Origin of the sequence: Clostridium sp. AF19-22AC (assembly GCF_003479085.1) — a bacterium.
Lineage (GTDB): Bacteria > Bacillota > Clostridia > Lachnospirales > Lachnospiraceae > Faecalicatena_A > Faecalicatena_A orotica.
This window is the reverse complement of sequence record NZ_QUGN01000015.1, coordinates 57,672-115,342: the sequence shown is the minus strand read 5'-3', so window position 1 is coordinate 115,342 and position 57,671 is coordinate 57,672. Positions and strand designations below refer to the sequence as shown.

Annotated in this window: 56 protein-coding genes (2 of these 56 cut by a window edge); 3 read left to right on the top strand and 53 right to left on the bottom strand. The window is 41.3% G+C overall.

Going from position 1 to position 57,671, the window contains the following annotated elements; all coding sequences use genetic code 11:
- Positions 1–156, bottom strand: partial view of an MATE family efflux transporter gene (locus DWX43_RS17215; protein WP_118621196.1) — the beginning only. It extends 1,281 nt beyond the left edge of the window; the window shows 156 of its 1,437 coding nt (coding positions 1–156); the start codon lies at positions 154–156; its stop codon lies beyond the left edge, outside the window.
- A gap of 120 nt (positions 157–276) precedes the next feature.
- On the opposite strand from DWX43_RS17215, the gene DWX43_RS17210 reads away from it, so the two are divergent.
- On the top strand, positions 277–1,488 hold the full coding sequence (locus DWX43_RS17210; protein WP_109731685.1) for an AraC family transcriptional regulator: 1,212 nt from the start codon (positions 277–279) through the stop codon (positions 1,486–1,488).
- Positions 1,489–1,505: 17 nt separating this feature from the next.
- Here DWX43_RS17210 and DWX43_RS17205 read toward each other — a convergent pair whose 3' ends face one another.
- The 10 genes from DWX43_RS17205 to DWX43_RS17155 form a co-directional block, all read right to left on the bottom strand.
- Positions 1,506–2,975, bottom strand: coding sequence for an MFS transporter (locus DWX43_RS17205; RefSeq protein WP_118621195.1), 1,470 nt, complete (start codon positions 2,973–2,975; stop codon positions 1,506–1,508).
- Positions 2,976–3,192: 217 nt separating this feature from the next.
- Positions 3,193–4,386 carry an ABC transporter permease subunit gene (locus DWX43_RS17200; RefSeq protein ID WP_118621194.1) on the bottom strand — a complete coding sequence of 398 codons (1,194 nt, stop codon included), beginning with the start codon at positions 4,384–4,386 and terminating at the stop codon, positions 3,193–3,195.
- On the bottom strand, positions 4,373–4,861 hold the full coding sequence (locus DWX43_RS17195) for an AAA family ATPase (RefSeq protein WP_243099371.1): 489 nt from the start codon (positions 4,859–4,861) through the stop codon (positions 4,373–4,375). The genes DWX43_RS17200 and DWX43_RS17195 overlap by 14 nt, the downstream gene beginning before the upstream one ends.
- A gap of 327 nt (positions 4,862–5,188) precedes the next feature.
- Entirely contained in the window at positions 5,189–6,859 is a 1,671-nt protein-coding gene (locus tag DWX43_RS17190) for a hypothetical protein (protein WP_243099369.1), read from the bottom strand.
- Positions 6,860–7,008: 149 nt separating this feature from the next.
- Complete coding sequence (locus DWX43_RS17185) at positions 7,009–7,392, bottom strand: DUF6262 family protein (RefSeq protein WP_118621216.1); 384 nt, start codon at positions 7,390–7,392, stop codon at positions 7,009–7,011.
- The gene (locus tag DWX43_RS17180; RefSeq protein ID WP_118621193.1) at positions 7,358–8,875 is read right to left on the bottom strand and encodes a tyrosine-type recombinase/integrase; all 1,518 of its coding nucleotides are present in this window, start codon (positions 8,873–8,875) and stop codon (positions 7,358–7,360) included. The genes DWX43_RS17185 and DWX43_RS17180 overlap by 35 nt, the downstream gene beginning before the upstream one ends.
- Positions 8,865–10,613 carry a tyrosine-type recombinase/integrase gene (locus DWX43_RS17175; RefSeq protein WP_118621192.1) on the bottom strand — a complete coding sequence of 583 codons (1,749 nt, stop codon included), beginning with the start codon at positions 10,611–10,613 and terminating at the stop codon, positions 8,865–8,867. Before DWX43_RS17175 ends, DWX43_RS17180 begins: the two co-directional genes overlap by 11 nt.
- A 7-nt stretch (positions 10,614–10,620) precedes the next feature.
- Positions 10,621–11,745 carry a tyrosine-type recombinase/integrase gene (locus DWX43_RS17170; RefSeq protein ID WP_118621191.1) on the bottom strand — a complete coding sequence of 375 codons (1,125 nt, stop codon included), beginning with the start codon at positions 11,743–11,745 and terminating at the stop codon, positions 10,621–10,623.
- Positions 11,746–11,909: 164 nt separating this feature from the next.
- Positions 11,910–13,871, bottom strand: a complete 1,962-nt coding sequence (locus DWX43_RS17165) for an ATP-dependent DNA helicase (protein ID WP_118621190.1) — start codon at positions 13,869–13,871, stop codon at positions 11,910–11,912.
- Between the two features lie 537 nt (positions 13,872–14,408).
- Positions 14,409–14,747, bottom strand: coding sequence for a helix-turn-helix transcriptional regulator (locus tag DWX43_RS17155; protein WP_118621188.1), 339 nt, complete (start codon positions 14,745–14,747; stop codon positions 14,409–14,411).
- A gap of 1,060 nt (positions 14,748–15,807) precedes the next feature.
- Here DWX43_RS17155 and DWX43_RS17145 point away from each other — a divergent pair.
- Positions 15,808–17,691 (top strand): diguanylate cyclase, encoded by a 1,884-nt coding sequence (locus DWX43_RS17145; RefSeq protein WP_118621186.1) that lies wholly within the window; start codon positions 15,808–15,810, stop codon positions 17,689–17,691.
- A gap of 375 nt (positions 17,692–18,066) precedes the next feature.
- Here the strand turns inward: DWX43_RS17145 and DWX43_RS17140 are convergent, their stop codons facing one another.
- The 23 genes from DWX43_RS17140 to DWX43_RS17030 all read right to left on the bottom strand — a co-directional run bounded on the left by DWX43_RS17140 (position 18,067) and on the right by DWX43_RS17030 (position 33,796).
- Entirely contained in the window at positions 18,067–18,405 is a 339-nt protein-coding gene (locus DWX43_RS17140; RefSeq protein WP_118621185.1) for a helix-turn-helix transcriptional regulator, read from the bottom strand.
- Positions 18,406–18,664: 259 nt separating this feature from the next.
- Positions 18,665–18,991, bottom strand: a complete 327-nt coding sequence (locus tag DWX43_RS17135; protein WP_118621184.1) for a winged helix-turn-helix domain-containing protein — start codon at positions 18,989–18,991, stop codon at positions 18,665–18,667.
- A gap of 427 nt (positions 18,992–19,418) precedes the next feature.
- A complete protein-coding gene (locus tag DWX43_RS17130) occupies positions 19,419–19,679 on the bottom strand; it encodes a hypothetical protein (RefSeq protein ID WP_118621183.1) in 261 nt (86 codons plus the stop codon).
- A 35-nt stretch (positions 19,680–19,714) separates the two neighbouring features.
- Positions 19,715–19,819, bottom strand: a complete 105-nt coding sequence (locus DWX43_RS17125; protein ID WP_118621182.1) for an HU family DNA-binding protein — start codon at positions 19,817–19,819, stop codon at positions 19,715–19,717.
- Positions 19,820–19,874: 55 nt separating this feature from the next.
- Positions 19,875–20,180: a cell division protein SepF gene (locus DWX43_RS17120; RefSeq protein ID WP_118621181.1), complete on the bottom strand. Its 306-nt coding sequence runs from the start codon at positions 20,178–20,180 to the stop codon at positions 19,875–19,877.
- A gap of 1 nt (position 20,181) precedes the next feature.
- Positions 20,182–20,667, bottom strand: coding sequence for a DNA-directed RNA polymerase subunit alpha C-terminal domain-containing protein (locus DWX43_RS17115; RefSeq protein WP_118621180.1), 486 nt, complete (start codon positions 20,665–20,667; stop codon positions 20,182–20,184).
- A gap of 97 nt (positions 20,668–20,764) precedes the next feature.
- Positions 20,765–21,199 carry a hypothetical protein gene (locus DWX43_RS17110; protein ID WP_118621179.1) on the bottom strand — a complete coding sequence of 145 codons (435 nt, stop codon included), beginning with the start codon at positions 21,197–21,199 and terminating at the stop codon, positions 20,765–20,767.
- Positions 21,200–21,486: 287 nt separating this feature from the next.
- A complete protein-coding gene (locus DWX43_RS17105; protein WP_118621178.1) occupies positions 21,487–22,107 on the bottom strand; it encodes a hypothetical protein in 621 nt (206 codons plus the stop codon).
- Positions 22,104–22,313 carry a hypothetical protein gene (locus DWX43_RS17100; RefSeq protein ID WP_118621177.1) on the bottom strand — a complete coding sequence of 70 codons (210 nt, stop codon included), beginning with the start codon at positions 22,311–22,313 and terminating at the stop codon, positions 22,104–22,106. Before DWX43_RS17100 ends, DWX43_RS17105 begins: the two co-directional genes overlap by 4 nt.
- Positions 22,300–22,491, bottom strand: coding sequence for a hypothetical protein (locus tag DWX43_RS17095; protein ID WP_118621176.1), 192 nt, complete (start codon positions 22,489–22,491; stop codon positions 22,300–22,302). The genes DWX43_RS17100 and DWX43_RS17095 overlap by 14 nt, the downstream gene beginning before the upstream one ends.
- Before the next feature lie 14 nt (positions 22,492–22,505).
- Positions 22,506–22,811 carry a hypothetical protein gene (locus tag DWX43_RS17090; RefSeq protein ID WP_118621175.1) on the bottom strand — a complete coding sequence of 102 codons (306 nt, stop codon included), beginning with the start codon at positions 22,809–22,811 and terminating at the stop codon, positions 22,506–22,508.
- 40 nt (positions 22,812–22,851) lie between these two features.
- Complete coding sequence (locus DWX43_RS17085) at positions 22,852–23,172, bottom strand: HU family DNA-binding protein (RefSeq protein WP_182440748.1); 321 nt, start codon at positions 23,170–23,172, stop codon at positions 22,852–22,854.
- Between the two features lie 53 nt (positions 23,173–23,225).
- Positions 23,226–23,618 carry a hypothetical protein gene (locus tag DWX43_RS17080; protein WP_147356314.1) on the bottom strand — a complete coding sequence of 131 codons (393 nt, stop codon included), beginning with the start codon at positions 23,616–23,618 and terminating at the stop codon, positions 23,226–23,228.
- The gene (locus DWX43_RS17075) at positions 23,615–23,980 is read right to left on the bottom strand and encodes a hypothetical protein (protein WP_118621172.1); all 366 of its coding nucleotides are present in this window, start codon (positions 23,978–23,980) and stop codon (positions 23,615–23,617) included. Before DWX43_RS17075 ends, DWX43_RS17080 begins: the two co-directional genes overlap by 4 nt.
- Positions 23,977–24,381 carry a hypothetical protein gene (locus tag DWX43_RS17070; RefSeq protein ID WP_118621171.1) on the bottom strand — a complete coding sequence of 135 codons (405 nt, stop codon included), beginning with the start codon at positions 24,379–24,381 and terminating at the stop codon, positions 23,977–23,979. The genes DWX43_RS17075 and DWX43_RS17070 overlap by 4 nt, the downstream gene beginning before the upstream one ends.
- A gap of 4 nt (positions 24,382–24,385) precedes the next feature.
- Positions 24,386–25,384: a transcriptional regulator gene (locus tag DWX43_RS27420; RefSeq protein WP_243099367.1), complete on the bottom strand. Its 999-nt coding sequence runs from the start codon at positions 25,382–25,384 to the stop codon at positions 24,386–24,388.
- Positions 25,385–25,414: 30 nt separating this feature from the next.
- Positions 25,415–26,071 carry an FctA domain-containing protein gene (locus DWX43_RS17060; RefSeq protein ID WP_118621170.1) on the bottom strand — a complete coding sequence of 219 codons (657 nt, stop codon included), beginning with the start codon at positions 26,069–26,071 and terminating at the stop codon, positions 25,415–25,417.
- 82 nt (positions 26,072–26,153) lie between these two features.
- Entirely contained in the window at positions 26,154–26,456 is a 303-nt protein-coding gene (locus DWX43_RS17055) for a hypothetical protein (protein ID WP_118621169.1), read from the bottom strand.
- 53 nt (positions 26,457–26,509) lie between these two features.
- Positions 26,510–27,853 carry a nucleobase:cation symporter-2 family protein gene (locus DWX43_RS17050; RefSeq protein WP_118621168.1) on the bottom strand — a complete coding sequence of 448 codons (1,344 nt, stop codon included), beginning with the start codon at positions 27,851–27,853 and terminating at the stop codon, positions 26,510–26,512.
- A gap of 12 nt (positions 27,854–27,865) precedes the next feature.
- Complete coding sequence (srtB, locus tag DWX43_RS17045) at positions 27,866–28,804, bottom strand: class B sortase (protein WP_118621167.1); 939 nt, start codon at positions 28,802–28,804, stop codon at positions 27,866–27,868.
- A 57-nt stretch (positions 28,805–28,861) separates the two neighbouring features.
- Positions 28,862–30,208, bottom strand: coding sequence for an FctA domain-containing protein (locus DWX43_RS17040; RefSeq protein WP_118621166.1), 1,347 nt, complete (start codon positions 30,206–30,208; stop codon positions 28,862–28,864).
- A 63-nt stretch (positions 30,209–30,271) separates the two neighbouring features.
- Entirely contained in the window at positions 30,272–30,847 is a 576-nt protein-coding gene (lepB, locus tag DWX43_RS17035; RefSeq protein WP_243099366.1) for a signal peptidase I, read from the bottom strand.
- Entirely contained in the window at positions 30,848–33,796 is a 2,949-nt protein-coding gene (locus DWX43_RS17030) for a prealbumin-like fold domain-containing protein (protein ID WP_118621165.1), read from the bottom strand.
- Positions 33,797–34,242: 446 nt separating this feature from the next.
- On the opposite strand from DWX43_RS17030, the gene DWX43_RS17025 reads away from it, so the two are divergent.
- Positions 34,243–34,545, top strand: a complete 303-nt coding sequence (locus DWX43_RS17025) for a helix-turn-helix transcriptional regulator (RefSeq protein ID WP_182440747.1) — start codon at positions 34,243–34,245, stop codon at positions 34,543–34,545.
- Positions 34,546–34,801: 256 nt separating this feature from the next.
- On the opposite strand, the gene DWX43_RS17020 is transcribed toward DWX43_RS17025, so the two are convergent.
- From DWX43_RS17020 to DWX43_RS16930, 19 genes are all read right to left on the bottom strand, one after another.
- Entirely contained in the window at positions 34,802–37,186 is a 2,385-nt protein-coding gene (locus DWX43_RS17020) for an NlpC/P60 family protein (protein ID WP_118621163.1), read from the bottom strand.
- 85 nt (positions 37,187–37,271) lie between these two features.
- The gene (locus tag DWX43_RS17015; RefSeq protein ID WP_118621162.1) at positions 37,272–37,814 is read right to left on the bottom strand and encodes a hypothetical protein; all 543 of its coding nucleotides are present in this window, start codon (positions 37,812–37,814) and stop codon (positions 37,272–37,274) included.
- Between the two features lie 28 nt (positions 37,815–37,842).
- Complete coding sequence (locus DWX43_RS17010; RefSeq protein WP_118621161.1) at positions 37,843–38,811, bottom strand: glycosyltransferase family 2 protein; 969 nt, start codon at positions 38,809–38,811, stop codon at positions 37,843–37,845.
- A gap of 32 nt (positions 38,812–38,843) precedes the next feature.
- The gene (locus DWX43_RS17005) at positions 38,844–40,403 is read right to left on the bottom strand and encodes a glycosyltransferase family 39 protein (RefSeq protein ID WP_118621160.1); all 1,560 of its coding nucleotides are present in this window, start codon (positions 40,401–40,403) and stop codon (positions 38,844–38,846) included.
- 28 nt (positions 40,404–40,431) lie between these two features.
- Complete coding sequence (locus DWX43_RS17000) at positions 40,432–40,869, bottom strand: GtrA family protein (protein WP_118621159.1); 438 nt, start codon at positions 40,867–40,869, stop codon at positions 40,432–40,434.
- Between the two features lie 13 nt (positions 40,870–40,882).
- Positions 40,883–42,415 carry an NAD(P)/FAD-dependent oxidoreductase gene (locus DWX43_RS16995; RefSeq protein ID WP_118621158.1) on the bottom strand — a complete coding sequence of 511 codons (1,533 nt, stop codon included), beginning with the start codon at positions 42,413–42,415 and terminating at the stop codon, positions 40,883–40,885.
- A gap of 23 nt (positions 42,416–42,438) precedes the next feature.
- Positions 42,439–43,506: a hypothetical protein gene (locus tag DWX43_RS16990; RefSeq protein ID WP_118621157.1), complete on the bottom strand. Its 1,068-nt coding sequence runs from the start codon at positions 43,504–43,506 to the stop codon at positions 42,439–42,441.
- A gap of 22 nt (positions 43,507–43,528) precedes the next feature.
- A complete protein-coding gene (gene srtB / locus DWX43_RS16985) occupies positions 43,529–44,317 on the bottom strand; it encodes a class B sortase (RefSeq protein ID WP_118621156.1) in 789 nt (262 codons plus the stop codon).
- A 2-nt stretch (positions 44,318–44,319) separates the two neighbouring features.
- A complete protein-coding gene (locus tag DWX43_RS16980; RefSeq protein WP_118621155.1) occupies positions 44,320–46,530 on the bottom strand; it encodes a WG repeat-containing protein in 2,211 nt (736 codons plus the stop codon).
- Between the two features lies 1 nt (position 46,531).
- The gene (locus tag DWX43_RS16975) at positions 46,532–49,159 is read right to left on the bottom strand and encodes a YfhO family protein (protein ID WP_118621154.1); all 2,628 of its coding nucleotides are present in this window, start codon (positions 49,157–49,159) and stop codon (positions 46,532–46,534) included.
- A gap of 26 nt (positions 49,160–49,185) precedes the next feature.
- Positions 49,186–49,752 carry a signal peptidase I gene (lepB, locus tag DWX43_RS16970; protein WP_182440746.1) on the bottom strand — a complete coding sequence of 189 codons (567 nt, stop codon included), beginning with the start codon at positions 49,750–49,752 and terminating at the stop codon, positions 49,186–49,188.
- Positions 49,736–50,332 carry a hypothetical protein gene (locus DWX43_RS16965; protein ID WP_118621152.1) on the bottom strand — a complete coding sequence of 199 codons (597 nt, stop codon included), beginning with the start codon at positions 50,330–50,332 and terminating at the stop codon, positions 49,736–49,738. Before DWX43_RS16965 ends, lepB (DWX43_RS16970) begins: the two co-directional genes overlap by 17 nt.
- Before the next feature lie 16 nt (positions 50,333–50,348).
- Positions 50,349–50,870 carry a hypothetical protein gene (locus DWX43_RS16960; RefSeq protein ID WP_187370894.1) on the bottom strand — a complete coding sequence of 174 codons (522 nt, stop codon included), beginning with the start codon at positions 50,868–50,870 and terminating at the stop codon, positions 50,349–50,351.
- A 203-nt stretch (positions 50,871–51,073) separates the two neighbouring features.
- Entirely contained in the window at positions 51,074–51,508 is a 435-nt protein-coding gene (locus tag DWX43_RS16955) for a hypothetical protein (RefSeq protein ID WP_118621150.1), read from the bottom strand.
- 157 nt (positions 51,509–51,665) lie between these two features.
- A complete protein-coding gene (locus DWX43_RS16950) occupies positions 51,666–52,559 on the bottom strand; it encodes a hypothetical protein (RefSeq protein ID WP_118621149.1) in 894 nt (297 codons plus the stop codon).
- Between the two features lie 87 nt (positions 52,560–52,646).
- On the bottom strand, positions 52,647–55,397 hold the full coding sequence (locus DWX43_RS16945; RefSeq protein WP_118621148.1) for a hypothetical protein: 2,751 nt from the start codon (positions 55,395–55,397) through the stop codon (positions 52,647–52,649).
- Positions 55,398–55,871: 474 nt separating this feature from the next.
- The gene (locus tag DWX43_RS16940) at positions 55,872–56,723 is read right to left on the bottom strand and encodes a tyrosine-type recombinase/integrase (RefSeq protein ID WP_118621147.1); all 852 of its coding nucleotides are present in this window, start codon (positions 56,721–56,723) and stop codon (positions 55,872–55,874) included.
- 84 nt (positions 56,724–56,807) lie between these two features.
- Complete coding sequence (locus DWX43_RS16935; protein ID WP_147356313.1) at positions 56,808–56,999, bottom strand: hypothetical protein; 192 nt, start codon at positions 56,997–56,999, stop codon at positions 56,808–56,810.
- Between the two features lie 323 nt (positions 57,000–57,322).
- Positions 57,323–57,671 carry the 3' portion of a GntR family transcriptional regulator gene (locus DWX43_RS16930; RefSeq protein ID WP_118621145.1) on the bottom strand. 1,073 nt of this gene lie beyond the right edge of the window, so 349 of the gene's 1,422 nt are visible here — the last part of the coding sequence; its start codon lies off the right edge, out of view; it ends in the stop codon at positions 57,323–57,325.

The window sequence follows — 57,671 nt, the reverse complement described above, 5'->3', positions numbered from 1 at the left end:
TGCATCTTCCAGCTGTCCGATAAAAAACATATCCGCCATGTTGTAAAATACCATAATGAGTATGGTGATACAGGAAGGCACAGCCAGGGAAAAGACTGCCTTCCATACTGATTTATTCTGAAACAGCTCCTGACTTTTTAATACCTGCTCATTCATATCTTAAGAACCTCCATAATATGCTTATGTTTTTAGACATCTGTTGATTTATTCAACATAATTGATTATAATCATGATAAAAGTTGAAAAACAGACTGATTACATATAAGGTGACAAATTATGACTACGGAACAAAAACTATCCTTTTTTCAGGAATTGATTAATTGCAGTTACCCTTTATATCACTGGGAATATGATTCGTCCATGAACCTCCTGAGTTCTAACTGGACAAAGGAGTTGTTTTCGGGGGACTTTTTTTCCTACATTGGTTTTCACAAATTAATCCAGAAGCACATCAGTGATGGGAATCAGTCGCCGGTCATATTGGAGGCAGGCTATAACCTGATATGGATTGCCGGATTCGAGTTCAGGGATATGCAGCTTCACAGATGTTATTTTATCGGACCGGTTTTAAGTGGCAGGGATTCGCATATGAAAATCCGTAAAAGACTCGATTCATATGAACTCTCTGCAAAGCTGCGTTTTACTATTTTTAAAACATTTGAAGAGATCCCGTCCATCCCGAACAATATCGTAACACAGTATGCGGTCATGCTTCATTATTGCCTGAACCATGAGAAAGTTGTTTCTGGTGATGTGAGGTATCTTAATCCTTATGCATCAGATAAAGATACTGCAGTCCGCACGGACACTTCCACGCATACAGGAATCTGGGTGAATGAGCAGAAGCTTCTGAAAATGATTTCGGAAGGGGACCCCCATTATAAGGAGGCCCTTCAACAGTCCTCGTCGCTGAGTTATGGAGTCAAAGCAGAGTTTGGGGATCCCATACGCTCACATAAGAACAACAGTCTTGTTTTGCTTACTCTATGTTCCCGTGCATGCATAGAGGGCGGCCTTTCCCCCACAATTGCTTATGACTTAAATGACTACTATGCAAAAAGGATTGAGGAATGTAAGTCCTTAACCGACACTACAAATCTATGCTCGGAAATGCTGGAGGATTTTGTGGCACGGGTGCGTGAGGCGAAAGAACAGGAATCTGTCTCCGGTCTGATCCAGAATGCCTGTGAATATATCAAGAACCATCTGACAGAGCCTCTTTCCATAAAGGTTCTCGCCCACAACACAGGATACTCAGAATATTATTTCTCCCACAAATTTAAAAAGGAAATGGGATGCAGTGTGAATGACTATATATTGCAGAACCGGCTGGAACAGGCAAAACTGCTTCTGGCAGGAACGAATGACAGTATCCAGACGATCAGCGATAACCTTTCCTTTAGTAACCGCAGTTATTTCTACACTTGTTTTACAAGACATGTCGGCATTTCACCGAGTGAATACCGCAGGAAAAACGGGAAGCTTTGAGGGGCTTCCCGTTTTTCCTACTCACCTTTGATGGCTGCCTTTTTTTCGGTAATTCGTTTTTGAATATCTACCATATCTGCTTTCGTTAAATGGCAGAATTTCATAGCAATCAGGGTGAATATCCATCCAAGGATCGGCAGGCCGAACATGATGATTGTGGTCACCCAGAAAATCTGTGGTGTTGAAGCATCTCCGGGCTGGGGCATAGTGGAGGTATACCCAATCAGGGCAACACAGCCTGTTGCAATGACAGCAGAGAATGAAGAAACAATTTTGTCAATGAAGCTGTAAATACCTGTGACAACCGCAGGAACGTAGCGTCCGCTCCGGTCCATTTCGTAATCGATAATATCTGACATAAATGAGGTACCCGCTGTTGTAACACACATATTCGCACCATTTTTTGCCAGAGTCAGGATTACATAGAGGATCATGAAAATACCCATGTCGGCGATTTTTTTCGGGTCAATCACAATGAAGAATCCCCACATGACCACACTGATCACGATACAAATCCGGGTCCAGCTTACGATGGTAATCTGGCTGCCGTGTTTTCCTGCATATCTGGCCCCTACGACGGCAAAAAGAAGGGAAGGAAGCATCCCGATTACACTGAGTATTGTTGCAAGCCCCATATTTCCGATAATAATTCCGTTCAGCATAGTTGTTATGATTGCCTGAGAAGTTGTCTGCTGGGCAATCTTGTCAGAAGCCGAAGATATGATGTAGCACTGCAGCGGACGGTTATTTTTCAGGATTTCAATCATGTCTTTGAGCTTAAGGCTCTCTTTTTTCTTCATGAGGCCGGTAAAGTTTTCCGGTTTATCATATTCAGAAACACCGATGCATACGAGAACGACACCGACTGCGGCAACTGCCAGGCAAAGCTTACAGGCACTTGCTAAAAACCCGAGATTATATGTACCGCCGAACTTCGGGAGAAGGACCACGTTTAACACAATACTCAGTACCATTGGAAGAAGGTAATTCAATGCCGTTGACCAGACACTGACCGTGGGGCGCTGTTTCGGGTCATTGCTGATTAAGGGGTTGATGGTGAGTGCAGTCATATTGGCAATTGTGTAGCCAATGATGTATACAATGTAGCACAGGGTAAACGCGACAATTCCAAGGCCTTTTCCGGCGCCCCAGTTGTACATGGTCATTAGGGCAAGCGCTTCAATAACAAAACCAATTATTATTAGAATCCTTATTTTGCCAAACCGTGTGTTGACTTTGTCATAGATAAATGCAAGGAGCGGGTCGGTTATTCCGTCAAGGATACGTGTCCATGTCAGGATAACGCCCACAACAGCAGTGCTGATGCCGAAGCCGATACTTGCCGTGTAGCTTGCCAGCCCGATGAGTGAGTACATGCTCATTCCGATAAATGCATTGCATGCAACTAAAATAATCTGCCAGAGCTTTGCCCGCCGGTACTGTACACCGTCAATCTCACTCTGCGTAAGTTTTTCTTTCTTTGCCATGATAAATAAATCCTCCGTTTCCTTTGTTCGTGTCTGTAATCAGATATGTTATGAACTTACTATAACCGAGATATGGAAAAGATGCAGTTTAGAAATTCGCAGAAATGTTTGGAAATTAGAGAAATGTTATTAAAATAAATAATCCACATGTTTCGTGACCTTGCTGGTCGGAAACATGCGGATGAGTCACACGAGATTATGGGGATACCATGCTCTCTTACAGCGGTAAATCCTTCTTTGAAAATCTGACTGCTCCAATTGCATAAGTGACAATTGCGACAGCAAGTAAAATCAAAAGCTTCCATACAAAGGCTGTATCCACGCTGCCGGTTCCGACGGTTGACAGGGCATCCACGTCATACAGGCCGACCAGAGTCAGTTTATTAAATATGCGGAGTTCTTCGACACCCATGCCGGTATTGACCATGTTTTCGGAACCAAACAGGCCGATCATAGATGCAAGGAAGAACCAGACGGCAAGGCCGCCGCCAAAGGCCATTGACTTCCTGCTCTGGGAGAAGATGCAGCTTCCCATATAACACAGTCCGCATACTGCTTCAACCAGAATATACATTCCGCCGAACAGGGCAAGAATTCCAGGTACATTTACTTCGTCGTAGAATAAGTATGTGGTTCCTATTCTTGTTGCACATACAATGGCGATTATCAAAAGCGGTACAATAATCATAAATACCATTTGTGTGATGGCTACTGCCGAGCGTTTGGTCGGTGTAGACAGGACATAGGCCATAGAGCCGCGGTCGACCTGACTTGAAATCAGGGAGTTAGCCAGAATAACGATAAGAATAAAAATTGGAAGCAGGCCCATAGCCGTGTAATACATCTGATTCATCATGGATGCCGGGTTCATTTCGCTCATTTTTTCAACCATATCCGAAGAAACACCCATCATGTCGAGTGTGACGGTAAGCATTTCTGAAATCGTCAGTTCTTCCTTATCAAACACGCCATTCGTTTGATTTAAGGCATATACATATTCAAATTGCTTCACATATTTTTCAAGGCTGATATCAGACTGTGACAGTCCATCAATGGCTTTCTGAAAACCTTTCGTGCTGAGATCCATGTCAGCCTGTGCATTCAGCATCTCAAAAGCCGTCTCATATGCAGTTTCATTGTCACCGCTTATAAAATCATCGTAAGACAGCTCCTGCTGCGTCATTGTGTCATAGGCTGCCAGCGCTCCGAGGTAAGTATAAAAGTTTTCCTGATATTCTGTGACATCGACATCGGATTTTTCTGTTGCCATCATGCTCATAGCATAGTTCATGACATTCCCGAGAAGTATCATGATAAGCAGGATGGCGACGCATAATCCCCAGTTGGCCTTGATGGTCTGCCCCATTAAGGGCTTTGAAAAGAATCGAGCTGTTTTTTTATTTGTTTCCATTTTGAGTCAGTCCCTCCTTGTATGCTCTCATAAACTGCTGCTGCAGTGAGAGGTGAATTTCCTGTAAATTGATAATCTGGTAGTTTTTGAGCATATTGAATAAAGTGTCCAATTGTTCAACATGACATTGAACGGTGCAGGCATTTGCATCTGTGCCAACGGCTGAAAACGGAGCCGTTTCGATAAACTGCTGTTTCTGCGGTATTTGCTCAAATTCTATGATAAAATCTTTCATGGCCGGATGGCGTAAATCATATAATGAGGTGGTCGCAATGAGATGTCCGTCCTTTATCATTGCAACTCTGTCGCATACGGATTCAATCTCCTCAAAAATATGGCTGGACATAAAAATAGTATGGCCTTTTTGCTTCTCTTCACGAATCAGTTCCAGAAACGCCTCCCGCATCAGGGGATCAAGCCCGGTGGTTGGTTCATCGATAAAATGGGGTACCCCTCTGGTATGCCTTGAAAACACTGGGCTTAACGAGATACAAACGGGTGTATTGTGTGTAAACTATAGAGCCTCAGAAGATAAAAGCAGGATGAATCAAAAGTCCACTATCCAGTACTTTTAATCCATCCCGCCATATCTCAAGAAATCTTTGTTAGCTTATAAACATTTCAATATTTCCTGTCCCTCTACCAAAAAGATGTGGTCCATCATTTATATAGATAAAATATAGAGACACTCTGTTACCCGAAAATGCTGAACCCAGCGGTATACAAACAATCGTTCTGTATATATCGTCGAACGGCTTACTCCCTCTTCAACACTTTTAATTATTTATCTGATAATTATTTTTCATTTGTTTTTTTCTATTTCATCTACATATGCACGGGCTAATTCTTGTACATTTTTGTAAGATGTTGGCGATGTTGATGTTAAGCTTCTATAAATTTGTTTTTTGTAAGATTGACCAACAATAATCTCGCATACTGGATCTAAGGCCTCTCCATACAAGTGAAATGTATATCCGGCAAAATCTATTGGAATTTCTTTTTGTATAAAAGTGATTTTAGGATATAATTCATCAATTTCTCTGCACCCTAGATAAATTTCTTTAAGACAACTGGATTCTGCAATACTCTCAAACAAATCAGAATAATTAACAATTGGCGTTTCTGGTCGAACATCTACGTTATAACCAGTATAACGATGTGAAACAATGACACCATATAATTCTTTTAAATCCCATAAAATACCGTGTTGTTTCTTTAACATCTCCCAATTCACTTTAATTGCTTCCAGTTGATCAGGCATTTTATTTAACGCTTTTTTTAATTCTTTATCAAGTACTTTTATTTCTCCATAAGACTGCGGATTATAAAAGTGTTTTATTTCTAAATATAGTGCAACCCCAGTATTGTCAACCAAAAGCAAATCGCATTCCCTTTTATTCTTTTTATGGGTTAGCATCCTAACATTAAAATTAACAATAGACTGTATATTTGAGAATTTATATTTTACCATCTCTTGAATTAGCGGTATAACTCGCTCTTTTATTTTATCTTTTATTCTCAGATATCTTGGATTATCACATCTTCGCAAATAATTCAAAAATTGTGTTTCTAAAGAATCATTAAATAGAACCACTAATGAATTAGCAAAAATATAACCGTCTTTTGTTCTGATTAATGGTGCATCTGTTATATTGGCTTTAGGAAATAAGCCTTTTCCCTTTGGTTGATATACATGATCTTTTAATGCCAATTCATACATATCATCATCTTCTGAAGGTACAAATGTTCTCATCTTCCGAACTCCATTTGGCGACATAAGTATCATCATCTTCTGAGAATCCAAAGACACAATATCAAAATCTTTCTTGTATAGTTTGTTAAATCTTCGCATGGCTGCTAGAATCAAGAAAAAACTAATACCACCCCAATCCATTCCCGTATAAGGTTCATAATCACTAGGCAACATATTTTCATTCCAAAAATGCATATATAGGTCAGCCAGTTTCATGGCGATTTCTTCATCATCATAACTTTTCTTCTCGCATCTCCCATTAGCCATCTGCAATGTATAACTCAATAGTTTTCTCATACTAAAATCATTGATAAATTTATAATGCCTTTTGGGCATTTCCTCAAAATCAAAATATATATCATTATCTTTTATTGACATAACTGCTTCATCAGAATGTAACAAGGGAAATACATCGCATAGCATAGAGTATTCCATTCCTAACAAAATCATGTCAAATGCCTGTAAATATACATTATGATCAAATATATAGTCAAATTCATCCTCTTCGTTTAATTTCATATACGCAATATGGGTATTGTAATTCAAAGAAAAAAGATAATGCCGTTCAAATGGACTAAAAAGCATTTTACTTTCAACCATAATGTCTATGTATGCTAAGTTACAATGATAAATATATTTATATCGTGGAATATCAGGATTTAGGTTTTCATACATCCAATCATCAATTTTGTTTTCTATAGCATTTACTCTGTCATCCAATATTTTGTCACCTCTTTGATTTTTACAATCATTGTATCCCCGAATGTAACATTAAGCAATACTATACCATGAATGCCTTTATTCTATCTCCACCACAACCAACAGGCATGCCTCCCGCATGCCCTGCCAGTTCCAGATTGTTTTCACTCTCAAAAATTCTTCAGCAAATCCAAATCTTTCCGGTTCAACGCTTTTTCCAATCGTTTCTTATCTTTCTCCAGCTCTGCCACTGTCCGCTGCAGTTCCCTTTTTTCCTGCTCCAGCAATCCGATCCGGCTCCTAAGTGCCATATCCCCAATATACCTCTTCGGATCTACCATTCCTGCCTGCTGCTCCATCGCTCTGTCTACCTCGCGCCGTACAGTCATGTTTTTATAAAAGAATCCTCTGGACAACCCTGTTTTTTGCATCAGTTTTGGGACGGTTACCCTTTCCCCTTCATTAAGCATTTTATGAATAGCTTTTTGGGCAGTGCTAACCTTTTCATCACTTGCCTTTTTATTTAATGCTATCATCTTGTCGTATTTGCTCATATTCTTCACCCCATCCATCTAAATTCTCTGCTATCATTTCCGATAAAAGGTTCCTGACGGCTCTTGTCTCATCCGCAAGCAGCTGGTTGCTCATTTTGCGGTAATACTGCACATTCCGAACACTGCTATGTCCAAGGAGCTTAGCTATCGTCCAATCATCCAGATGCATCTCGGTCAACTTTACTCCATAATAATGCCGGTACATATGGCTTCCAAACCCAAACTGGATTCCATTATCATCACGTAGATCCTCATCCTGTATCATTTTCACCACTTTATACCTGATTGTTTTATACTGCATGGGACGCGCAATGTCTTTCTCGTTTACAAATATATATTTTGTTTCACCATATTTTTTTCTGGTCTCATCTATCGCTGCCTGAATCAGCATTGCCAACTCCTTACTGACCGGTTTTTCGAATACATGTGTTTTCATCTGCTTAATCCTGATGATTGTCTCCCCATTTTTCTCATATAGGCAGTCTATTGACAATGTTAATGTATCCGATATTCTGGTTCCCAACATCTGATGGATGAGCATAATTCTTGCAATCTGCACCTGCTGCTTTGTGATGCAGGCATTGATTCTTCTCATTTCTGCATCAGAATAGGTCCTAAATTCTGCTTTCGATGTTGGTGGAATATCTCTTGTCAAGATCATCCCATCCAGCTGAGAATACTGATATATCTTTCCTATAGTTTCTAAAACTGCCCTTAACCTATTTAAATCCGTATGTAAGTGGGTAGTAGAAGGTGTCTCTGTTTTCAGGAAAGTCAAATATTCTTCAAATATTTCTCTGGTCAGTTCCTCACAAGTTATTATTTGCGGATATCTTTCTTTCAAAAATCCTGATAATCTGCGCACTGCTGTAAGTTCCATAATAACACTTGCCACTGCCTCGGAGCGCAGATGCAGATACACCGCTTTTTTAACTTCTTCCCGTATGTCTAACTGATATATTTTTGTGAAATTCAATGTTTTAAAATTTACAATTGGATTCTTCTGTATTTCTATCCCCAGTTTATCTAATTCCCATATATCCTTTTCGGTCTCCTCCCGGGTATCATCCTTCCTGCTATATTTCAGAAGATTCTCAAAATATAGGATCATCTTTGCTTTTCCATATGACGTATTACCGCTTTGATTATGACTTTCCTCTGTCAGCTTAAGACCATTTTTCAACATCCAGCCCCTGAACTTTTTCACCCATATATCCAGTTCCATTTCCTGAAAGCTACAAATGCCTTTCCCTTTTTCCCTTATAAATTTGCATATACTATTATAAAAGCGCCGATTTTTATACATTGTCTCTAAAGACAGACTCCTGCTCCGATATTCTATAAATGCTTTCGCCTCATCTCTCATACGTGGTTCGGAAAGCAATTCCAAATTATAAGATGGGTTTTTCCCTATCCTGTTTCTGCATTTTTCCGATGCACTATCATAACATGGAAAATCTCGAAAATATAATTTATTTTCCATTTCTGCTCCTTTTCTCAATCCCACTTGCAAGGCTGTTTTCCTTTTTGCTAAAATACGCTTCATTGGCTTTTCTGACTTTTTTTGGCATAAAATCTATATATTGTTCCGTCATCTCTTCATAGGTATGCCCAAGATAATCCCGGATTCCTTGTATGGATATTCCCTGATCATAAAAGAAGGTTGCCAATGTATGCCTATAATCATGTGATTGAAACATATACTCCCCGTTCGCAATATTGCTCTCTTTGCAATACTTCAGCATTCGGCTTTTATATGTTGTATATAGATAAGCCCCACCTTTTGCATTTTTAAAAATATACTCATCTGGTGCAATTTCATATTTATCAAGATATACTTTCATGAGTTTATACAAGATCATCGGAATCGGGATTCGTTTATAGTTCTTCATTTTTATCTGATATACCTGAATCCATGCATCCCTCCCCTGTATATAGTAGGCATCCCCTTTCAAAGTACACACCTCACTTGCCCGGAGTCCTATTGCCCACTGATGTAAAAACATCAGCCGCAAATCTTCTGGGAAACAGTTAAGTTTCTGCATAATTTCCATATATACCTGACGTACTACGCTTCTGTCGTGGTGTTTAAGTACAACCTTTTTCAAATAATACTGTTCTTGGAATGGTATTTTCTCTATGTAACCCCGAACTTTCAAATAATCAAAAAAATGTAAAATACTAATAATTTTTTTATTATAGGTAGCCGGCTGAATCTCACTTTTTTCCAAATAGTGAAAATATCTTTCTATATGAACCTTTTCTGCCACGCAGATATCCTCTTGCGTATATTCCTGCATTTTTTCTAAAAAACTTCGGACCATATCAAATTCTGCACGTATATTGTTGATTGTTAAATTTGTCGTTCCAAGACAATATTTCATATACTGCTGCAGAAGTTCCCTGTTTCTTTTTTGGGTTACTTTCAGAAAAGAGATAGCTTTTACCGGGGCAGCTGGATTTACCCTTGTACTTTCAAAATGGAATCGTTCCATATACCAAACATTCGCCTTCCAGTTGATCTGTACAGAGTCTAAGAAAATGATTCTTCTACTGATATCTAGAATATTTCCCACTTTCTTCTCAGCCATTTTACAGTGTCTGTCAAATGCTTCTATCTGCTTGGCCTCTATATATTCAAGGTCTGTTATTTCCTGTTCCACGCAAAAATCGTATAGGGCTTTTAACGCATTTAGTTTCTGGTTTATGATATTCATGCAATCATTTCCCTGAAGTATTTCATGAAGGATCTTAAAAATTTGTTTTTTTAGAATTTCAGATGTTTCTCTCTTGAAATCCCATAACAGTTTTTCCTTATTTCTGCTTTTCAAGAATTTTCCTGCAATATCTGGATCTGGATGATACGGGAGAAACAGCTGTTGATTCTGGTATCGCCGCCTATTCTGCCTTCCACTTAATGTCCGGGCCTGACTATCTATAAAATGCAGCTTGATTCTGTCAAAACCTAACATATAATTACAGCGTGCATTATTGCCTATATCTTCCTTCAAAGATTCCTCATATTTGCATCGAACTTCATAGTCAATGTCCGCTAGATCCCATATTTTATTCTTCGCCAAAAATTTTATCATTTTATTTCGATATGTACTTCCGACTTTGGTACAAGAATTGATTTCTTCGGCAATCCGACTTTCTGCCTCCTGCCACTCTTCCTGAGATAATTTCTGCGGCTCCACCCGCTGTATTTGATAGGCGGGCATCTGTCACTCACCTCCCCTTCAGCATATCCTGTATTCCATAAATGCTAGAATGCCGACTGTAAAATTCTTTACTCGCTTCCTGCATTCTGTCATCTATGATTTTCAGATAACGTGTGGTCGTATCCAAATGCTTATGTCCGAGCGCCCTGCTGATTAATTCCAGCGGCCATCCTGCATCCCATCTGGTATTTGCAAAGTACCTGCGAAGCATATGTGGAGTGATTTTGACTTGTGTCTTTCTCTCCATGCGGTCAAACATATCATAGACACTGTCTACCTTCATAGGTTTTCCCCGTGTTTCCCCTTTGATGTTAATAAAAAGGAAGTCCTGATGCTGAATCAAATCCCAATACTCTGAAAGATAGTACAGCAGGAATTCAAAAGTTTCATCGCTGATTTTTCCATCTCTTTCCTCTGCATTCTTCGCTCTGGCATCATTCTCATTATCATCTCGGAAATCTACCCGGATCTGATGATTGGCATAGTCGATATCCCTTGCATAATTAATCCCTAAGATTTCTCCTATCCGGTATCCAAGCTCTGCTGTCAGTAAAATTAACAGCTGATCCCGGCAGTTTGTACAGGCATCTAAAATGGTCATAATCTCTGTTTTCTCTGCTGCTTTCACATTGCGTTCTTCCTCTTTCAGATATCCTTTAAAGGATTTGAAACGTAATGTCCGTTTTATGCCTGCTGCATTTTGCATCGTAATCTGGTTACTAGATAAAACAGAAAGCTGCCCTGATTGTATATTTGTCATTTCTAAAAAAAGATAGAACCTGAACACATCCTTTAGGTATGCGTTACAGGTTCCATTGTTTGGACGCTTTTTAGCCGTATCCTTGTGATTTCCATATTTAAGCCAGCTTAGAAAACCCAGAAAGTAATCATATTGTGCCTCATAATTCATATCATACACTTCTTCCAGTTCTATCTGTTTTTCATCCATGTATTCCAAATAATAGCTGATGGCAAATGCTGTTCTTCGGACGGTATTTGGTGACCGATTGGATTTTATCTTATGTGCCAGATATTTGGATGGAAGCAGTTCTAATTCCAAGGTTTCCATATTTCGGATAAAGTAATATTTTTGAGTACCTTCCTTTTCCATGACCACCCTATACTTTCCCATCTGCTTTCTCTCCTTTCCTCTAACGTCATACACAGTATACCCAACTCATGCCAACATATCTATTCACCAATACCACCAAAACGTTGAAACGGCCGTTAGAATTACCAACAAACTTTGTACTTTATAAAGTTTATTTTTTAAGCAGAAGCAACAGCATCAGAGGCTCATAAATAATAGAGGATTCCTTTCCTCTTTCGGATAAAGTTCTCTACATCCATCATCCTATGCGTAACTGCACATTCTGGAAGGGCGTCAAGCACATCCTGATGATACCGTCCTTTCATGGATGCCCTTGGATCTAAGATGGACACCACACAAGTATCCGTCTCAGTCCTGATAGCACGTCCGAATCCTTGTCTTAGTTTTCTCTGCATATCCGGAACAACAATCTTACGTATATAATCGTGAAGGGATGGGTACTCTTCCCGTTCTGCCTCGCTGATCGGATTGGGTACAGAAAACGGTAATTTTACAATGATCAAAGAGGACACAGAATCACCGGGGAAATCCACCCCTTCCCAACAGGAACCGGCCGCAAAAAGAACACTATTGCGCTTCTCTTTAAATTCCGTGATCACATTTTGTGAATTTTTCCACACTTTCAGCAAAGGATATCGCACCCGTCCCCTCAGTTCCCGGTAAATATTCCCCATAAGGGAATATGAAGTGAACAGTACAAGGGTATGCCCATGAGTTGCACATATTAATTGGAAAATCTGTTCTGCCAGTAGTTTCACTTCTTTTTCGCTTTCGGAAAGATAATATCTCTTTATATCAGGAAAATAGAGCAGACAGTTTTCTTTGTAACAAAACGGGGATTTTGCAACACATTCCATTACTCGGTTCATGCCAGACAGCCCGGTAATCTGTCGGGTGCGTTCAAAGCCATCGCCTGCCATTAAAGTCCCGGAGGTCAGGACAGCCGGAACTCCCTGATCCCAGATCTGTTCCCGCAGCAGCTTTCCATTTTCTCGAATACCGGCACAAAAAATCGGATATTCTGATAATTCATATTCCAAATAAAGGATATATCTGCTGTCGCCTTTTAAGAATAAGTGCAGAAGTTCCTTCCCATGCTCCAGTCTATTGCTGATCCAGCGGGGAACCGTCATTCCCACAGTCGCCTGGATCCGTTCTAGCCACCGTATCACATATGTTAGTGCTTTTCTTCTCTGGGCACTTAGTATAAACGCTAATTGTGCGCAGTCCTCTTTCATTTTAGGTTCAGAGACGCTTTCTAACAGTAATTGAAATGCCTCTCGCAGCTTCCTTGCTAATTGAGTATACTGCTCATTCTCTAATGTCCTGCATAAGTCCGCCATATCTGTTCTCCCCATCTGCATTCCATACATCTGTCTGGCTGCTTCCGGAAGTTTATGGGCTTCATCGATGATCAGTGCCTGATATGGTTTTAAAAGAGGTTTGTACATTTGCTGCCTATGGATGGCATCCGCTAAAAGATAATTATGGTTACAGATCTGTATGAACACTTCTGGGCTGACAGCCCTTCTTAAATAGTTTTGATATCGGCAGCTTTCCCACAATAGGCACTCCCTTGGACAATGTTTCGGAACACATACCTGCCTGCGGTCAAATCCGCTGATGCCATGCACCATGTCCATATCATAAACCTTATGAAGTTCCAATAATGCCCTTTTCTGTGCCTCATTTTTGTTTTTATCCTCCACTGCATGCAGGCGCGTTTCCAGGCGGCTGTCGCAGACAAAGTGCTCTTTTCCTTTTCTTATTACTGCCTGCAGAGGATGGTTTAAAATTCCATACCTTAGAAGGAGATCAGACAGAAATGGAATATACTCCTCCATGATTGCTTTCTGCAGGGCTATGCTGGAAGTAGATATCACGACCGGCAGTTCTCCGGAACAGTAACCCGTTGTAAACCCACTGTATTTCTTCCATATAGCACAAGCTGTCAGATAAGCATAAGTTTTTCCAATCCCCACACCCGCATCACAAAGCGCAATGTTGTTTGAGGCCAAGGCATCCAGCATCCTATGGCTGATATTTAATTGTTCCTCCCTGACAGACATGCCACACTCAGGCAGGTATTTTCGAAAAATATCCTCAATTTCCTTATGAGCCTGTATCAAACATTGCTTTTTATACATTACAAGACCTCTTATTCCTTTTCGAAGTAATTGATACCACATGCATACGGCCAGTCATGCCCAGCCGCATATATCTGATATCAACATCACACTTCGGGTTTATATTTTTGCATATACATTAATATCAATATTTTGTGCCGTATATTTCCCTTTCCCCGGCACATTTTGAGGGAAACACACAGGGCCGGCACCTGGCTGGGTGCCGTCACAAACGCGCCAAAAGTCTTGCTGATTACAACCTGAGGTTTGTCTATCCTTTTCCTGGACCTTACGGAGTATCATTATCTTCCGCCTGGGATCTTGGCGCGGGGCTTATGCCAAAAAGCCTGTTCAGAATGAAGGGGGCGCTCGGGCCTGCGGTATGGGATTTTTTTCCCGGCCGTGTGCCTTTCCTGGCGGCTTCTTCTGGTACGCTACTCCAAGCGGGAATGTACCCTGCATGTTGGTATGCAGTTTTCAAGGTGCCGGACGACAGGCCTAAGTCTTGGGGATCCTTTTACTGCCTGCTCCAGATTAGCCGAAGCAGTTCCTCTGCTCCTATTTCCCACGCAGTTTCTTCTTTATGACTTCCAGAGATCGCAGTAAAATTTTAAACTCTTTCTCACTGCAGTCCTGCATAAGCTCCCATAGTTTTTCCTGTTGTACATTTTCTTCTGCATTGGCATATGGGTGCGGAAACTGCTGCTCTTCTGGTATTTCCAGGGCTTTCATCAATTTTAAGTAGGTCTGCATACCTGTATTTCTTATTTTCGCTTCTATCTTACTAAGATGCGAGACTGATATCCCTGCCCTTTCAGCCAGTTGCTCCTGGGTAATCCCCTGTGCTTCCCTCTGCTGCTTGATCATATCAGCAATCTGCTGAAATTCTTCCTGCATGTTTATCTCTCCTAACTGTCATCCAAAAAAATTATAACCCTTACAGGGTCTATTGAGAATTGACTGTATAGGAAAATATTTCCATACATCTTTCCGCTATACGGCAATTTATGTGTTTTTTCGTCACTGCCTCCCTGCAATCTCATTATGATATCACGTATATCTCACTACTTCTTCCCAGTTATTTCCTTGTTATTTCCCACTTTTTTCATTACTGAAAAAAAACTGTTTGAAGTTTGCTTTAAAATAGCATGAAAAATCGAGAAATTTATGGACCGAGCAGACACAACCTAGTGCAAAAGAGTCTTATTTGTGATATTATTTTAGTAAGTTATTTCAGAGCCCTTTCTTACGAAAGCCTGCATATAAGATATGTCAGAAAAAGAACGGGACAACAAAGATCGCTTTTTAAGGTGGAAAAGAGCCGGAGCGCAAAAATGATGCTGTGCCAGTTATTTGTGACTCAGAACGTCCAGAGATCCAATGTGAAGAAAAGCATACAGCAAGTCATGAACCGGCCCATATGGGTATTTGAGGGCGATATACTGAGAGCAAGTATTGAAAACAGGACTGCGTATCTCGAGCGGTGTGGACTGGCAAGGCATAAAATGTGATTGTTTGGCGGTATCAGCCGGGAGGGAAAACACCATAAGTCTGGAAAGATAAGGCTTTGTGATCATATGAAAAGATCATCAAAAATCTGTATTAAGTTTGGGGTAAAATCATCATAAGAGAGAGTCTTCTTATTCGTTTGATAAGTTTTTGTTTAACAGATCGTTTCAACACCAAAAGAGTATGATAAATCTCATATTTTAGACAATTTCTAAAAGCTGTTTCTTACAGACTGGCAAATCCCATGTACTTTGGATAAAATCACATAAACTCAAGAAATTATTATTATCCTGATATTCCTATAGGAATTTGTTATATATTTCATTCTTGTAGTTATTAGTATAGAAAATTGTCAAAGTCTTATCTTTGTAAGCGGAAATAAACATGGGCTACAATTATGATCTGTCATAATTAACCCAAAACTTAGTAATTGAGGGGTGGATATATAATGGGAAGTACAGAACAAGAGGAAAAGGCAAAACCTGCCCGACTGGGAATCAGGATTGGTATTGTGTTCTTTGCGGCACTTGCTATGTTGGTTTTTGCGGCTTATATTGTTATTTCGCAAAATGTACAGGATATGCTGATCGATAATACACTGCATCTTTTTTGTTCAATGGTAGAACAGGGTGTGACAACGATAGAGTATGAACTGCAGGCAGGGAAAAAAGACGCAGCAGACATGGCGGAATCTTTTTCAATGTCTTATCGTGTTGACAAAGCAATCACTTTTCCAGCAGTTGATTCCAATCCATACATAATACGCATGGTTTATGTTACAGATGAAAATGTAACTGCCTCCGATGGACGACAATCGGATATAAGAGAACGGGCAGATATTGTAAAAGCATTTTCAGACGAGATCAGTGTCTATGGACCATATTTTAATGAAAATAATGAATATGTGATCTGTTACTCTGCACCGGTTGTCCAAGATGGTAAAGTTACAGGTGTACTGAGCATTGAAAAGGATGGTTACTATTTTTGTTCTTTGATCCAAGATATACAGTTTATGGGAACAGGTGAATCTTATATCATCAATGAAGAAGGAACCGATATTGCAGTAAGCAATCAGAGCCATATAGAGTGGGTGGATGAGCAGTACAATGCCGGAAAACTTTTAAATACAAAGGAAGATCCCGTTGCCCGTTCTGTTTTTGAATTGGAACAGAAAGGGCTTAAAGGTGAAACCGGGACCGGAAACTATTACTGGGATAACGGCATATGTTATTTGGCGTATGCCCCCATCCCATCAGAAGGATGGGTACTTCTGGCTGGTGTACGGGAGGAAGAGTTAGCTGCGATGACACAGTCAGTTCTATACTCCTCCATCATAAAGAGTCCCGTATTCAATGCATGCATCGTGGTCTTCCTTATGCTCACTGGGATTATTGTCTATTGGATCGCTTCCAGCTTTAAGAAGACTGCCGCCGTAAATAAGGAATTAAAGACCATTGCAAACTATGATCCCCTGACTGGTACACTAAACCGAAACAGTTTCCACACAGCAATGGACAATCTTTCTAATGAACAGAACAGTTCTCTGGCCTGTATCTATATAGATGCGAATGGCCTTCATGAGATCAATAACCATCTTGGGCACCAGGCAGGAGATAATATGCTGAGAACAGTAGTAGAGGTGCTGAGGCGTGTCTTTTCTCCAGAGAACGTCTACCGTATCGGCGGCGATGAATTCGTGGTCTTCTGCCGGGATCAAAAGGAACAAGAGGTATATCATAAAAGCGAACTTGCCCGTAAAGATCTTAAGGAACAAGGCTATGAAATTTCCATTGGTATCGAATGGCGGGACAACAGCATGGATATTAAAACTATGGTCAACATGGCTGAAGAATCCATGAACCTTGATAAGCAGCGGTATTATCAATCGAATGGAAAGGAACGTCAAATCCGCGCACTTGATCAAAAATTAGAAAAAATGGTGCTTGAAAAACAGGATGCCGATGCCTTTCTTGCCGTATTATCACCAATATTTAAAGGCGTCTATTTTGTTGATCTGGGAAATGATACTGTACGACACATATTTATACCTCCTTATTTTGCAGAAATGCTTGAAGAAGCAGGTGATGTATTCAGTAAGGCATTGACACTTTATGCCGAGCAGATTGTTACAAACGAATTCCGAAGGGAATTTGAAAAATTCTGCAATCTTACATTTGTGAAAAAACAAATGGATATGGATCATACACCGGAGTTTATCTATCAAAAGACAGATGGTTCCTGGATGAAGTTACGTATCCTGAAATTCAAAATCTATACAGAGCAATGCAGGGAGACGCTTTGGATTTTCTCAGATATAGAGGGGCAGACATAAAAAAAGAATATGAATATAAAAAAGAGGGGCAAAACCATCAAAACAAATAATAGCATAAATTAATTTGTGTCTTTAATAAAAATAACTCCATTTTGATAAGAATTTAGTCTGTGACCATTCTTATTGAAAAGGAGTATTTTTATGTCAGCAGCAAAGCAACAAATATGACTGAACATTTCAGAAAACAACATTAGCAGTGTTGCTGATGTTATGCACGGCTAAAGGGGGACTTACACTGAAGGACCCGCTGATGGGGATACCAAAATTCATCACTGCCGTTCATACGGACGAAACCATCACACAAAGTACCGGACTACAGACCATGCCTTAGGCTCTCCTGTCTAAACCAAATTGTATGAAGCCGCTTCTCTGTTCCTATCTCCCACGCAGTTTCTTCTTTATGACTTCCAGAGACCGCAGTAAAATTTTAAATTCCTTCTCACTGCAGTCCTGCATAAGCCCCCATAGTTTTTCCTGTTGAGCGTTTTTTTCTGCACTGGCATATAGGTGCGGAAACTGCTGTTCTTCTGGTATTTCTAGGGCTTTCATCAATTTTAAGTAGGTCTGCATACCAGTATTTCTTATTTTGGCTTCTATCTTGCTAAGATGCGAGACAGATATTCCCGCCCTTTCAGCCAGCTGCTCCTGGGTTATTCCCTGTGCTTCCCGATGCTGCTTGATCACATCAGCAATCTGCTGAAACTCTTCCTGCATGTTTATCTCTCCTAACTGTCATCCAAAAAATTTATAACCCTAACAGGGCTTATTGAGAATTGACTGTATAGGAAATTATTTCCATACATCTTTCCACTATGCGGTAATTTATTTGCTATTTTGTCACCGCTTCCCTGCATTTTCATTATGATATCACGTACACCTCATTACTTTTTCCCATTTTTTTCATTGATTTTTCCCACTTTTCTCATTACAGCAAATAAAAAAACTCCAAAGCACTGTTTGAAGTTTAAAATTTCTATTTTTTTAAGTTTAATTTGTACCCCTCATATCTGATGGTCACTATAATTTGAGGGTCTAATTTTTTTCGCAGCTTGCAGATAGTGTTCTCTACCGTGCGGAATGGTGTATCTCCTCTGGAATCTCCCCATACCTTGAGATAAATATCTTCTTTTCTTAAAACCCATCCCGGATGTTCTGCAAGACAGTAAAGTGTCAGCAATTCTTTTGTCGAAAGCATGATCTCACGGCCTTTATATGTAACGGTGTATTCCATTCGATTGATATGTAATATCCCGCCCCCTAATATAATCTCCGGTTTGAATTCCGGTGGATGGTTTTGCATAATTCACCCCTCCTCACACGTATATCCCCCTGAAAGCTTCAACTGTCTTCTTTCTTACAGGTAGTTTTTATAATTACCGGACCTAAGGGCTGACTTTTCAAAGTCCGCTTATGTGTTCCCTTTTCACGAGCTGTTCCTCTTTCAAATTCATGGCCTCAGAAAAACTGTCATTCAGCTTATATTCCAAAATAGCTTTTTGCGTTGTGTTATTTAACTTGCAACACGCTCTGAAAATGTTGACAATACAATTATCTAAGATACATAGTTTCCTTTTTCCAAGCCGCTGCGCGCTTCCTCATCATTTAAATCTCTCCGCTCTTAAATGTACCGATTCAACTTTATTGCAACAATTCTTATACATAATCATTGAAGAGTCCTTTACAAGGTTTCCAACTATTCTATTTTCGTTTACCGTCAAAACTCGTTGTTAGTCTTCTGTCTCCGAATCTTTTCGTAATACCATCCCATAACTTTGCAGTGTATGACAGATTAACGCTATTTCCAGGTCATAAAACCCCATCTCCATCAAGTTGTGTTCCGTGCAGGCGGCCAGTTCATAAATGTCTGAAATATCATGTCTGTATAATCTATTTTTTATAACCTTTGGCAGGTTCCAACATACAATGGATTCCACAAATATGTCTGTTCCACTGTTCTGCCTGCCCTTAATGTATTTTCTTTGCCTCATTGCTACTTCCTTTTATTAAATCATCTTACTGTCTTTTAATGTATGGCTTCTTTAAGAGTTTCTCCTGCTTTGAATTTTATTGCCCCTCTGCCCATAATTTCCATATCTTTTCCGGTCTGGAGATTCATTTTTCTGTTCATTTTATTCTCTTATCCCCATCCCAAACTATAACAGAGCCTACTTTAAGACAAACCCTCAATCATTGTTCATTAGACAATCAATATTTATTATCCCAATTAGCCCCGGAGCCAATAGATATATATCCTTGGCAATCTCTATGACCTGTATTTCTAAAACATAAGCAGCTCCGAAAATAAAATCCATAACGCGTTGTTTTTCTGTTTCTTTTAAGGTTTCCAACTTTATAATGACTGTATATCGTTTTCCATATGTAATCACAGCTTGCTTTTCGTCTGCTGCTCTGATCTGCAGGACTAAAATCCTATGGTTTTCCTTCTCTAAGTGATTAACATTTCTTTCATCTGCATATTTTACAAACATATTACTCCATATCCATTCTTCTCGACGACTCTGATACGGGTATGAGTTCTGTTTCTTTCTTGTGGTTCAAAATACCCTTTAAATCTGTCAGTACTCTTTTCCATACTCTATTTTCACTTAAATGAGTGATCTCTTCCTCTTTTATGAGTCCTGCATGTATCGCTTTTCCGAGAACTTCAGCCGCTGTACCTGTACCGATGTTCCTGACATTCAGAATTCCTCTCTTCAGTATCCAATTCCGCAACTGTCCATAGTTCCCAACTCCTGCACGGATCAGCGCATGGTAAGAACGGGAGGACAGATTCAAGGTTTCAATCCCCTGAAATAAATCACCAGATATTTTTTTTATCCAGTATTTCTGCTCTTCCTCGTTCATAAGACCAATCTCTTCAAATATTCCCAGTATCCTAATATATTCTTCTTTTTCTTTTTGAGAAATCTGTTTTCTATCTGCTTCTAACAAATACGCTTCCACTTTACCGTCCATGTCTTAACCTCTTTCAATATATGAATCAATATTCTTTGTATGTTCCGTTTAATTTTCTATCGCATTCCCACATAAGATCATACAATCTTTCTATCCTTCAAATGTTCTCACAGCCAGCGATATAATCACATAATGAATCTGTCACCCGATATAATTCCTGTTCGTCTTTTATTGACAAATGCCGCTGCTCTGAGCGGATACCATCTTGATAATATTCCCATAGGATCCCGTCCGCTTCATAGATCGCAAGGCCGGCCGCCTTTTGTCGTCTAGCAACTTCCTGTGATATGAACAGGATCTCTTCCGATACGGGAACTGTGATATATACCAGATCCACTCCACCTGACACGAAGTCTGAAACCTCCCGCAGAGTAGAAAAGTATTTTGTGAGAGTCACTTGAAGCAGATATTCCTTCTGTTCCCGAATTTTGAAGAACAGATTACGATAATCCCACAGCCTGCTGTCATTATCTGCATAAACAATCACATTTATTTCTTCAAAAAATACTCCGTTTCTCTTTAGTCTTTTCATGCGCCATATCCTTCTCCATCTCTGCCAATATCAAACCTTGAATGGTGTGTCACAAAATTGGAGGATACCTTAAGGCCAGCATCCTGCAATGTTGCCAAAATCCCTTTTGACACCATCTCATCCACCTGCTGTTATACCCGATACGATCATAGGTGGATTTCCCCTAACATCAAATAATGTCCGTTCATACTTTGATCTATTTCCTTCCATCCCGGCTCTGATCATTTCTCCCAGCCGCTTTTTGTAGTAATATCTGCGGATGGGCCTCCTCTATGAGCCCTCCGGTGTTAATCCTCCAATACATGTTCAACATCCTTTTTATCCGAATTGGATCGTTTCAATAACTTCCTGATCTTCCGTTTCCGGCATCCTCTGCAAAATAAGAAAGACTCCGAATAGAGGATTACCAGCACGGAAAATATAAGAATGATATAGATCATGATCTGCAGCAATCCCCAGTACGCCTCACGGTTTGCAATATATTTTATGTCTTCACTGATCAGCGGGATCTGTGTCAAAAGCTCATTGATAAATACAATAAGCACGATAGTTGACAACCTTGTCAGGATTTCTGCCATGCACTGAAAGAATGTGATAAACTCATAGTCTTCTAATGCCTTTTCTTTATCTTCTTTGCTCTTTATGGCAAGGATCCGTTTCAGTTCCCTGTTCTTCTGTGCCAGCTTGTCTAAAATAGAGTACATGATAGGAAAGCTGTAAAGCACCAGCATAGCAAAGCAGATCCTGAGCCAGTTCTCGTAACTCTTAAATTCCATATAATAAAAATACATAGAATAGAGCACCCATACGCATCCGAATATTAAAAAAAAGATCAGCGTTACTATAATAGCTTTCTGTTTTTTCGACTCTTTCCATGCTTTTTTCATATTAAAGATGATCTCTTTCATTGTTCCCTCCTGCCCTTCCTATAGATAGATCCCTGCAGAATGTTTGAGTGCGTCTCTTTCTTTTCATTCCTTTTGGAAACTTCTATCATATGGACAGGTTTCCATCCTGCTTCTCGAAATACATTCTGAAGGATCCGATCCGCTGTAAGAATATCCAGTCCTGGCACACGTCCGATATCAAGCTCTGTAATTTTATCTTTCGTCATTTTCATCTCCATCCTGTACTTGGCTTATGAATAAAACAGCCAGAAATAAGAGGACACCCCTGCCACCGTATCCCATTTTCCTGGCTGTTTTACCAACTACTATATCTGATCTGCTCCTCTTATCTATACTAACTGTGATCCAGCAGCTATAGATGTTTCGGCTTCCACAGTTTTTCATCCATCCACATTTCCTTATCTCTTATTCTTAAAATGTAATATGGCTGGATCATCTGTACCAGATAAAACAACCGTTTTATTCAATCGTTCTTCATACATTCCCCAACGTAACCGGTTCATCAATGCTGATCTCCCAGGGGATTTGATCTGATAGTCTCCTGTTATGTATTGGTAGGATTCTATCCAGTCTTTTTTCGGATATGAGGTCTCTTTGATCTGCTCCACGGATAAAAGTACCGTCTTCCAGTTACGCTTATCATGCATGTCTGAAAGATACTGCAGATCTGTTTTTTGATAAATAGCGTCGATTAATGATGTCATGTGCTGTACCACCTCATTTCATAAAAATACCATACGTACCTTAAGATCCGTTTTTTAGTTCAGATATCCTGTCGATCCCCTGATCCTGGTCATTTATTGTATCCTTCAGCATTTTCCTAGGTTTAAACCGGGGCACATATCTGTCTGGGACCGACATTAATATCCCATTCTGAGGATTTCTTGTCATACGGCTTTCCCGCTTTACTGTTTCAAGAGTTCCAAAGCCAACGATCTGAACTTTCTCTCCCTTTTTTAGCTGTAATGTGATCGTGTCGATCATCGCTTCCAAACATTTTCTGGTCTGATCCTCTGTCATCCCAGATCTTGATGCCATATCTGCGATCAATTCCCTTCTGTTCATCTGTGATCCTCCCTTCATACCGCACAACGAATGCAAGTTCCTTCGGCTTCCCCCTATAAGGTCTTTCTGAAGTCACGGCGTTTATCCATTTCCAACTTGATCTTATCTTTCATCTCTTCTCTACTTTTAAAGGTACATTTAGATAATGAAGAAATCCCCCGGATATATCCCTGCCAGTCATGGTTCTGCTGGTACAGGATCTCAATGATAAATAACCTGCGGGATCTCAGTTTTGGCAGGATCGTATGTTCCACCATTTTCTTTGGTCCTGCCTGGAAGTACAAACTGTCTCTCATCAGGTTGGACACTTCCTGCACCATATTAGTGATCCCGAAAAAAGGATAAAATACCAAAAATTCACTGTTTGTCACATAACCAGTCAGGTGATCTTCCTGACTCCTTCCGATAAGTACGTAAACCATAGGATGACTTTGTCCATTCATCATGTCCCTCCTCCCAAATAGGTGATATTCCGCGGACTATCGTCCGTGGCAGCACCGGGACAATGTTCCTTGATCAAATAAAAAAGTTCTCCAGGCTGTTTTGGTGTTCCGGTATATCTCGGAAAATGTATTTCATAAAAGTCACCACCTTCTTCCTGTAATACGAGATATCCTCTGTCCCCTGGCTCCGGATCAAAGCATGGTTTTAGGGTTAAAGCCCATCTGCCACTTTGTCTCTCAAATTTCTTCATCTGCATCCAGATGATCTGTTTGTATGGAAGATAAAAATCTTTCCGTTCCCTGATCAACAGACCATCGTTTAAAAACTGCAGCTCAAAGGGCGCAAGGATCTTATCCTTATTCATATGTCCCTCCCTTCCGGCTCCTCTATGATAGTCACGTAAAGATAAGGTGCAAGGAGCACCAATCCAATTATCACCATGAAAATATGTAAAAATAGAAAGTTTTTTGTCAACAGGAGATAGGCCAGATCTGCCACCTGCAAAATAAACAGTATCACACCTACCACCCTGCACGTTCCCATTTTATCCTCCTGCCCATGAAACCTTACTCCAAGGATGCCAGCCGCCATAAGCACCGCCGATGAGATCAACGATATCAGCAGCGCTGCGATCAGGAGCCTTGCTCCGGTACCGCTTGCCAGCATGACAAAAGTAAAAGCTGCAAACAACTGGATCAAGATCTCAATAGTTCCCACAAGGATCATTACGATCCCTAAGATCTTTAGTATTTTTCCTTTCCCCATTACTTCACCCCTTCCCGTTTTCTTTTATTTTAATAGGATCACGTCGGATCCTGAGGGACTGATCTTCCCTTTGCTCTACCTCAAAGACCAACGGATGCTCTCCAGCCCAGGCGGGATCCTGTTTCTTCTTTTCTTCCCACTCCCGATAGGCGCTTACAAAGCCGTCATGCACCAGTCTCTCTGCTTCCAGCCTTGCCCGGACGGCTTCCTCCATATTGTCAAATCTTCCGAGATAATATTTGGCACCTTTAAATCCGATCCCGGCGATACATTTTCCATAAGGGGTGATCGATACCCCCCGGAAACCACTGGTATTGTCTTTGCGGTGTTTCCGTTTTTCCAGCCACGCTATACAAGTGCCATCCACCATAGATACCCGCCAGTCTCCTTGATGCTGCCATTCCGCTTTCAGGCATCCGCAGCTCTGCCAGTTTCCATGTACCAGTGCATCCTCTGATATCTCTATCTCATTTCCACAGTCACATCTGCAGTGCCAGATAACGGATCCCTTATAATCTCTTTGCTTGGTTGGATACAGTGCTGTCAGTTTCTTGCCAAAGCGCTGGTTTTCCAGATGCTTGATCCGCATTCCTTTTTCTTTTCTCAGGCATCCGCAGCTGCTGGTATGTCCTGTTAGCAGATCATGTGAAGTGACAACGCAGGTATTCATGCAGTCACATTCACAGAACCAGGCGGTCCGCCCATGTAAATACCCAGCCCTATGCTTAGCGACCAGTCTTCCAAAACGGCGGTCTGTCAGATCTTTATACTTTCCTTTAGCTTCTTCTTTTGAAAGGCATCCACAGCTTTTGGACGATCCTCCTTTCAGGTTTGATTCGTAAACCATCCTTTTTGTACCGCATTTACATTCACAAAGCCACTTTCTCCGTCCTTTTATCTCTTCATAGTTATCTTTTACTGTCCAGCTTCCAAAAGTGCGGCCGCTTAGGCTTTCAAAATCTTTTATAATCATCACCACCTGAAGCTTTTTCTTATATGTCATCAGATCATTTTATTCTGAAGTTCTTTATATCTATCGTTTCTTAGTTTTGATTATCACGAGAAGGCATCCAAGCGCAATAAACGCAAGTAAAGCCCAAATTGTTAAATTACTAGTGTCACCAGTCTTTATAGGATTGGCATGACTGGCATTGTTTCCGGGTGTAACTATTGGTGTATTTACGATGGTATCCTTTTTGTTATATGTATTTTGGTAAGTAATTCCGGAAACCTTTTCTCCGCTTTCATTTTTGATGATAAGTTCAGTAATATAGTTTCCGCTTTGCCCATTTTTTACATAAACCGTAATTCCATAAGACCGTTTATCATAAGTGTAACCTTCAGCCTCATTCTCCACTGTCTGTACCAATTGATAGGAATAGGTTCCCGGTGCCTGATAAGTCATTGGTTTCATCATATACTTACTGTTTCCCTGAATGGAGAAAGCGTATTCCCCGCCCAGATGTCCATCCGGCATCGGATTGTTCTCCTCTGTTGCAGTCAGCTTATAATAAAATTGATCTGTGGGTGCTGTTCCCTTCTCAAGGGAAAAGCTTTGGTTTACATCTAAGGAAACAGATACGGCCTTTTCTGACGCATAAACGGGTTTACAGATAAATAATGTCAATAAAAATAGAATAAAGAATGCCTGTAAATTGACCAGAATATTTTTCCTTTTGCTTTTTTCCATGTTTTCACCTCCTGCTATCTTTTATTTTTAGATTGGTCCGCATTACCTCCTCTTGTATGGGCAAACGGACCTCAGTCTGCTGTCATTCGATCTCCAGCAGCTTTTTTAATTTAAACCCTGCTTTAAATCGTACCTGAAGACGGGTACATTTCTTTGTTCTAAATTTATCCGCAGGTATAAAAAGGCTGGTTTTCATACATCCAAAATCCTCACCGAAATCAACGCTTTTTCCTGCCTGAAAACAGTTTATCATTTCCTGCTTCATAAGCTCCCAGATGCCTGCAAGCTCTGAAGAGTGATAACCAGATTGTTTTTCTATTTTCGTAAATATTTCCTGCATCCCTACTCTTTTACCGATGTTTTCTACTGATTGTTCCTTTTTCATACAACCCTTTCTATCCCTGTTATATTTACGTAAATGGCAATCTTACAGGCAGCTTACTGTCCTTCTCCCACCTTTTTGATCTCCATATCCTTTGGAAGCAAAAGGCTCAATACAATAGAGATCACAAACACTACAGCCACACAGTTTCCGGAAAATACGTCTCTTACTATCTGAGGGAATATATTCCATATATCCACTTCACTGGCAGTTGTAAATCCAATTCCTACCGCAAGAGACAACGCAGCGATTGTAACATTCCTTTGGGTAAATCCCGCCCTGGCAAGCATTTGAATACCACTGACCATTATGGAGCCAAACATCATAATGGTACATCCGCCCAGCACTGCTTCCGGCAGGCTGGAAAAGAGATTCCCAATCGGAGGTAATAAGCCAGCCAGTATCATGCATACTGCGCCTGTCATGATCGTAAAACGGTTTACTACTTTTGTCATGGCGATCAGTCCTACATTCTGGCTAAAGGATGTCACCGGTAGGCATCCGAAGAGAGAAGATAAAGAACTTGCAAAACCGTCACAGCCCAGGGAGCCGGAAACTTCTTTTTCAGTAATTTCTCTATTCAGTCCTGTTGCCACCATTGCAGTCGTATCACCAATGGTTTCAGCTGCAGACACCAAAAAAATAATAGTAACTGCAATGATCGCCGACAGATTGAACACCGGTTTGAAGGGAAGCAGGTGCGGCAGGGATATAAATCCCCTTGAAAAAATAGAGGTCAAATCTACTTTCCCTAAAAAAATCGCAAGTATGTATCCGACTACCAAGCCAAACAGTACGGAAAGCTGTTTCCAGTATCCTTTAGCGAAAATGTTAAAAATCAGGCATGCTGCAAGAGTAATAAGGCCAAGAATCAGATTCTGCACAGAACCAAAATCATCCGCATAACCGCCGCCGAAAGACCGCGTCCCTACAGTAAACAGAGAATAACCGATAGCTGTTACCACAGAAGCGGCCACGACTGGAGTGATAATCCGCTTCCAATATTTTGCTAAAATCCCAAGACATCCTTCGATCAATCCACCGACGAGAACAGAGCCGATCAGTGTGGGATACCCGTAAGTTATCGCTACATATGATAGTATCGTAACAAAAGTAAAACTCACCCCCATAACAATTGGAAGCCTGGCTCCAACCTTCCAAATTGGAAATAATTGAATTAAGGTTGCAATTCCCGCCACAAACATAGCATTCTGCAAAAGCATAGCCAATTCTTCATTCTTTATTCCTGCCGCTGCTCCTACAATAGTGATCGGCGCCAGATTTGCCACAAACATAGCAAGAACATGCTGTAGCCCAAAAGGAATTGCTTTTCCTAAGGGTACACGGCCATCCAGCTTATATATATTTTGAATGCTCACTTCCTGTTTTTTATCACCCATAAAATTAACCCTCTATTTGTTTTTTCTATGCTTCATTCGTTTTCTTGTAATAATGATGGCAATTACAATGAATAAACCCGCCATGCATATCCAGCCCCAAACAGGAACTCTCCGGATCCCTGTCCATAGTGATCGGCTGTCAATCGTATCCTTAATTTTTTTTGCACCTGTATTAATTTCTTTAAATGTATCCGGATAGATTTTATCTGTTATTCTTCCTATCAGAATATGCCTTCCATCTGTAGGCTGGGATGCACAGGTACTTAGTAAGACCAGCTTATCATCCGGGGTAATGTTGATATTCCGTATATTGATGGCATTCTTTTGGATCCAGTTTATATACGCGCTCTGATTCTGCTTATCAGTAATAGCTGGCTGATAGATAACCGTGTCATAGGCATTGACCCTTAATGCTGCCCAAAACTCCAGTCCATGCTCCTGCCCGTCATAAAAAAGAGTCCCATGTTTGTGACTATTGAAGTATTCTTCATCAAAGAATTTCCCAATGTCACCAAACATCGTTCCTTTTTCCATATGATGACCATAAATAATGCTGTTAAAATCCATAAGATCTTTTTGATTGCGGTAATCCAAAAAAAGACTGCCTGATAAGGAATAATTACCACTCGCATCTGTATTCAGATACTTTTCATTACTATCCTCTGACTGTACAATGGGATAATCAATCCCCGTTCCATAAACGTTCAGCCATCCAAACACTTCCGGATTGATATCACAGAATTCTTCAAATGACAGGCTGTTATCCACTGATGGTTTATAAATTTCATATTTCTCAGCTGACGCCTCCTGATAAATTTGGTGGGAGTCCCACATGCCATAACAGCCATAGGCAAGTAAAAACAGGAAGGTGACGAGCACCGCAAGGTTCACGGTGCTGTCAACTGCCCGAATCAGACCCCTAACAACGGCTTTTCCTTTTGTTCGAACCATATCAGAGTCCCATTTCTATAATCTAAGTCTTCTCAGTAATTTTCTCTCAGTAAAACTCTAACGCACTCTTCTATGTCTCTTGCTTATGATAAACGCTACAAATCCTCCAACAGCTACAAGGATTAACAGAATAAAAGGCAGGTTATTGATCAGGATTCCGGTTGGCGGTACACTTGGCTTGTCATTCGTATATTTTGCATAGTTTGTTTCATCACCGACCAGTTTGTTCTCTGCACTTATTCCTTGTTCATTGGATTCACGCTGTCCATCTTCTTTTGTAATCAATGTTGTGGTGTAGCCTGTTACAGCCGTTTCACTGATATCATATTTTGTACCCACAGGCAGGAGCGGGAATACCAGTTTTTCATCATGTTTCAGCTCAAATGGTGTTGCTGTTCCAACTGTAACTGTGATTTTTGTTTTCGTTCCCTTCTGGTCAATTTTGTATGCATCATAGCTGGTTACACTGTCAGCTTCTGTCTTTGATTTTTGAAGGGTCAGATTAAACTTAAAATCTTTGCTTAAATCACCATCATTAGTGACAGTCTTACTAATTGTTAAGGAATTATGGGCATCTGGATCAGCTGGGTCGACAGGTGTGCCTGGATAATCCGGGTCAATTGGGTAATTGGGATCCGGTTTTGACGGGTCGTTCGGATCCATCGGGTAACCTGGGGTACCTGGCTGATTTGGTACGGTGTTTCCAATTCTTGTAAACGTATTCTCAAAAATGAATGTATTTTTTTCTAAATCGTTCTCCGGATCAACCTTCCCGTTCACCTCATTTCCTTTGTCATCGCGTACCTTTTGAACTGCAATGTACTTAATATATGTCTTATAGCCTCCATCAGCAGCCTGTATATATTTTCCATTTTCATCAAGTTTATTTGCCACTATAACAGTCATTTTGTACTCAGCTTTGGAAAAATCCATATCCTCATTTTCCTGCCATGTATAATCCTCAAAATTTTCCTTTCCTGTTTTCTCGGTAACGTTATACACATATTCTCCAGCATGTCCAAATGTTAAACCGTCAACTATATTATCACTCATTTTCTCTGCCTGAATCAGGCCATCTGTAGCCGAGAGTCTTCCTGACTTATACTCGATTTTCTTATCTGTAATCTCTGGCATAGCTGCCGTAGGTGCACTTGTGTCTTCACTTGTTCTCTTAAATTGAAAAACAAATTTCCCTTCAGGAGTGTTCATTCCTTCAGCCATTTTTAAATTCTTTTTGATGTAGGCTTCTGCAGGATGCTCCTGTGTCCCCTGCATATATTGATTATCCCCATCCTGTACATGCTCACTGGCAAATACAGTTCCTGCTGTCCCCAGGCACATACTAAGTGCCATAGTGCTAACTAGCAGGCCTTTCATCAATTTTCCCATACTCTTGTTCTTCATAAGTATTTCGCTCCTTTTCTTTTTTATATAAAAATATTTCGATAATTAAGTCTCTCCATATGTTTATATCCCTCTTCGCCGTATAAGTGTCATAACCTTACCCAGCGTGTCCTTGATCTCAATTGGTCCATATATGCGGCTGTCCGTTGCCGTTTCCCGGCTGTCACCCAAAACAAATACCTGCCCTTTCCCAATGGTTACCGGGAAGTCAATTCCTTTTTTATATTGAACGGTATCTTCATATATTTCCACTTCCTGTTGCAAAGCTCCATTGATCAATAATCCCTCTTCTGCGATATCAACCACATCTCCAGCCACAGCCACAACTCTTCTTACCTGAAGGTTCCCATGATATTTCACAACAATGGTATTCGATGCTACATAGTTTTTATCCAACCGGTAAAACAAAACCAGATCCCCGTCTTGGATAGCAGGTTTCATGGCGGCATCATGGTAACGGAAAACTCCAAATAGAAAGGTAAATATTAATAAAAACACAGCTGCTATCCCTATGATCTTTACTATCAGATAAAGGATATCCTGCAGAAGTGTGGTTCCTTCTCTATGGGCTTCTGGCTCCCTGCCTTTTACTTTTTCCAAAGATTGTCTTTCACCACCCATCCGGTCTTTTCTTTTCATTTAATAACGCCTTCTTCTCCTATGTATCAAAAAAATCACTGCACCCATCACAAGGATAGTGGCAAGCATGGCTGATATACCCGTACTATATAAGTCAAATAATCCGGTTATCGGATTTGAATACTTAGCATTTGTAAAGGATGCTGTAAGATCTGAGGTGATTACTTTGCTGCTGTTATCCGAAGTCGTTGTATATCCTTCAGAATTTGCTTCCTGTTCCTCTACCACGTATTCACTGTAGGCAACGATATCCTCGATTTGGATACTCTGGCCATGCCTTAATGTGATATCTGCTTTTCCGTCTACAAAAGTCAGATTTCCATTTACCGGGGCTGTTGTTTCTGCTGTAGCACTTCCTTTGTATGAGTACTTTCCATTCACAAGATTCCCTTGTGGGTCCTTGAGTGTAATGGTAAAATGGAAGTCTTTTAAAAGGTTTGCTCCATCTCCTTTTACTGTCTTACTGATTGTTAAATGATACAAATGGAAATTTTTAACTTTATACCCATCATTACCGGATGGTTTAATAATCATGTTATTTGCAAAAGTTCCAACCCCTGTATCCATAGTTATAGAACGGTCGGATGCAATATGTAGCACAATATAACTATCATCAGTTACTTCTTGAAATGCATCTGGTGTCTTGGTCTCCCTAAGAATGTAATAAGCATCGACTGGTAAATCTTTAAAGCTAACTTTGCCATTATCCCCACTTGTCACATTATCCCGGTTTTCAAATGGTTTATCCCATGTACATCCTTTTCCATGTGTATGCCCTTCCGTTTTATTAGTGCATTCGTAAAGTGTAAAATCTGCTCCTGAAACGGTGGTGCTACCATCTTCAGTGACCTTGGTAAATTCTAAGTCTGCTACCGGAGGATCCATATGCTCAACAGAAACAGTTTGTTTAAAGTCTGCGGAAATTTCCACATTCTGATATTTTTTTTGTGCTTCTTTTAGTCTATTAAGCGCCACTGTTTGAACCTCGTCGGCCGTTCCATCTTTTCCAACTTCATAAGTTACCGTCTCCTCAGCTACAGCTTTTCCATCCTCTTGAGATGTACCTGCAGAACACTTTAATGTCAGTGATTTTAACTCGCCACTTTTCCCATCACTGCTTATTGGTGGTGTTATTTTCAGACTTGCCGCATTTCCTTCGCCGCTAAGTACAAAAACACCGTTACTGCTTGTAACTGGCTTGGTCTCTACCCCTCCGTCTTGTGTTACAGAAATCTCTTTTCCCTCACCGTCCAATACTTCAATGCTTCCATCTTCCAATGTGAATTCCACATGAGCTGGATTTTTGCCAAATCCTGTCGGCGGTGTCGTTTCTTCAAAATAGTAACTTCCTGCTGTCAGCTCTGCATTTTCCTTTGAAGATAATGTGATTTTTCCATTAGCATCTGTTATTAGATCCTCTGCGATCTTTTTGTATGAACCATCATCATTCTCTTTGTATAAAGTGTACCGCGCTCCTTCTGTCGAACAGCTGTCGTTTTCAAGTTCACTTTTCTTAAGTAATGAAACCTCATGGATAGTATCCACAGTATCTGCTTTAACTTCCGTGTAAACTTTGACATTGACCGGTAATGTCCAGTTTAATGGCTGAGTCCAGTTTCTGATCGTGTTTGCACCATACCCTGACAGTTTATCAATATCATCAACATATAATTCAACCATAAATGAACCAGAGGTCTTGATATTTTTTAAGTTTATTCGATCTATTTGTCCAAATATTTCACCGTTTAATTTAGCCCAAGTATTTTTAGCACTCCCTTCGTTTAGATCAATACTGTCATCATTCGGATCATCTTCGATTACATATTCTGGAATAACTTTGTCAGTCAATATGCCTGTAATTAAAGTGGCCTGTTGCTCTCCTTTTTTTAACGGAATTGGAAGAACAGCGCTAAAACTATTTTCCATATTACTCACCAAAAAAGAAAGTTCATTACTTTTAAGTATAAAAGAATGATTTTCCAGTCCTGGAACAACGGAAATTCTTCCTCCTAATTGAGCCGGATAATCTGTAATCGGATTACCAAATAAGTTCACGCTGATTGCTTTATTATTTGCTCCATAATATATCCTTTTATCGGCAGGAACATCCTCAGCTGATACTGCATCTGTTACAGATAATGGGGTAATATCAGAAATATTGTTATAAGAGATATCAATTTTTCTGCATGACTTCAGCATCGAAATACCCTTTATACTTTTTATCCCTTTACTTTTCGCCTGCAAATATCCTGTAAAACTATTAAGCAGTGTCTCCATATCCTGAAAATCATTCTCTGACAAACTTTGCCCATTTAAGAATTCATTCGGATTAGCTTCTATAGAATCTTTTATAGCTTGTGCAAAATTTTGATCCACATACTCATCCACTGCAGGCTCAGACATATCACCGACTGCTTCTTTGGCCACTTTAGCTTCTTCATAAGTAGTATAAATACCTTCCTTGTCAGCAATAGCCTGTTTAATGTTGTCAATAGTAAAGATTACCGGTGATGACTTGCTTCCATTTTGAGCATTAAATAAACTTGCATCATTATTTCCACTCTGATCAGCATCTGTTTTCGATACTTCGCCCCCATTATCCTGCTGTTTTCCAATTGCTGTATTCTTTAATTCGTCTGATTGTTTCTGATTTTCTTCAGGGGGTAAATCCTTATTGTTTATTTCACTTTCCTGTGATTTTCCAGGAATAACCTGTGGATCGGTTTGCTCTTGATCATTCAGTATTTTATCGCTCTCCGATTCTTCACTATTTGATTCCATAGGTTGATTTGTTTCTTCTTCTGTTTTGGCCCCCTCCTGTTTGGCTGTCGACTGACCAGAAGCATCTCCAGAGGCGCGAACGGATGCAGCGCTTGGAAAAATAGTGAAACAGACTGCCAGACACAATATCAGTGCAACCATTTTTTTGATTATTTTTTTATCATTCAATTTGTTTCCCTCCTTTTGGATTTCTGTTTATATGATTTCATCACCCCCTTACCGGGCTGCTACATTAATAAACTAGAACAACAGAGGCGTCTTTTACCCTGATTCATTCACAATATCGTATCTGCTCTTTTGCACGAACTTCCTGATTTTCATAAATTCCCCTTTCCTTTTTAGTTAGGTTGTTTACATCTTTCCCCACTGATAGTCCTGTTCTAATTCATCTACATCTTATTTATTTGCCCATATAACGCCATCTGACGTTATTTTAGCACAATTTCTTGTCATCGACAAGTGTTTTTAACGCTATTTGACGTCATTTTCAACGCTGGTTAACGTTATATTTTAATCCATAACGCCATTCGACGTTACTCTCTGTCACAAAATTGGATATACTTTTTATATAAGTTATGCCTTTAAACATCCAAAAACGAAGGAGTGTATCTTACATGAGCAATTATATGAAAATAGACCCCACCATGAAAATCTTAGCCAATTCTGAAAATTTTCGTAACAACATTATCAGACTGCGCCTGGAGCACCACTACAGCAAATCGGAGCTTGTCCGCAAAATGAATCTGATAGGTAGCACTATACATCGGAATACTTATGCGAGTATTGAAAACGATCATAAAAACATTAAAGTTACAGACCTCGTTGCCTTACAGCAAATTTATCAGGTTGATTTTGCGGAATTCTTTTGTAATGTTCCGCCTTATGAAGTAAATGCCGAAAACCTTCCAATAGAATGATTTCGTCTTTCATTCAATGTTTCATTATTGGTTCCTTCAAGAAGTGGATAAATCCACTTCTTGAAGGACATATATATGTCCTTCGGCAGCCATTCACTTTTGATCAGTTGATGATATTCTTTGTCATTTTGAACTTTCCATATCCCACATCCTTCATCTTAACCAACCGCGTGGCCCAGCCGTTAGGGAATGTTCATTTTCAGCCACCGGTACCCCAACTTCATTTGTAAGTTTTTTCATAGTCAATTTCCTCCTTTTATTTCATCAGGTATACCTCCGCAGATTGTACGCCAAACTGATCACATTCCTCATGGCTGTTCATATAAATATCAATATGTCCATAAGGTGTTCCCCTGTCTTCCACGGTATAGACCTGACCATTGATGACCAGCTGTGTGCCAAAGGGGATCCCCCCTACTGCAACTGTCCTTCCTTGTGCCGGCTCTGTTCCGGATGCAGTCGGCCCGCCGGCCCACTGGCCGCAGCATAATTCACAATTGCAGTATGCTGTCAGTTTAAAGTTCCCCAGACATTCCCCAAGCTGTTCTTCAGAAGCGTTCTGTATGACTGCATCCTGGGTTTCGGCCTTTTGGTTTACCATCTGGATGGTACTGGTATCTGTATCCTCTATAAAACGTGTTGCCCATACAGCATCGGCAGCATTAACAGTTCCTTCCACGATCCCCGTATTTGTACTTTGGGCTTCTATCGTTTTTCCATCACCCGCATACATTACCACGTGATAGATATAGCCTGCTTTTGCATAAAATATCAGATCGCCAGGCAGGGCATCCTCTACCCGGATCTTTTCGCCGTACTGTGCCTGATCCTCTGCTACCCTTGGAAGGCTGTATCCATAGTAAGTATTAAAGATAGTCTGGACAAATCCTGAACAGTCCGCTCCATTTGTAAGACTGGTTCCTCCCCATACATAGGGATTTCCGATAAACTGTCTTGCGAAGTTCATAACTGACTCCCGGATAGCACTGGATATCTTTCCTTCTTTAATAGAAGTTAGCGTATAATACAGAGCTGGATTATCTTTAGGTTCTACCGTTTTTTCTGCCATTATCATATTTTCTTCTCCGACAGCCGTTATGACAGAATCTGCTTCCGTCCCTAAAGCAAGCATTTCTTTCGGAATAAATCCCCTTACATCACCGGACTCTACATATACCCACTCCTTTTCCTCATCTGCAAGTACATAACTGATACCATCCTTTTTAAGTAGCCCCACTGCCGCGGCATCTTCCTTTGCCTCTGCAAGTATCTGTACATCCTCCTGGGCTACTGCAGATACCTTGTCCACAACGGTGGAACGGGTGGTTGTCCTTGTATAAGCCAAAGCCTTATTCTGGATTGGTTCAACAACAGCCGTCGCATAAGTAACATGATTCTCCTTCCATTCTTCCAAAAGTTGTTTTTCCTTTTTCTCTATTTCATCAAGCGCGATGTCCGAAGAGGATTTTTTCTCCTCTTCCGCCGCCTCCTGTTTCATCTCTTTATTAGGAGATGTCTGAGCTTGCCAAAAACCATCAGAAGGGGTTTTTTCCTTCATATTTGCCTCTGGCATTTCAGTCACTTTCTCTTTTTGGGGTGAAACAATATCTGCAAGCTTTATGGAGTAACTTTTCAATCCCTGGTCTTTCCGTTCAAGATCGGACAATGCAACAGCATAAGAAACGATCTTCACTTTTAAATCTGAAGTGTTGTCAGGACATTTCATCTCCGAAACGCCTATCTGCGTCCCTTCTTGTCTCTTCCCTGGATTCTGTTTTACAGGATCATGTATCACTGCGGTTTCTGCTTGCTGCTCTTGGATCTCTTCCTTTTTTCTTTGGATATCTTTAAGCTGCAGAGAATAACTGGCATATTTTTCTTCTTTGCGATCAACGATCGCTTTCGCCTCATCTCCTGTGACAAGGGCCTTTTCCGGAACAAACCCCCGCACTACACCGGATTCAATATATCCCCACCCCTCCTCATTTTTCAGGATAAAGCATACATCCCCTTCTGAGAGTGTTCCAACCTGCCTGGCATTCTCTCTCATCTCTTCATATACACCTACGGGTCTGTTAGCAATGCCATATACCTTTTCTACTGTTACAAACCGAAAGTCTTCCTCCACCTGTGGAGCCTGAATGATCACCTGGTCTTGGATCAACGCATCGTTTGATGTATAATCCGATTTGTTTTCTGCAGGCAGTTCTTTCTTTTCCGGTTCAATAGGGGGCTCAGAAGATGGCGTATCGGTTATTTCTTCTGTCGACGGGGTTCCCGTTGGGCCTTCGTTTTTATCCACTGATGGTGTATCTGCTGGAGTCTCCGGTTCTTCTGCCGGCGGCGTCTCCTCCGGAATTTCTGGGGGAAGCGTTTCTTCCGGATGCTCTGTTGTTTCTGGCGGAGAAGTCTCTTCTGGAGGTTCAGCAGGAGGTTCGGCCGGCAGAGAAGGTGGTTGTTCAGAAGGCATTTCCTCCGGTGTATCGTCCGGCACCACCTCTGATTGTTCTCCGGATGCTGTTGTTTCTGAATAGGCGGATGTCCCACTAAGCGCATTTACATTGAAAGACACACTGGAAAAACAAATACAGATTCCCAGTCCCACAGCACCTCCACGATGTAGTAATTTTCTATAATGCATTTTTCCTAACCTCCTCCTAGTTCTTAAAAATGTTCACATAATCCCATGTTCCACCAGAATTTTCTCTTCCAGCGTTTCCCAAAATTCATCCTCTTCCACCTTCTACAATCTGAGGATCTTGACCTTCTGTCTTACCAAAACAGTAAACTTTTATTGCCTTTTTCATCTTCTTTTCCTTTGTATCCTTCACGTTTTGTATGACAATCTCACCCTGGTATTCTCCATTTTTTAATTGTTTTGTAAGCGTTACAGCTGATACCGCGGTTCCTGGATATAATTCCTCCGATTGATAGACAAGCTTTTCTTCTATATATAAAGACACCTGGTACTTCCCCTTTTTCTCAGAAGGAATATGCAGCATAAGCCCTGCTGTCTGATTCGTTACAAGGATGGAACTTTCACAAGTAATTTCATTTTCCTTCTCTATGCTTACAGTAGGGATCTTGACACTAATGTTTATCATCGATGCCTCGCGTGGCTTTGGCCATATAATCGCAGCTATGCATATCAGGTTTGTTAGACTCAAACAAATCAACAGCACACTCCCCCGTCTACACTTCTTTTTTAATTGTGTGATCTGCATGAGCAGCCAAGAATTATACTGCTCTCCGATTTCTGTCAGTCCCATTTTCTTCTCCATGTAATAAACTTTTTTATCATTCTGATTCCTGCATGATATAAAGTGGACGTTTTTTGCACTCCAGATATGTCCTGGATAAATACATGCCTAAAATCCCTGAGCTAAACAGCTGGACACCTCCCAGAAAGATGATGATACAGGCCATAGACGGCCATCCGGCCACTGGATCACCAAACATAAGCGCCCGAAGTATTAAGAAAACGATCATGATAAAGGCAATCATGCATAAGAAAATACCTCCCACCGATGCGATTGCAAGGGGTGCTGTTGAAAAGGCAACAATTCCTTCTATTGAATACTTGAACAACTTCCAAAAAGACCATTTTGTCTGTCCTGCCGAACGCTCCACGTTCTCATATTCCAAATATTTTGTTTTAAATCCAACCCATTCATAGATTCCTTTACTAAAACGGTTATATTCTTTCATGGATAGAATGGCGTTCACTACCTGCCGTTTCATGAAGCGGAAATCTCGTGCCCCATCTACCACGCCTGTGTTGGAAATTCTATTTAACAATCGGTAAAACCGCCTTGCAAAAAAAGAACGGACCACTGGTTCCCCTTTACGGCTTACCCTTCTCGTGGCGACACAGTCATACCCTTCTTCCGTCACTGCCCGGTACATATCGGGCAGAAGGGACGGCGGGTCCTGCAGATCCACATCCATAGTCACCACATAATCCCCCCGGACATTCTGGAGGCCGGCGTAGATTGCCGCTTCCTTGCCAAAGTTCCTGGAAAACGAAAGATAATGGATACGCTCTTCCCTCTGATGGAAATCCTTTGCTACTTTCAGCGTATCATCCACACTCCCGTCATCAATGATCCAAATCTCCCAATCCAGAGTCCTATGCTTTTCTGTCATTCCGTTTATGATCGGCAACAGGGTATGGAAAAAAATCGGCAGTGCAATTTCCTCGTTATAACAAGGCACCACGATGCTGCATAAAGGTGTCTTTCTCTCTTCAACAGATATCGCACACATTCTCCATCACCTCCTTCTATATAAATCAAATTCTATAAGTTCTGGACATCGGACTGTGCAAACAGCAGACAATAGGCCATAAGCAACGCAAGAGATAATATCATAAATACAATTCCCAACATGATCACCGCAGTTGTACCGGTTTTTCTGGTGCGCTTCTCTTTCAGCCAGATACCTGTCCCCAGCACAGAAAAAAACAGTGTGGGAACTATATATCTGAAATTCATGCTGCAGATGAACGGATAATCAAACGTAAATTTCACAAAGGAACCGATCAGTCCAAACCAGCCAATACCGAACATCCCCTTCAGGGTTCTGTCCATAACTTCTTTTTTTAATAACATCCGTATGAACAGGATGCATGTCAAAAGTCCCAGAAGGATACCACACAGCACAAGTACGGTGGCAAGCAGAATATAAGGCTTATGGGGAAGCTGGAAGGTCCACTCATCCAGTACCGACGTCCGGAACATCTCCAGCCAGATATTATGCTGGTCCGCCGGAACCCCTGTAAACCACGGATTTCTGAGAACTGGCGTCAGGGAAGGAATTCCCAGATGCTGCCACAGGTTATAATCTCCCACAAACTGCCACATGTCTCCCTCCCCCAGCGGCTGTACATAATTAAATGGGATATCAAAAAGGAGTTTGCAGCGCACAGGCCATGCCAGTCCAAGAGGGACGCAGACAACGGCAAAACATACAAACTGCCCCATCAGGATTCTGATTTCTGCCCTGCGCTTATACAGCACCATCAAGAATACGAATGCGATGGCCGGCGCAAGCAGTCCCACAGAAAGCTTCGTCAGCATCCCCAGTCCAACAGCAAGTGCAATGCACAGGATATAACTCATCTTCTGTTCCTTGTACCACCGAACGGTATACAGGACTGCCACCACCGAACATAGGATAGAGAGAGGATCGTTATTCATAGAAAGACTCAGGATGGCAAACATTGGGTGGAATGCCAGCAGCCCAAAGGAGAAATACAAAGCCCTCCCCTTCAGAGAAAATTCCTTCAGTATCCGATACCCTGTATAAATGGTCATGCTTGTGTAAAGCAGAGGGAGTATCTGCAGGTTTTCTGCGCAGGCCTCATAACCTAGCCCGAGCAGATGGTTGAACTTCATCCACAAAGCGCAAAGGATATGGTGAAAAGGCGGGTTATAAAATCCCCACACCTGCCTGGGGTCAAAGTCCGGCAGTTTTCCAAATTTCATCAGATACTGGATATAGCCAAAATGCCCGCTGCCTATAGCATCCCCTTCCCATGCCCCGAAGAAATGTGTGTCATGCTGCGCCAGATTGTAGGGCAGGATGAGGACCAGCATCCCCCTTACCAGAAGGCTCAGCAGGAAGATTCCCATGACTGTTTCTGCTTCTGAAAGTTTCTTTTCCCATAAACGGTATCCAAAAACACAGGCTACGAGCAGGATTCCCATCATCAGGATAAAAAGACGGTACCGAAATACTAATCCGTGCAAGGCTTCTACAGATGAAACCGCCCAAAAAACCATAACTATCAAAAAAATGCCTGTGATACCTCTCAGCTGTGTGCTATTTTTACTTTTCGGAATGGATCTGTTCTGCATGTTCTCAAGCCCCTTCTAGCATATTCTTCTATTGCTTTTCTTTTCCTCTGCAGCATGATGCATTTTCTTCTGCTATATTGCCGTCCTTGTTTTCCATTAACATCTTGCGGCTGATAAAGTTATAAACCATCACAATGGCTGTGGCCGCGATCTTAGAGATCAGGTAATGGACTCCAGCCAGCTCTACCAATACTGCCATGCAGGCCTCATTAATCCCTAACCCAATCACGCTCAATATCACAAAGAGGATGAATTCTTTGTGTGTTTCCATCTGCCCCATTGCAAAAACAAATTTTCTGCTTAGCAGGTAGTTAACAGTCACCGATACGGTAAAGGAAATAAATCCAGAAATCAGGTAATGCAGCCCCAGGCACTCCGTAGCAAAAGCAAGCAGCCCGTAGTCCAGGAAAAAGCAGATCCCTCCGACTGCTCCGAATTTTAAGATCTGTACCAGAAGCTGTCTCATGTTCTTTCACCCCCTATTTTTTCTCATGGTATTCTTTCTCAGTGTTGACATCCCAGATGGCCGCTTTATTCCCGCCGTTCAGGATATGGTCCACCGCTGCAAAGGCGGTTGCCATAGAGTGGTCCATATTGTTGTATCTGTGCTGTCCGTTTCTTCCAATGCAGTAAAGGTTCTGGTATGTATTCATGCTGGCAGTCAGCTCATCAATCTGACTATAGGTATCAAAATATGCCGGATACGCCTTCTTTACACGCTCCCGGTGTGAATTCCTTACAGATTCCCAACCGGAAATGATTCCCATCGATACCAGCTCGTCAATAGCAAAACTGATACATTCCTCTTCCCCCATCTCCCAAAAACTGTCCCCTTCTGTACAGAAGTATTCCAGCCCGATCCAGACATAGTTCTCCATTTTCCTTACCAGATAGGGAGACCAGTTGTTAAATATCTGGATCCGTCCCATCTTCACGCCTACATCCTGTACATAGATCCAGCAGTCCGGGACGATATTGTTCAATGTCTTCATCGAGGTCTTATTTTTTAATTCCAGCCTGTCCACCAAGAGGCCTACAGTAACGAAATCTCGGTATGGCAGTCCTTCTGCAATCGTTTTTATAGTTCGTGGAACTGCCTCTCCCATGCTGCACACCAAATCCTTTAAAGGCATGGAGGAAAGCAGATAATCCGCCGCTTTTACAACTCTCTCTTCCCCTGAAAAGTAAACAACACCAGTGACCTTGTCGCCTGACAGAATCACCTCTTTTACCTCTGCTCCCTTTATGATTGTGCCGCCCATCTGTTCGGCCTGTTCTGCAACATATTCCCACAACTGTCCGGGACCATATTTGGGATACCAGAACTCTTCAATAAGAGAAGTTTCTTTTTCCGCAGAGGAAAACAAGTTTTTGATAAGCGCCATGATCGAGAGTCCCTTTACCCGCTGCGATCCCCAGTCTGCCGATATCTCTTTTGGATGCCGTCCCCAGACTTTTTCCGTATATCCCTCAAAAAACATGGAATACAGAACCTTCCCAAATCGATTGATGTAAAAATTCTCCAGAGAATCCTCCGGCAGTTTATGTATACAGGAAAGAAGATAGCTTATCCCCGCCTTTATCGTCTGGACAAACCCCATATTAATGAATGTCTGAGGTTTCATGGAAATGGGATAATCAAAAAATTTTTTATTATAATAGATGCGAGACACACGCTGTCTAGTGAGCATCACGCAGTCTTCTTTTTCTGGATCCGGCCCACCTTTGGCAAGTGGCCGCTCCCTGTGCAGAATCTTGTCATCATAGGCAGGTTTCCCCTGCAGGGGAAGAATCTTCTTCCACCAGTCCATTACTCTTTGATCCTTAGAAAAAAAGCGATGTCCGCCGATATCCATACGGTTTCCCTCAAACTGAACCGTCCGAGATATACCGCCAATGTACTGCGAACCCTCCAGGACCGTCACTTCATAATTTTCTTTGGACTGTTTCAATAATTCGTATGCCGCCGTCAGTCCTGCCGGTCCGGCCCCTATGATCACTACCTTCTGCAATTTGCCGTCCTCCTTGGTATCTTCTATTCAATATCCTCTAGATTCAGCTTTTTGAAAAATTCTGCGAATCTTTCAGCCGCTTCTTCCAGCTCTTTTTTCATCTTGTCGCAATTCTCCCTTACCGGACCAGATACTTCTTCGGCTTTTTCGCGGGCCCTCATGAGGATCCTTTCACGCCGCTTCTCTGCCTGCTCCAATATCTGTTTTGCCTGGTTCCGAATCCCCTCTGCTTCCATCCTGGCGCTTTCCAGCTCATCATTGGCATTCTGTATCAATTCTGCGGCTTCCGACTTCTTTTCCGCCTCCAGCTTTGTAAGCTGGGACAGCTTCTCATCCAGTTCCGTCTGTTTTGCTAAGCGTGCCTCTTCCAGAATCCTCGCTGCTTCTTCGTTGGCTTCCTGAACCAGTCTTTTATTTTCCTGCTCGATATGATCTCGGTCCTTCTGTACCTGACTTTGGACATTTTTCACATAAGCATCTGCCGTCTCCTTGGCCTGGCGGAAAAGCTCCTCCATCCCCTGCATCGAGGACGTCTCTGCTCCGAAGGACTCCTTATTGTTTCGCAATTCTTCTTTCAGTGCATCCCGTTCCTTGGTAATGTCCTCCAGCTGAGAGAACAATGCTGCTATGTTTGTATCCTGCTCCGCTTCAGTATGGCCGGTACCCTCTTTCTCCAAAAGATTGTCCCTGATCCTTTTCAATTCATCCGTCAGAAGTTGATTCTGAGTCTCTTTTGTATCGGCCTGCTCCTGCAGCTGCTTTATGGTTTCCTGAAATCCAGCAACCCTGCTTTTCATGTCTGACAATTCTTTCTCTTTTCTGGAACACTCACCGCTTAACTCGGAAAGCCGAACTGTCATCGTTTCCTTCACCTTTGCAATTTCCCGATCCTTTGATACTGTTTCCTGTTTTAACCTATTGTTCTCTGATACAGCCTTCGCCAGTTCCTGCTGTTTATCTGTACATTCCTCTTCTTTTTTCTTTACATTTTCTTCCAGTTCCTCTACAGCTGACTGGAGCAAGGATATATATTTTTCCACCTGGGCTTTGTCATATCCCCGACGCTCCTCTGTAAAATTTACTTTCTTCATGCTGTATATCTCCTTCCTGTGCTTAATTTATCTTTACTGCCTGCACCACATACCGTGTCGTTGCACTCCCATCGCCATTACAGGTAGATAAGGTTACAATCTTGTCCGTTTCCCTGAATTTCCACTCTCCGGTGTCAATTCCCGAGTTTAGGTGCATCCGTTTTAAGAAATCCACATAATACGCATCCGGTTCGGAATATAATGTGTAGCATTCACTGGTCACTTCCACAACCTGAGCCGAAAATATTTGATAGCATGATTCCTTTTCTTCCGTAAGTATCCATACGTAAGGGCTGGTCTGGAATGCAGTCCCTATGGAAAATTCTTTCATCTGTCCGAACATGCTTCCATCCGCCATATTATGTCCGAATATGATACTGTTCTGATCCGAAAAGTCTGCACTGTTTTGGCTGTCCAAAAAAATACTTCCGGATACTGCATATCCTCCTGCCATATCTCTGTGGAGATAATAATCATTATCCTCTCCCTGCATGATTGGATAGCTTATGTCCAATGCTTCCACATAAATCCATCCCACAACATTGCTTCCGCCATCCATTGCATGGAGTTTTTTAAAATCTACCGAAATGGGGGAACTTCTCCCCGAAGTTTCTGACTTCTTCTGTCCCTCTTTTTTAGGCATAGGTAACTTCTCCCCCCCTTCTGTAACACTCCGCTTCAGTTCTTCATACTGGTGATCTGCACTCTCATACTTCTTGTGGTCTTTATACAGCTGATAAGCTGCCCATAATGCAACAGTCATTAGAAAAATCGTCAGTATCTTGACCACTGGAGATTTTCTATTATCCATCCTTATTTCCCATTCTTCTTTTTTGTCATTTTCTTTCTCGTGAAATCCTTCCTGAAGAAATAAAACCTGTCCGCTATCTCTTCATATGGCAGTTTCAGCACGATCCAAGCCAGAAGCAGCAAGAGAAAGATACGGCTGCCCAGCATCCATATGTACCAGATCCAATGCTGATATCCCATGAATGTAAAGTCCCCGAAATAATATTCAAAAACACCAATTTTACTGCTGTTCTCATCAATCAAGAGAAAACGGATCTTATTCTGCTCCACATTTTCATATATCCTGCTCCGGCCAAAGCCGGCGCTTCCGCTATAGGCATTGTCCATCACCAGGATATTACCCGTTGTGCTGTATTCCTTTGGCGTTTCTGGTGTCTTATTTAATGTCAGGTAATCATTCAGATCCCTGCCATTTTCTGTCGTCTTCACATATTGGACTTCTTCCGTTTTATTTCCCTCTTCATCCAGATAATAGATCCGGCTTCCTTGCTTGCCGTAATAGCTGTCCAGCCTGGAGTTGATAAGCTGGTATTCCACGATTGACGCATTGCCTGCCTCTTCAATGTAATTTCCGTACCCAACACTGTCATATTCCAATGGAATGATCACTTTTCCGGTATAATCAACGATTCCCTCCTTCCCTGACTCCTGTTTGATCCGTAGGGCGTTTACATGTCCGTTAAAAAACTCTGCATTCTCATATATAAAATCTAGGATCTTATCCCCGGCAGCATTAAAGGCACCATACTTTTCATTTTTTTCACAGATAAAGATCTGTTCCTCCGCCTTCTCTTTATCGTTGTTTTCATCATTAAATAAAATACTGTCCAGACCCTCTGCAACCACGACTCCGCTGTTGGTGATCAGTGTCCTTCCTCCATCTGATTGATAGACAAAGTAGGCATTCTGAAAAATAAAGCGTGCCTGTTCCTCTTTTGAATTCAGGAAGTGATCATCCGTTCCCTTTTCCGTCCGAAAGATCTCCGTATTCTTATAGTTCTTAACGATGTATTCGGCGGCCTGTTCATATACAATAAAACGGTCTGTCACGATACAGTCTGCCTCTTTTTTGACATCGCACAGCATCACCCCGGAAGATGCGTTATAGACACGGTAAAAATCCTCGCCTTCATCGATGACCAGCTGGTTCCGGTTAGAAAACTGAGGCATATTTTCCTTTACCCTGTTTCCTTCAAAAGTAACCAGCACATTCTCATACTCGTCTTCCAGTGTGCACACGTTTCCGCCTAGATGAAGCCTGGTACTGTCTCCTGTCACATAATAATGCAGAATATCGGAATCAATACCCGGGCCATCATAATCCTCTATTCCGGAATCCTCACCCACAGGTGGTTTTTCTTCTCCTACGTTATCTCCATTTCCTGTTTCCACGCTGGCTGATCCACTTCCGTCACCTTCATTTCCTGTTTCTCCGTTCTGTGTCTCCCCGACGGCCGATCCCCCTTCTGTTTCTTCCTGTTCCGCCGAATCGGTTTCAGCTTCAGCTTTGGTATCTGCTTCGGGCTCTTCCTCATCTTTGGGTTCTTCCTTTTCTTCTATCTTCTCCGTCTGCATATTCCCACTGGAAAAGAAGGTGCGTGTTATAGTACGGGTATCCTCCTTGATGATCCCTTCATACCTTCCGTCATCCAGTGTCTTCATGGAATCATATTCCAGAGGGATCAGTTCACCGCCATTTTCTCTGATCACGCCATATTTCTGGTAAGTGTATACACCACCGCTGGTTATGGAATCCGATATCTGACCGTTTCCTGCAATAAACTGATCCTCATAGGTTTTCTCCAGGTATCCATAGTTTTGAGGGATCACAACTTTATTGTCTTCGTTTACGATCCCAACCTTATTGTCTTTGATCACCCAGAACAGATTCCCCTCCTGGCGCAGGCCATTGATCAGGGAACCGTCCCAGGGATCAAACACTTCACTATCCACTGGGATCACTTCTTTCCCGTCCAGATCCAGTGCCCCTGCAAGCCCGGTCTTGGAATCTACGACTACGATCCGTTCACCTGACTGTGACAATGTCACCTTGGTGTATCTCCCCTCCAGCCAGTTCACTCTATTCTGGTTCAAAAACAGAGCTAACCGGCTTAAGAGCAAAATGACAGCTAAAAATAAAAGCCAGTGGAAGACTGTTCTCCTATACATTTTTCTCTTTTTCAGAGATATCTGTTCACTTATTCGTCCTTTCATCTTACACAGCCTTTCTCTTGCCCTCTTCGGCCTGTCTTTTCCGCTTTCTTGCCGTCAATACGATCCCTGTAAAAATGCAGACACTGACTGCCGTCAAGATAGCTCCAGACCATATACCTGGTACCTCATAGATAAGTTCCACTTCATGGGTCCCTTCCTTTAGCTCCAATTTCAGGAAAGCCCCCTGAACAGTCTGCACTTTCTGCTTTTTTCCATCCACATAGACACTCCAGCCTTTTTCGTAAGGAATCGTGGTAAACAGTGTTTTTTTAGGATCCCTTACGGTAACCTTTCCTTTCAGATATCCGTCCCTGTACTGTGTGATCTTCATTCTTCCCTCATCCAATGCTTTATAAACCTCATCCATCACTTCCTGATGGTAAGCATACATGGACATGCTGATCATCCCATAAGTTGCAGAGTTCTCCTGGATGCCGATCTCGACTCTGATCTTGTCACCCTTTTTCACGTTACCGATGTGATAAAAAGAAGAACTAAGATCCTTATAGGCAATGGCCTTATCATTAACATAAATACTTGTTTTATTGGAGTAGCGCGCCTGCAGTCTTAAATACAGATCCTCATCCGTATCGGCAGCTGCCTCGAACACAACATGGTCATTTCTGGTACCTTTTGCCGCCAGATAGGTAAACTGCTGATGCTCATCGAGTGGTGATACTTCAATATCATTACTCTCCTTTAATTCATATTCCTGTTCGGTATATACCTTGTAGTTCTTTCCTGTCATCAGTTTCAACAGTTCCATCTGGTTCAAGAAAAAATCTCCTTTCATAGAATCCCAGGCAGAAACCGTATCCTCGCACAGATAGGCAATGGGAAGCACCTGCTCATTTTCATAGGCGGTTACTTTTCCTATGGTGTCTTTCTCCTTATATCTGTAGTCCAGACGCTTCGCATCAGTACCCAGAACCAGATAATCCCGGATACCAAATAGTGTATTCAGAACAGGCGTTGAGCCGGCCGGCAAATAGGAATTGCTGCTAGTGGAAAATCCAATATTATGCAGTAGATTAATGGTATTGGGATTTGTCATAGAGCTGAAGAGCCCCGTTCCCTGCAGGTTATATGCCATCCCCTCATTAGTTACCGTTGGGTTGGACAGTTCCACTCTGTAGGGATTCCCTGCAAGCGTGTCCGCCATCTGCTGCGTATCCTGCTTCTCCCTGTAAAAATTATCTGCGCATACCCCTACCTGAAGTCTATTGCTTACAAGAGCATTGGCACATAATTCCAAGCACATAAAAACAAGTAAAAGGTTCTGCATATAACCTTTGAGATCTGTTTCATATTTAACTAATAACTGGAGTATCATATATACCACAGTAAAAATCAGTGTACAGTACAGCATTTTGTTCGTAACATTTTCTTTCTGCTGGAAAAAAGCGATCCCATATATAGCCAAAGCTGCCACTCCGGAACTAATGATCTGCCACGCCTTATAAGTTTTGATTCTTAACAGTGCTTCATAAGAAAACAAAAGCAGCAAAAACAAAAACAGAAATGCAAACCTGTTAGGGATTCCGACCTGATAGTGAAATCCGTGCCATATATAGTTCAGCGCCTGATTATTAAAGCTCAGAATAAACAGGGCAAGGAACCATCCTGCCTTTACTTTCTGCAAAAACGCAATGTCTTTCGCCAGGAAAAATAAAACGGTAAACCCTACAACAAAGACACCACAGTACAGATTTGCCTGATAAGCGACCTCATTGTTCAACGACAGCGGATTGGAAAAAACAAAAATACCTCCTTCTTTACTCGCAAAAATTTCCGAAAACTGTCCCATCCATTCAAATTCCGGGAAAGCTGTTTTGGCCTGTGACTGTACGATACCCAGATATGCAGGCAATAGTACAACACAGGCTAGCCCTGCACTCAGCACGGAGCACCCTGCAAAATGTACCCCCTTTTTCATAAATGCTTTGAAGGACGGATGTTTGTACAGCAGAAACCAAAGAACTAAAAACAAACATACAATAAAAGAGAGATAGAAACTGCACCACAAAGATAATGCCAGCGTAACCGTGTACTGCTTCCACTTCCCTCTTTTCAGCAGGCTTTCCATCCCCGCCATGATCACAGGAAAAAGGGCAAGAGTATCCATCCACATGATGTTATAGCAGTATCCAATCATAAAGGTCGACAACGCATAACCCAATGCAAAAGGAACCATTTTCAGTTCACTGCGCTCTTTTCTCTGTTCCAGATAATAAGCAAAGGTCACTCCACTGAGGATGAGTTTCAATATGATGAGCAGATTCATGGCACTGTCAACCTGTGTCACCGGGAAAAACACAAGTACAAGGTTAAGCGGTGACGAGAGGTAATATGTCCACAACCCATAGAAGTTAAATCCAAGGCCGCCCCCAGTGGAATAAAAGATTCCGTCAGAAGACAGTAATCTGTCACGGTACTGTGCCATCAGGGGATAATACTGATGGATCGCGTCATTTTGAAGCAGTGAATTATTGCCGAAAGGTGCATACCGCATATAGACCATGATGCCCCCCCAAAGGAGCAGCAGTATCGAAAAAGCCAGCATACATGCCTTATGTTCCTTCCATATCCTGTTGTCTGCGGAGCGTTCCTTTATCTGTAATCTTCCCATATGTTTTCTATGCCCTTTCTCCTGTGTTAATCTATTTTTCCGATCTTATTAAATGGATAGATTCTGAAGATCACCTGGCCGTCAATCTTGTCTTCCTCAATGGTTCCTATCTCACTGTACCTGCTGTCTATGGACTCCTGCCTGTTATCCCCCATGACAAAATACTGCCCTGGCGGGACGGTAAGGGGGTAACTGATATCACCCAGCAGATAGGTGCCCCCGCTGCAATATGGCTCATCCAGGACTTCATCATTTACATGGACTAACCCGCTGGAAGCATCGATCTCTATCTTATCTCCGGGAATCCCGATGATACGTTTAACCAGTTCATACTCAAAGCCTTTCCCTGTCCTGCAGATCACGACATCTCCCCGTTGGGGTTCGTAGGATAATTTTCTGTAGACCAGACGGTCCCCCTCCACCAGCCGGGGGGTCATACTTACGCCAAATACTCTCACCTGCCCTCCGATCACATAACTGAAGATCAGCAGCAAAAAGAAAAGCGCCAGCATTTCGAGTAAAAAATAAACCATACTGCTTAAAATGTACTTTCCCTGTTTTTTGTATTTTCTCTTTTTAATTCTGGATGGCAATGGTAATCCCCGCATTGATGATACCTACACTTTCCTCCCCTGTCTCGTCATACACATAATAGGTAAGTGTTGCAGGATAGGCTCCTTTTTTCAGATTTTGTTCCAGCCGGATCTCATTGATATACTGGCCCGGATAGATCAGATCATCACAGCGATAGACCTCGTCCCCTGTTTCGTCCAAGGTCAGGACAACCATGCATGGAAATTTATTGCTGGGGTTATTGACGATGTCAATGGTTCCCCTGGCTGTTCCATTGGTAAAAACAGGTGTAGACCTGACGTTAATGGTAAACATAGAATCATCTATCTTCTGCTGGAGCAGATCACCATACTCGCCTTTTTTCATGTCATCCGGTATTTCCGCGATCAGCCCTCCTTCAGCCACTTCCACTTCCTTCGCATCAGGAAGAGACGAGTGGTTGAACTGCTGGTTCAATGCAAAAGCACTACATCCTAGCATCAGCACCACCGCCAGCAGAATGATCCATCTCTTTTTTCGTTTCTTCTCCGGCACTTCCTCTACAGTTTCTTCCTTGGAAACCTGCTCCTCGAATGCTTTGTTCAGTTCTTCCAGTTTCATTACTTTTTCCTCCTAGTTATTTGATGATCAATTCTGCACTGACTGTATGCTCTCCCATCAACTCCTTCCCTCCATCATCCTCATAAAAACTATATTGGATCGTTGATGGATAGTTTCCCGGCTCTTTCGGGACGTTTTCAAGTTGAACTTTCTCAATGCTCTCCCCTGGTTTTAGAATCTTCGAATTGTAATAAACAATTTCTTCATTTTTCGTACTACAGATTGATACCCTGATGGGATAAGCACAGTATGGGGGATTTGCAAGGCGGAGACTCACGGTACCGTCTTGCTCTACTTCCAGATAAGTGTTAATATAGATATAAATTTCGTTTAAATCCGTTTCTTTGTTCTTCCATTCTTCCTTTTCTTCCGCCATTAAAAAATCTGGCATCCCATCTTTTATCCTGTCATTACCTGATCTGGACGCATTGACCAGAACCGAAGCTACAATAACCAGTGCCACTACTCCTGCAGTCATGGCTCCTATAAAAACTTTTCCCTTCTTGGATGGGAATACAGCTTTAATCTTTTTTCTCATGCCTCCAGGCAGCAGTATCTTATGTTTTTTTCCCTTCCGTTTTGGACTGCTAGAGGATGATTTTTCATTTTCAAATTCCTGTTCCAGTTGTTCCAGTACAGATAATTTTCTGTCATCCTGCATGGTTTATCCCCTTCTTTCTGCAAAAAAATAGATAAAAACCGCAAGGATTCTTATCCATTTTTTTCCCTTGTCACATAACACTATTCTTCTTTTTTCTCTCTCCTAAAATTCAGAAGCACGGCCAGCACTCCAAGTGCCGCTAATAAAACCACAATATTTCTTCCATTGAAAACATCACCTGTTTTGGCATTTTTGGACACTTGATCAATAATCCCATTTCCAACACCGTTTGTTGGGATTTTTGAGGAGGCAGTGGCATTACTGGAGTTTTGTGTATGAGAAGATGCCGCACTACTCTGGGCTGTCTCATTTTGCAGTTCCCCTGCTATGTCCAAATCCCCCTGCACATCTGTAGGATTGTTTTCGTCTGTCCTTTCATTTATCTGCCTATCCAGATCAGCCGCATAAACGCTTTTCTTCATCCATATACCACTGATCATGACTGCCGCTATAATGCCAAATAAAATACCTCCATATATCTTTCTTTTTTGCTTACCTGTAATTTCCCGATGCATATGCGCCCTCCTTCTTTTAGTAAAACTTATAGATTTTCTTCTACAGGATGTTTCCCCTTAGTAAAAAACTAAAACATCACTATTGTTTCAGCTCTTTACTAAGGAGCCGGTTATCCGGCTCCCTGTATTATGTAGTAGCCTAATTGATAACTGTAAATTATTTCACAGAATATACCATGTTAACGTTGTAGTTTGTCTTCAGGTTTGAACCATCATAACCGCTTGCAAAAGAAGTGGATACGTCTGAAGCTTTACCATTTTTATCCATAAATGAAATCGGTGTCTTAGTTCCTTGTACTGCCCACTTACCGTTAGCAGCTACAGCTTTTTCACCTTTTGCAAGTGTTCCTACTTCCTGCTGTGTAGTCATAGTTGCAAAATCAACTTTTTCATTTCCAAGCCATAAATAAACACCCTTAACAGCTGTAGCATCTGTTGGCAGCGTATCCGTATCAGCTATCAGCTTAAAGGCTGGTGTGCCTACGGTTGTAGCAGTTCCTTTTACAGCAACGGTTTTCGGTACAACCATTAAGTCTTCATCAACATAGCAGGACTGGTTTACAATGGTTCCTGTTATATTTTTACCTGTAGATTCCGTCATAATATTTGCATCTGTACCTCTGCCGGCTACCTGGAACGAAAGTTTGGTAGGTGCGGTCAGGATCAGCTGTGTAGTGTTTTTTGTAGACTCATCGCCCCATGACACATGACTGCCATTTGAATCCACTGGTCCGTTTCCATCCGTTGCAGTCGGCACCAATGTTGACGTAGGATTACCTGCTGAATCTGTAGTCTGGGTGGGAACCAGTACACTGGTTTCTGACTGGCTGAGTGATGGACCCGTCGGCTCAATTAGAGAACCACTTGGGTCAACGATAGGGTCCGCTGTCAAATATCCATCCACATCAATATTGGCACTTCCTTCTACCCTTGTATTCCCCTCTCCTTTTTCATTTACAAAACGGTTATCTGCTGCATGTACCCCAACTGCCATCGCTGACACCATAGCAACACTTAATCCAAGGGCTGCAAATTGTTTAATTTTTCTCATCTTCTGTTCCTCCTTATTTTTTGTTTTTGCTCCTTTAGGCTACATATATGATTAACACACTACGGTGATTAATCCTTTTATTCTGCATTAAAACTCAAAATGCAGTTTTAATTTGTGGTATCCCCGAAGAACCATCCCATCTTCTACCACTTCCTTGGGCTGCTGATACCATCTTGTGATATCCGTTTCATGATTGTCTGCCGCGTCGCGATATATCTTAGGCACGGATAACTGTAGTGTAGATATTCCCGGTATCACTGTGTTGCCACTTACCTGCGCTTCTTTGGCTGTAAACCATGCAACAGGCGTTGTGGGCGCACTTATCTCATCTAAGAGAACCGTTCCTTCCGTGCTGCCTGTACCATTTGCTTCCAGACAAACGATAGGTTTACTGTCAGAAAGCGCATCCATTACTTCCTTCCCTACCTTGCCATATTCGCGAAGAATATATTGATTATCCTTATTCTTATCTGTGTTGACTTCAATACCTGCATACTGTACATCTACTCCCTGATAGCTTTTACCAAAATCAATAGTCTTAGATACCGTACCCTCTGTATATGTATAGCTGTCCTCATATTTATAGCTTTCATTTTTCACCTCGCCTTTTGTTGCCAAAAATCCGTAGTCACTTTCTTCAGTGCCATTTGTATATACATTGAATACAACTCTAGTTGGTATGCTGATGGATAGTTGTTTCACAACATTCGATAACCGAACGGCCTGATACAGACCATATCCAGAGGCTACGCTATCACAGCCTGTCAAACCAAAGCTATCTCCGTAAAGATTTCCGTCACTGTAAGCGGTATCATAACTACTGTCTGAGGTTCTCTCCGCGAAACCACGAACATATTTTTCGTCGTCCTCCATGATGGAAACATTACCATTAAGCCATGTTCCGTCCGGCTGATCCAAAACTGCTACACGTGAGCATCCCGATGGGATCTTTACTGTCCTTCCACCAATTGTCAAATTTTTATCATTCTCTACTTCTTTATCCATGATAAGGTCTAATATTCTCACCTTGTCATAGATATACTTACCATCCATGTTTATGATTGGTGTTTCATCTTTCTTCTCAGTTCCAACAGCAACAGTTGCACCATCTGCTAGAATCACTTCTCCCTCAGAGTCAATTGTTAAAGTCGTACTAGCTTCAACAGGATTTCTTAAAAAATTATTTCCTTCAAATGTTAGGCTTTTGTATAACCGAGGATCTAAAACTCCACCTTGTAAGTTATCAATTATTACATTCGTGTTCCCTGCTGATATGTATATTCCACTCATATCATTAGTGCCTGTAACAACAAGCTGATGGGAATGTCCTTCAGAAGATATCTTACATTGTTCAAACAAATCCGGTAAAATATAACACACATCACACAGTTTATTATATTCATATTGATATCCTACGCACTCCTTTGTGGGGGAAGCAATTATTTCACCCATATTGTTCTTCACTTCGCAAGTGCTAATATCCAGTGTGAACAGACATTCATCCGTAGGAATAATTTCAAAGTTAATCGTCAGCGTACCTTCATAGTTGCCTCTTCCTTCCGCTGTAATCGTTGCTGTTCCTACGTCCACATTGTTACTATAGGTCGCTATATAATCCTTCCCTTCTATTAGCGGTCTATTAGTACCGTAACCAGTTAAATTTAGATCTGGCCTCACCTCTGTTCCTGTATAAACCTGATCTGGAATGATTGGAACATTGACTTCCGCATACATACGTGCAGGGGCAATCCAAAACTTTATTGGTGGTCTTTCGCCCGTAAAGCGTCCTATTCCTTTCGCTATAATTGTCCCGTATCCCGCATTCACATTATCTCTATAAGTCAGTGTATAATCCACCCCAAATGTTAGCGGTACGCCATCCCAAGTCAACTTTATCCCTGGTCCTACTTCTGACCCAATATACATCATCCCCGGACCTTGTTCCGGCCCATCCGCTATGCATATATCCAATGCAGACACAATATTAAACTTCCATATTTTGACGCCACCATAATTACCTTGTCCGGTTATTATAATCGATGCCACTCCCACATTTACATTATCACTATATGACACTGTATAATCTATGTTCTCTACAAGTGGTACGCCATCCCAAGTGACCGTTGGCTTTGGTCTCACTTCTAGTCCTGTGTATAACTGATCCCAAACCACTTCGGCTCCAGCATAATAAATATCTTTCTGATCAAAAAGCACGGGCCTACCCTCGTCCAACTCTGATGGAGTCGCATTCTGCGTGTCATTAACTTGTGATTCGTTAGCCTGCTTGGCGTCAATTTCATTTGTAACCTGATCAAAATTGTCCTTCCATTTTGAAAGCAGTATCTTCTGATCACTTCTCACCCAGAACTGCTCTTCCGATGCCTCTCGTTCATTTCCCCCCTGACTTTCTACTAATTTCTTTCCTAAGCAGCATCTCCATATGTAATGTTCTCCTCCTTGCCCGTCATAAGGATTTAGAATTCCGTTATTCTTATCTCCTTCTTTCACATATAACGGAATCTCATCCATATTCTCACCGCCCACATAAACCATATTGTTTGTATCAAAAGCACTACATATATTTTCATATCCTTCATCTTCCAGTTGGCTTTTGAACTCATGAAACCCCATCTCCCACGAAGCGATTGCGTCTTGTGTGGGCGCATACTCTTCAACCATTCCATCCTCTTGATAAATAAGTCGGGTAGGTTCTTCCTTATTATCTTTACCAAGGCCAAAAGCTGACGTAAGCGGAACGCATCCAACCAAAAGAATTAGTGCCACTGTTCCTGCTATATACCGATACCAAAACGGATACTCTTTTCTTTTGTCAATCATGTGTCTTTCCTCCATATCCTACTATATTTTTTACAACATACTTATAGTTATGTTGTAATCCAACCTCATGGCATGTAGCCCTAGCCCGTCATTAAACTTAAAAAAGGGGTATTTTCTACATCAGAACTACTTACGCTACACTATGGGTATAATTTCATCTTATAATTAACAACAAAAAAGCCTTTACGATCCATCCAATCTTAAAGGCTCTAATCTGCATGTAAAAATCTCAACCATTCAGATGCTACTACTTAATATCTGCTGTTTGAAAATCACATAAATATCTTGGGATGAGTTAATTTTTCTGGACGTTACTTAAAAACGACCTAAAACAATATTTTATATTTTGATTTTGTGTTTTTTTCGCATTTTTTGGGAATTATGTATTGACGAGATTTGTCAAATGTGATAAAGTAAATATAACTTAGATAGGTTTTGGCAAAGATACAACATAACTATAATTATGTTGTTTTTTTATTTTAGAACCAAACATAGGCTTTCCAGCCGTCTTTTATATTCCGTCCCAGTCGTTGCTGTGTAGACTCTTGTGGTATCCACACTGGAATGTCCCAGTATATCCGCAAGACTTATAATATCCTTGAATGCCTGGTAGTATATGACCGCGAAAAGATGCCTGAGATTATGCGGAAAGATCTTCTTCTCCAGTATTTTTACATCAATACCGAGCCTTTTCATCTCCCTCCAAATGTTACTCCTGTCAACTGGTTTTCCTCCCATTGTTACAAATATACTCCCATTTTGTATTTTCACCTTAAAAATATAACAAAGTAATTTCTTTCTTAATTGTTCTGGTACAAGAATGATCCGCATTTTCCCCTTATTAAAAATTTCAATCCGTCCGGCTCTTACTGCCTTGACTGTGAAATACTGTAGTTCGCTGATCCGAATTCCAGTAGAACAAATAGTTTCCATAATAAGTGCCAGCCTGGTCTTTCCTTCTTTATATGCCTTTTGCACCAAGATCCTATATTCTTCTTCTGACAATTCCCGGTCTTCTTCTCGGAATATCTGCTTCTGTACCTTGATCCGCTTTACTCTAAGATTGTATGCTCCAATAAACAGTAAAAATTGGTTCAGAGCAGCCAACATAGAATTAACACTGGTAATACAATACATATGGAGCATTGATTCTTTATACTCAAGTATACTTTCCCTGGTGATCGTCTGGTCCACCCCAAGAAATTTCATATAATTTTTTACATCTCTTTCATATTTTTCTATAGTTGCCTTACTCCGTTCCTCTTCAGTCAGATACTTCACGAAGTCCTCCAACAGCTTATTTGTAGCGATAAATTCCTGTTTCATAATAACAACTCTCCTTTTCATTTAACAGTTATTATTGCCAGAAAACTATCCACATATCTTTTTATCTCCATATCCCATATTTTTCTAGTTTTTATCTTTGTTTTTCTTCCTCTCCTTCAGATTTGCATAATATATTGATACTGATTTAAGCGTAAAAAAAGCCAACTGGGTAACATACCAGTCAGCTGAAATTTGCAAATACTTACAAGCTTTTTTAAAGTCTCCATGCCGCAAAGATGAGCAGGAAAGTATCCTCTGCTCCTTATTAGGATCCAAGGACAGATTCTCCTCCCATCGTACAGGATATAACCTAACAACTGTTTCCCAAATCTCTACAGTGGTTCGTATTTTATACATTGCCCATCACCCCTTCGTGTCGACAATCGGTTCGTATATTTTTTGCTTGTATGTATTGGTATCAATATTATTTTATCATTCCGTATTACAACTGTCAAATATTGGATATTCAAGCATTAAAAACCCTAATTATTGAAAGCCTAACCTTTCATTATTATTAAGAATAAAGATTGTATAGACAAAAATCCCATTTTCAATCACCTTGTATGTATAAGCATCAATTTATTCTGCATCTCAACGTATTATAGGATAGATAAAGGGATATCTATGGAATTTTTTCTGGCAATCTGTCTTGCCTGGTCAAAATATTGTTGGCAGTCTTCATATATTAACTCAGCGATAGATACCTCCGGTCTTGTCAATATTTTTAAAGCCCTTTCCTCCTTCTCCTGATTTTTCTTGATGATCAATAAGTAGCCCCAGGCCAGTTCATTTTTTAAGCATTCAAAAACAGAAACAGCTACTGGCCCCGCATAGGGAAGCAGCGTCTTTAGAACACATGCAGGCCCTTGATCTATGAACTGACTTTTTAAATGATCACGTTCTTTTTCTGTCATCATCTCCTCCCCGTGGTCCAAGACAGGCCTGCAC

Coding starts and splice junctions, on each gene's coding strand:
- DWX43_RS17210 (WP_109731685.1), top strand. CDS start 277: ATGACTACGGAACAAAAACTATCCTTTTTTCAGGAATTGATTAATTGC.
- DWX43_RS17205 (WP_118621195.1), bottom strand. CDS start 2,975: ATGGCAAAGAAAGAAAAACTTACGCAGAGTGAGATTGACGGTGTACAG.
- DWX43_RS17200 (WP_118621194.1), bottom strand. CDS start 4,386: ATGGAAACAAATAAAAAAACAGCTCGATTCTTTTCAAAGCCCTTAATG.
- DWX43_RS17185 (WP_118621216.1), bottom strand. CDS start 7,392: ATGAGCAAATACGACAAGATGATAGCATTAAATAAAAAGGCAAGTGAT.
- DWX43_RS17180 (WP_118621193.1), bottom strand. CDS start 8,875: ATGGAAAATAAATTATATTTTCGAGATTTTCCATGTTATGATAGTGCA.
- DWX43_RS17175 (WP_118621192.1), bottom strand. CDS start 10,613: ATGCCCGCCTATCAAATACAGCGGGTGGAGCCGCAGAAATTATCTCAG.
- DWX43_RS17170 (WP_118621191.1), bottom strand. CDS start 11,745: ATGGGAAAGTATAGGGTGGTCATGGAAAAGGAAGGTACTCAAAAATAT.
- DWX43_RS17165 (WP_118621190.1), bottom strand. CDS start 13,871: ATGTATAAAAAGCAATGTTTGATACAGGCTCATAAGGAAATTGAGGAT.
- DWX43_RS17155 (WP_118621188.1), bottom strand. CDS start 14,747: ATGCAGGAAGAATTTCAGCAGATTGCTGATATGATCAAGCAGCAGAGG.
- DWX43_RS17145 (WP_118621186.1), top strand. CDS start 15,808: ATGGGAAGTACAGAACAAGAGGAAAAGGCAAAACCTGCCCGACTGGGA.
- DWX43_RS17140 (WP_118621185.1), bottom strand. CDS start 18,405: ATGCAGGAAGAGTTTCAGCAGATTGCTGATGTGATCAAGCAGCATCGG.
- DWX43_RS17135 (WP_118621184.1), bottom strand. CDS start 18,991: ATGCAAAACCATCCACCGGAATTCAAACCGGAGATTATATTAGGGGGC.
- DWX43_RS17130 (WP_118621183.1), bottom strand. CDS start 19,679: ATGAGGCAAAGAAAATACATTAAGGGCAGGCAGAACAGTGGAACAGAC.
- DWX43_RS17125 (WP_118621182.1), bottom strand. CDS start 19,819: ATGAACAGAAAAATGAATCTCCAGACCGGAAAAGATATGGAAATTATG.
- DWX43_RS17120 (WP_118621181.1), bottom strand. CDS start 20,180: ATGTTTGTAAAATATGCAGATGAAAGAAATGTTAATCACTTAGAGAAG.
- DWX43_RS17115 (WP_118621180.1), bottom strand. CDS start 20,667: ATGGACGGTAAAGTGGAAGCGTATTTGTTAGAAGCAGATAGAAAACAG.
- DWX43_RS17110 (WP_118621179.1), bottom strand. CDS start 21,199: ATGAAAAGACTAAAGAGAAACGGAGTATTTTTTGAAGAAATAAATGTG.
- DWX43_RS17105 (WP_118621178.1), bottom strand. CDS start 22,107: ATGAAAGAGATCATCTTTAATATGAAAAAAGCATGGAAAGAGTCGAAA.
- DWX43_RS17100 (WP_118621177.1), bottom strand. CDS start 22,313: ATGACGAAAGATAAAATTACAGAGCTTGATATCGGACGTGTGCCAGGA.
- DWX43_RS17095 (WP_118621176.1), bottom strand. CDS start 22,491: ATGAAAAACTGTGGAAGCCGAAACATCTATAGCTGCTGGATCACAGTT.
- DWX43_RS17090 (WP_118621175.1), bottom strand. CDS start 22,811: ATGACATCATTAATCGACGCTATTTATCAAAAAACAGATCTGCAGTAT.
- DWX43_RS17085 (WP_182440748.1), bottom strand. CDS start 23,172: ATGAACAGAAGGGAATTGATCGCAGATATGGCATCAAGATCTGGGATG.
- DWX43_RS17080 (WP_147356314.1), bottom strand. CDS start 23,618: ATGATGAATGGACAAAGTCATCCTATGGTTTACGTACTTATCGGAAGG.
- DWX43_RS17075 (WP_118621172.1), bottom strand. CDS start 23,980: ATGAATAAGGATAAGATCCTTGCGCCCTTTGAGCTGCAGTTTTTAAAC.
- DWX43_RS17070 (WP_118621171.1), bottom strand. CDS start 24,381: ATGGGGAAAGGAAAAATACTAAAGATCTTAGGGATCGTAATGATCCTT.
- DWX43_RS27420 (WP_243099367.1), bottom strand. CDS start 25,384: ATGACATATAAGAAAAAGCTTCAGGTGGTGATGATTATAAAAGATTTT.
- DWX43_RS17060 (WP_118621170.1), bottom strand. CDS start 26,071: ATGGAAAAAAGCAAAAGGAAAAATATTCTGGTCAATTTACAGGCATTC.
- DWX43_RS17055 (WP_118621169.1), bottom strand. CDS start 26,456: ATGAAAAAGGAACAATCAGTAGAAAACATCGGTAAAAGAGTAGGGATG.
- DWX43_RS17050 (WP_118621168.1), bottom strand. CDS start 27,853: ATGGGTGATAAAAAACAGGAAGTGAGCATTCAAAATATATATAAGCTG.
- srtB (WP_118621167.1), bottom strand. CDS start 28,804: ATGGTTCGAACAAAAGGAAAAGCCGTTGTTAGGGGTCTGATTCGGGCA.
- DWX43_RS17040 (WP_118621166.1), bottom strand. CDS start 30,208: ATGAAGAACAAGAGTATGGGAAAATTGATGAAAGGCCTGCTAGTTAGC.
- lepB (WP_243099366.1), bottom strand. CDS start 30,847: ATGAAAAGAAAAGACCGGATGGGTGGTGAAAGACAATCTTTGGAAAAA.
- DWX43_RS17025 (WP_182440747.1), top strand. CDS start 34,243: ATGAGCAATTATATGAAAATAGACCCCACCATGAAAATCTTAGCCAAT.
- DWX43_RS17020 (WP_118621163.1), bottom strand. CDS start 37,186: ATGCATTATAGAAAATTACTACATCGTGGAGGTGCTGTGGGACTGGGA.
- DWX43_RS17015 (WP_118621162.1), bottom strand. CDS start 37,814: ATGGGACTGACAGAAATCGGAGAGCAGTATAATTCTTGGCTGCTCATG.
- DWX43_RS17010 (WP_118621161.1), bottom strand. CDS start 38,811: ATGTGTGCGATATCTGTTGAAGAGAGAAAGACACCTTTATGCAGCATC.
- DWX43_RS17005 (WP_118621160.1), bottom strand. CDS start 40,403: ATGCAGAACAGATCCATTCCGAAAAGTAAAAATAGCACACAGCTGAGA.
- DWX43_RS17000 (WP_118621159.1), bottom strand. CDS start 40,869: ATGAGACAGCTTCTGGTACAGATCTTAAAATTCGGAGCAGTCGGAGGG.
- DWX43_RS16990 (WP_118621157.1), bottom strand. CDS start 43,506: ATGAAGAAAGTAAATTTTACAGAGGAGCGTCGGGGATATGACAAAGCC.
- srtB (WP_118621156.1), bottom strand. CDS start 44,317: ATGGATAATAGAAAATCTCCAGTGGTCAAGATACTGACGATTTTTCTA.
- DWX43_RS16980 (WP_118621155.1), bottom strand. CDS start 46,530: ATGAAAGGACGAATAAGTGAACAGATATCTCTGAAAAAGAGAAAAATG.
- DWX43_RS16975 (WP_118621154.1), bottom strand. CDS start 49,159: ATGGGAAGATTACAGATAAAGGAACGCTCCGCAGACAACAGGATATGG.
- DWX43_RS16965 (WP_118621152.1), bottom strand. CDS start 50,332: ATGAAACTGGAAGAACTGAACAAAGCATTCGAGGAGCAGGTTTCCAAG.
- DWX43_RS16960 (WP_187370894.1), bottom strand. CDS start 50,870: ATGAGAAAAAAGATTAAAGCTGTATTCCCATCCAAGAAGGGAAAAGTT.
- DWX43_RS16955 (WP_118621150.1), bottom strand. CDS start 51,508: ATGCATCGGGAAATTACAGGTAAGCAAAAAAGAAAGATATATGGAGGT.
- DWX43_RS16950 (WP_118621149.1), bottom strand. CDS start 52,559: ATGAGAAAAATTAAACAATTTGCAGCCCTTGGATTAAGTGTTGCTATG.
- DWX43_RS16945 (WP_118621148.1), bottom strand. CDS start 55,397: ATGATTGACAAAAGAAAAGAGTATCCGTTTTGGTATCGGTATATAGCA.
- DWX43_RS16940 (WP_118621147.1), bottom strand. CDS start 56,723: ATGAAACAGGAATTTATCGCTACAAATAAGCTGTTGGAGGACTTCGTG.